This window comes from Actinomadura atramentaria DSM 43919 (genome assembly GCF_000381885.1).
GTDB classification, from domain to species: Bacteria; Actinomycetota; Actinomycetes; order Streptosporangiales; family Streptosporangiaceae; genus Spirillospora; species Spirillospora atramentaria.
Map to the genome: position 1 here is coordinate 56,544 of NZ_KB907219.1, position 55,546 is coordinate 112,089.

A 55,546-nucleotide genomic window follows, 5' to 3' on the forward strand; every position below is an offset into this window, starting at 1 on the left:
AGGTCCGCGACGGCGCGCTCGGCGGCGGTGAGCCGCCCGAGCAGCGCGCGGGCGCGGTCGCGGCGCGGGTCGGCCCCGGCCGCGACGTAGCGCATCATGCGGCGCAGCACCTCGGGGGACAGCATCGGCTCCCCGGCCGCGACCGCCCGGATCGCCCGCAGGATCTCGGCGGGCTCGGTGTGCTTCAGCAGGAAGCCGCCCGCGCCCGCGCGCAGCGCGCCGAGGATGTGGTCGTCGGTGTCGAACGTCGTCAGGATGACGATCTCCGGCGGGTCCGTGCGGGACCGCAGCCGCTCGGTCGCCGCGAGGCCGTCCAGCCGGGGCATCCGGATGTCCATCAGGACGACGTCGGGGCGGTGCCGGTTCACCGCGGGGACGACCTCGGCGCCGTCGGCGACGCCCTCGACGACCTCGATGTCGGGCGCGTCGGCCAGGATCATCGACAGCCCGGTCCGCACCAGGGCGTCGTCGTCCACGATGAGCACGCGGATGGGAGAGTCCACCGGTCCAGCGTAGGGCCAGGCCGCGAGGCCCCGGTGCTCAGGCGGGCGCGGGGGCCAGCGACTCCACCGGGTTCGGCTCGCGGAGCCGCCGCGCGCGGTCCATGACGGCCTGGCCGCGCTGGACGCGCCAGCGCCGCAGCTCGACCGCCCGGAACCGCGCCAGGTGCCGCGCGTCCGGCCGGGGCAGGCCCGCGGGCGCGTACCCCCAGTCCGCGAGGCGGTCCCCGGCGACGTGCTCGACCAGGCCCGCCTCCCATTCGGCGAGGCGGTCGGCCCACGCGCCGACCCGCCGGGTGTCGACGTCCTGGTGCGTCCGCAGGTGCCACGCCCGCTTGGCCGGGACGGTGCGCCGCGCGTGGTGGCGGGGCTCGGCCATCGCCGGGTCGTACTCCTCGCCGAGGAAGGCGCACAGGCCGCGCAGCGCGGCCTCCGGGTCGGCGGTCAGGTCCTCGTAGCGCATCTGGTGGAAGGTGTCGGGGCCGAGCCGGGCGGCGTTGCGCGCGCCCGCGTCGATCGCCTCGCGCCAGGTCAGCGCGGCGCTGAACACGTCGCCGCCGTACCAGGGCATGGACCGCAGGGACGCGACCGCGTCGCGGCCGTCGCGGACCAGGTGGACGAACTGCGCGTCGGGGAACAGCCGCAGCAGCATCGGCACCTGCCGGAAGTAGCCGGGCCGCTTGTCGCCCCACCGGGCCCGGCCGTGCGCCTCGGCGTACCGGGAGAAGACCGTCGCGAGCGCGGAGCCGATCGTGGGCGGCGCGGCGACGATCGCCTCGGCGGTCTCGTCCCGGTCCAGCGGCGCGAGCGCGCGGAACTTGGCCTCGTCCCGTCCGACGAGCCAGGACGCGAACGCGCGCCGGTTCGCGGGCTCGGCGAGGTCGCCGAACTCCAGCCGGTGCCGGTAGGCGGGCTGCACCAGCCGCGTCTCGCTGGGCAGCGCGATGCGGCGGTGGCAGTGCAGCATCTGCTGGAGCAGGGTCGTGCCGGAGCGGGGACAGCCGAGGACGATGATCGGCCGCGGGGTCGGGAGCGTCATACCGGTCCAGCATGGACGCCCGAACTGAACGCGAAGGTGTGGGAAACCTGAGAAATCGCTGAGACCGGGGCGGGTGCGCCCTTCATCCGCCCGGCCGGGGACGCGCCCCGGCCGGGCGGGACGGGTCAGAGCTTCGCGCCCGTCACGGACTTGCCGAGGGCGCTGCCCGCCAGCCAGTCCTGCCACGACTTCGCCCACGGCGTCGGGCCGTTGCCGAACCGCAGCTTGCGCGTGGTCCCGCTGATCTGGACGATGTCGCCTCGGTTGGTGAACTCGTAGAACCACTTCGCGTCCGCCGGGGCCGCGTTCACGCAGCCGTGGCTGACGTTGGCGTTGCCCTGCGAGCCGACCGACCACGGCGCGCTGTGGACGAACGTGCCGCTGTAGGTGAGGCGGACGTTCCAGTCCGTCGGCGTCCGGTACGCACCGGGATCACCGGTCGTGGCCGAGTCCATCACCATGTGCGGCGTCTTCTCCTGGGCGATCATCGTGCCGCTGTAGCTGTCGTCGCCCGGCTTGCCGAGGCTGACCTTCATCGTCCGCACGACCGAGCCGCCCGACGTCACCGTCGCCCGGTGGGTGTTCGCGTTCACCTTCGTGATGTGCCGCTCGCCGACCGAGAAGTCCAGCGTGCGGTCCTTCATGCCGTACACGCCGTCCCCGACCTTCACCCCGGCCAGGTGCGCGACGACGCGGACCTTCTGCCCGGTCGGCCAGTAATCGCGCGGACGGAAGTCCACCTCGCGGTCGCTGATCCAGTTCCACGCGCCCTCGACCGGCGTCGACATCCGGACCTCCAGCGACCGCTCGACGGCCGCGCGGGCCTCCTTCGTCGCCACCGGCTGCGACAGCAGCAACTGGACCGGCATCCCCACGCCGACCTTCTCGCCGTCCAGCGGGGACATGCCACTCTCCAGCTTCTTGCGCGGCTTGAGCGTCGTGAACGAGGACGTCGCGGTGACGGCCCGGCCGTCCGCGTCGCCCTTCGCCGTCACCGTGTAGGCGGTGGACGGCTTGAGCCCCCACGTCGTCCGCCACGTCCGCCCGTCCGCCGACAGCGCCCCGGCCGCCTTGTCGCCCTTGGCGTCCGCGACCGTCACCTCGGTCAGCCTGCCGCTCTTCGCCCGGACCGTCACCGGCTGGTCCGGCGCGACGCCCTGCGTCCCGGTCGCCGGGACGATCTCCGGCGGCGGCGCCTCGGCGGCCTTGGCCGAGCCGCCCCCGGCCCCGTCACCCCCCGACGAGCATCCGGCGGCCCCCAGCACCACACCGGCGGCGAGCGCGGCGCCCGCCACCGCCGTCCGACCCCTCAGCACCCTTGTCCTCCTCGCGGTTCGTCGAGCACGCGGGGATTCCCCCGCCCGCCAGCGTATGCGGCGAACGGGGGAGTGCGGTCGCGATCCGGACGAGCGCCGGTCAGCCGGCGGCCGGAACCCGCGCGGCGGCCGCGCGGTCCAGCAGGAACAGCGTGCGCTCGCGGCCCGCGACCCCGGCCGCCGGGGCGTCCGCCGGGTCCGCGCCGCCGAGCGCCCGGCCGACCGCGTCGGCCTTGCCCTCGCCCGCCGCCAGCACCCAGACCTCGCGCGCCGCCCGCAGCGCGGGGAACGTCAGCGAGATCCGCGTCGGCGGCGGCTTGGGAGCGCCGTGGACGTCGGTGACCGACCCCTCGGCGCGCAGCGCGGGACGGCCGGGGAACAGCGACGCGACATGCGCGTCCGGGCCGATGCCGAGCAGCACCACGTCGAACGACGGGACGACCCCGCCGTCCGCCGGCAGCGCCGCCGCGCGCAGCTCAGACGCGTACCGCGCCGCCGCCTTCGCCGTGTCGTCGCCGTCCGGGCCGCCCGCCGCGGGCATCGGGTGGACGCGCGCCGGGTCCAGCGCGACGTGGTCGAGCAGCGCGGCGCGGGCCCCGGTCTCGTTGCGCTCCGGGTCGCCCGTGGGCAGGAACCGCTCGTCGCCCCACCACAGGTCCAGCCGCGCCCAGTCGATCGCGGCGCGCGCCGGGGACGCGGCGAGCGCCGCCAGCACCGCGGTGCCGACGCCGCCGCCGGTCAGCACGAGCGACGCCGCGCCGCGCGCCGCCTGCGCGTCCGTCACGACGGTGACGAGCCGCGCCGCGACGGCCGCCGCGAGCACGTCCTGATCAGGATGGACGATGACGCCCGTCACGCGCCGTCCTCCTTCTTCCGCGCGGGGGTCTTCCCGGCCGCCTTGCCCTCGGCCTTCTCCTCCGCGCGGTGCCCCGCCCGGCTCGCCGCCCGCTGCGCGGCCCGCTCGGCGGCGCGGTCGGCCGCGTCCTCGGCGGCCACCCGCTCGGCGCGCTCGCCCGGCAGGTCGGGATCGCGCTTGCCCGCCGCGAGCGCCAGGTCCTTGGCGAACCGGTCCGCCGCCTCCTGGTAGGTCTCGTCGGGGTCGAGCCGCCGCAGCTCCTCGGCCAGCAGCTCCGACATCGGGCGGCGCAGCAGCGACACCCGCCGGTCGGGCTGGTCGGGCCGCGACAGCGTCGCCACCCGGCCGTCCGGACGGGACACCACCAGGTCGCCGCCGGACGTGCGCAGCGTCACCCCGGTGATGCCGGGCCCGTCGGACACCTCGCGGACGATGCCCACGCCGAGCCGCACCGACAGCCACGCCGCCAGCAGCTCCGCGCTCGGGCTGTCGGGCTCCGCCGACACCGAGCCGCCGAGGATCGCGTCGTGGTCCTGGTCGAGGATCGAGGCGAGCAGCGTCCGCCACGTCGTGATGCGCGTCCAGGAGAAGTCGGTGTCGCCCGGCCGGTAGCCCTCCGCGAGCCGCACCAGCGTGCCGAGCCGGTCGCGGGCCGCGTACGCGTCGGTGACGCGCCGCGACGCCAGCCGCCCGAGCGGGTCGCGGGCGGGCTCCTTGGGCACCTTGCCGCCCGGCCACCACGTCACCACCGGCGTGTCCGGCATCAGCAGCGGCACGACGACCGAGTCGGCGTGCTCGGCGAGCGGCCCGTACATGCGCAGCAGGACCGTCTCGCCCGGCCCGGTCTCGCCCATCCGGATCTCGGCGTCCAGCCGGGACGTGCTGCCGCGCGCGTCGCGGGAGATGACGGTCAGGACGCGGCACGGGTGCTCGCGCGCGGCCTCCGTCGCCGCCCGCACCGCGTCGTACTGCGCCGACTCGTCGGTGACGATGATCAGCGTCAGCACCATGCCGACGGCCGGGCCGCCCATGAGGTGGCGGGCCTGCGTCAGCGCGTCCTGGATCGCCCGGGTCGTGGTCCCGGTGAGGTCGATGTTCATGCCTAGAGTCGCCTCCACGCGCGCCCGTCGCGCGCCATCAGTTCGTCCGCGCTGTCGGGTCCGTAGCCGCCGGAGCGGTACTGGTCGACCTCGCCGCGCTCGGCCCAGAACTCGGTGATCGGGTCGAGGATCTGCCAGGACAGCTCGACCTCCTCCTGCCGGGGGAACAGCGGGGGGTCGCCGATCAGGACGTCCAGCAGCAGCCGCTCGTACGCCTCCGGCGAGGACTCGGTGAACGACTCGCCGTAGGCGAAGTCCATGTTCACGTCGCGGATCTCCATCGAGGTGCCCGGGACCTTCGACCCGAAACGGACCGTTATCCCCTCGTCCGGCTGCACGCGCATCACCAGCGCGTTCTGCCCCAGCTCCTCGGTGTCGGTGTGCGAGAACGGCAGGTGCGGGGCCTTCTGGAACACCAGCGCGACCTCGGTCACCCGGCGGCTGAGCCGCTTGCCCGTCCGCAGGTAGAACGGGACGCCCGCCCACCGGCGGTTCTCGATCTCCAGCTTCACCGCCGCGTACGTCTCGGTGCGCGACGACGCGGGGATGCCGTCCTCCTCCAGGTACCCCCTGACGTTCACGCCGCCCTGCCAGCCCGACGCGTACTGCCCGCGCGCCGTCGCCAGCCCCAGCTCGCCCGGCACCTTCACCGACGAGAGGATCTTGGCCTTCTCGGCGCGGACGGCCTCCGCGCTGAACGACGTCGGCTCCTCCATCGCCGTCAGCGCCAGCAACTGCAGCAGGTGGTTCTGGATGACGTCGCGCGCCGCGCCGATCCCGTCGTAGTAGCCCGCCCGGCCGCCGATGCCGATGTCCTCGGCCATCGTGATCTGCACGTGGTCGACGAACCCCCGGTTCCAGATCGGCTCGAACATCGTGTTCGCGAACCGCAGCGCCAGGATGTTCTGCACCGTCTCCTTGCCGAGGTAGTGGTCGATCCGGAAGATCGACTCCTCGGGGAAGACGCGGTGGACGGTCGCGTTCAGCTCCCGCGCGCTCGCCAGGTCGTGCCCGAACGGCTTCTCGATGACGACGCGGCGGAACCCGTGGTGCCCGCCGCCGCCCGCCAGGCCGCTGTTCTGCAGCTGCTCGACGACCTGGGGGAAGAACTTCGGGGGGATCGACAGGTAGAACGCGTAGTTGCCGCCGGTGCCGCGGCTCTCGTCCAGCTCCTTGACGGCCATCGCCAGCGTCTCGAACGCCCCCGGGTCGCTGAACTCGCCGGGGACGAAGTGCATGCCCTCCGCCAGGTGCTCCCAGACGTCCTCGCGGAACGGCGTCCGCGCGTGCTTCTTCACCGACTCGTAGGCGATCTGGCGGAAGTCCTGGTGGTCCCACTCGCGCCGCGCGAAGCCCACGAGCGAGAAGCCCGGGGGGAGGAGCCCGCGGTTGGCGAGGTCGTAGATGGCGGGCAGCAGCTTCTTGCGCGACAGGTCCCCGGTCACGCCGAAGAGCACCAGGACGCTCGGCCCCGCCACGCGCGGCAGCCTCTTGTCCCGGGGATCTCGCAGCGGATTGGGTGTGGTGGTCACGTGGGCGCCCCCTCTTCTCGCACTCTCGGTCCTGGCCGTGGGCGGTTCCCGCCCACGTCGTCGACTGCGCCGCGCCCGCCTCCGCGCCCCGGGAGGACCGGCCGCGGGCGCGGGACCGCCAGGACCCGGTCAACGCCCCCTTCGGGTCGATCCTTCCCGATGGCCGGGTCACGGCAATCCCAGCCCCGCGTCACGGGGCGGGCAGCGGGCCGGGGGTCTACCCGGCCCGTGGTCGGGTACACCGGACGCCCGTCCGCCGGGCGGTCCGGTCCGGGCCGCCGGGTCACGGCAGCGCCGCCGTCACCGCGCGCGCCGCGGCGATGAGCCGCCCCGCCCCGCGGACCGGGTCGCGCAGGTGCAGGTGGACGACCGGCAGCCCGCGCTGCCGCAGCGCCCGCGCCTCGGCCAGGCCCCGGGTGAACTGCAGCGTCGCCAGCCCGTACGGGCGGCCCGGCACCGGGTGGTCGCCGAGCGGGTCGCCCGCGGCGGGCTCGCCCGTCACGACGAGGAACGCGCCGGTGCCCGGCCCGTCCTTGTGGACCGCGCCGGTCGCGTGCAGGTAGCCCGGGCCCGGCCCGTAGGCGACCGGGCGGCGCGCCCCGCGCGCCAGCGACGGCGCGAGGTAGCGGCCGGAGAACTCGCCCGACAGGTAGCTCGCCACCGCCAGGTAGCCGGTGCCGGGGACGCGGTCCAGCAGCATCGCCAGCACCGACTCCAGGTCGGAGCCGCCGCGCCACGCCAAATCCGTGTGGATCTCGACGTCGCCGTCCACCGCGACGGGCGGCCCGACCGGCGGCCGCCCGCCGCCGTCGGCCTGCAGCATCGTCGCGGCCCGGTCCTCGGCCTCCTGCGCGGCGGCCCCGCCCGACTCGAACGGGTTCACGCCGAGCAGCCAGCCCGCGATGGCCGTCGCGTACTCCCAGACGACGAACTGCGCGCCGACCGGGCCCCACACGCACGTGTCGTCGTCCTCGCCCGCGCCGGCCGGGTTGATCGAGACCGCGTGCAGGTCCGGGTAGGGGACGGGCACGCCCGGCGGCTCGAACGCCACGATCCCCCGGCCGCGCCGCCCGGTCCCGACCGCGACGAGCTGGGAGATCCACGCCGTCAGCGGGCCGGAGCCGCCGCGCTCGCGCAGCAGCAGCTTGTCGCGGGCCAGCCCCTCGGGGCCCTGCTGCGCGCAGCCGCCGAGGACCGCGCCGAGCAGCAGGCCCGGGTTGTCCTCCTCGCGGGCCAGCGACGGGACGACCTCGGCGGCCTCGTCCAGCAGCGTCGCGGCGTCCGCGCCCGCCAGCACCGCGGGCACCAGCCCGTACGCCGACAGCGCGCCGAAGTGGCCCGGCAGGTACGGGTCGGTGAGCCCGATCCGGTACCCGCACTGCCGCGCGAAACCGTGCAGCGGGCTGCCGTGGTCGGTGACGACCAGGAACCGCGCCGCGATCTGCCGCTCCGACAGGCCCGCCTCGCGGAACGCGCCGGTGAGGATGCGCCGGTAGGCGTCGCCCTCCAGCGACACGCCCGACTTGCTGGCCAGGACGACCAGCGTCCGGTCCAGCCGGTCCAGCGTGAACTGCAGCCCGGCCGTGTCGCCGCCGTCCAGCACGGTCAGCTCGCCGCCCGCGCCCGGCGGCCGCGCCGCGACGATCGCCTGCGCGGCCAGCGCCTCCGCGCCGACCGCGATCAGCGCCACGTGGTCGAGGCCGACCGACCGCGCCTCGGCGACCATGCCCTCGATCTGGCCGAGCAGCCCGCGCGACGCGGTCGGCAGGTCCAGCCAGCCGAGCCGGCTGTGGTCGACGGCGCGCCGCCCCCACAGCCGCGGGTCCTTGGTGGCCAGCGCGCCGGGCACGCCGGCGCCCACGAGGTAGTCGCGCGCCTGCAGGGCGGCGTGCAGCACGTCCCCGCGCGTCAGTACGTCGAATCCGGACACCGTTCCTCCTGCCCCCATCGTTTCAGGAGACAACCGGCATCCGCGACCCACCGCGCGATCTTCTGGAACCGGCGGGCGCCGGTCAGCTCTTCACCGCCTCCACGAGCTGGGCGATCCCCTCCGCCCGGTCGCGCAGGTGCAGCCGCAGCGCCGTCCGGCCCGCCGCGCGCAGCGCCCGCAGGTCGCCGTACGCCTGGGCGAGCTGGAGCTGTCCGAGGGTGTACGGGCGGCCGGGCACCGGCACGTCGCCGGGGGCGTCGCCCGTCAGGTGCAGGAACGTTCCCGGCGGGCCGCCGCCCGCGTGGAGCCGTCCGGTGGCGTGGGGGAGCGACGGGCCCCAGCCGAACGCCACGGCGGGCGGCTCGGCCGCCCGCGCCGCGCGCGTCGCGACCCGCTTGGCCACGCTCGCCGGCGTCCGCGCGGCCGCGCGCGCCGCCAGCAGCGGCCGCAGCTCCGCCGCGCGGCAGTCCCCGAGCCGGTCCAGGTACGCGGTGACCGTCAGGCAGCCGCGCCGGGGCGTCGCGGCCAGCAGCGCGTCGAACGCGTCCGCCAGGTCGCGGACGCCGCGCGGCAGGCCGCCCGGCGCGTGGACCTCGACCGCGCCGCACACCAGGTCCGGCGCGCGGGAGATCACCGTCGGCGCGGCGCCCTCCTCGGCCCGCAGCAGCGCGGCCGTGCAGTCGGCCGCCGCGCGCATCCCCGGCCGCGCGAACGGGTCGACGCCGAGGACGCGGCCCGCGACCGCCGCCGCGTACTGCCACAGCAGGAACTGCGCGCCGAGCGGACCGTCCACCGCCAGCGCCGCCGGGCCGCCGGACCCGGCGCGGCCGCCGAGCACCAGCCGCCGCACGTCGCGCGGGTCGGGGCCGTCGCCCGCGAAGCCGGGGGCGTCGACGTTCTCCGCGACGACCGGCAGCGGGCCGCGCGCGTCCGCGCCCGCCGTCCCGCCGAGCAGCCGCTCCACCCAGCCGGCCACGCCGGACGGCCCGGAACCGTCGCCGGCCAGCACGAGCTTGTCGCGGCCGTTCAGCGCCGCCGCGCCGAGCGCCGCCCCGAGCGTCAGGCCCGGATTGTCGTAGGTGCCGTCCAGGACGGGCCCGAGCGCCGCCGCCTCGTCCAGGACCGCGCCGGGGTCCGCGCCCGCCAGCGCGGCGGGCAGCAGCCCGGACGGGCCGAGCGCGTCGAACGCCCCGGCCGTGCCCGGATCGGACGGCGCGAACGCCCGCCCTGCTTCTTGCGCCGCCGCCACGAGCGGCGATCCCGGGTCGGCGATGACGGTGAACCGGTCCGCCGCGTCGACCCCGGCGGCGCGGAACGCCTCCTCGGCGACGCGGCACAGCGCGTCGGCGGTCGGCTCCGCGCCGCCGCCCGCCGCCACCACGACATGCGTCCGGTCCAGGTCCGGAGCCTCGGTCAGCGCCGCCGCGACCTCGCGCGGATCGGTGGTGTCCAGAACCGTCACGCCCGCGTTCAGCCGGGCCGCGACGGCCGCGGCCGCCGCCGGGGACCCCCCGAGCCCCGCCACGACGACCCGCTCCGCGCCGCGCCCCGCGCACCGCTCCAGCAGCGCCCGCGACGCGCGCGGCAGGTCCAGCCAGCCGAGCCGGGCCGCCGCGTCCGGCCCCCACAGCGTCGCGCTCCGGCGCGCCAGGGACCGCGGGACGCCGTCGGAGACGAGGCGGTCCAGCACCGCCTCGCCCTCGCCGACGACGTCCCCGCAGGTGGTGACCGAAACGCCCCCGACGGTCACCACCGACGTCACGCGGCCGGCCCGGCCTTCTTCTTCAGCTCGCCCTCGACCGTGCCGAGCAGTTCCTTCCAGGACGCCTCGAACTTCTCGACGCCCTCCTCCTCCAGCACCCGCACGACGTCGTCGTAGTCCACGCCCGCGTCCTTCAGCGCCGCCATGTGCGCCCGCGCGTCGTCGTACGCGCCGGTGACGGTGTCGCCCGCCGGGTCGCCCTGCTCGGCCTCGGCCTCCAGCGTCGCCTCCGGCATGGTGTTCACCACGCCGGGCGCGACGAGCTGGTCCACGTACAGCGTCGCCGGCAGCGCCGGGTCCTTCACGCCGGTGGATGCCCACAGCGGCCGCTGCGGACGCGCGCCCGCGTCCTTCAGCGCCGCCCAGCGCGCCGTCCCGAACTTCTCCTCGTACAGCGCGTACGCCAGCCGGGCGTTGGCCAGGCCCGCCTTGGACCGCAGCTCGGCCGCCGCGCCGCCGATCTTGTCCAGGCGCTTGTCGATCTCGGTGTCCACCCGGCTGACGAAGAACGACGCCACCGACTCGATCGTCGACAGGTCGTGCCCGTTCTCGCGCGCCTGCTCCAGCCCGGCGAAGAACGCGTCGATCACGCCCGCGTACCGCTCCAGCGAGAAGATCAGCGTCACGTTGACGCTGATGCCCTCGGCGAGCGCGGCCGTGATCGCGGGCAGGCCCGCCTCGGTCGCCGGGATCTTGATGAACAGGTTCGGGCGGTCCACCAGCCACCACAGCGCCCGCGCCTCGGCGACGGTCCGCTCGGCCTCGTGGGCGAGCCGGGGGTCGACCTCCAGCGACACCCGGCCGTCCACGCCGCCGGTCCGGTCGTACACCGGGCGCAGCACGTCGCAGCCCCACCGGATGTCGTAGGCGGTGATCGCCCGGACCGCCTCCTCGACGTCCACGCCGCGCACCGCGAGGTCGCGGACCTGGTCGTCGTAGGCGGAACCCTGCGCCAGCGCCTTGGCGAAGATGGTGGGGTTGGAGGTGACGCCCACCACCTCCCGGTCCTTGACCAGGGACTCCAGGTTGCCCGTCCGCAGCCGCTCCCGGCTGATGTCGTCGAGCCAGATCGACACGCCCTGGTCGGAGAGCCTCTTCAACGTCTCGCTCATCGCATTCCTCTCATCGTGCCATCGTGCCTCGCGGGAACGGCCGCGGCCGGGGCCCGTCAGTTCCCGGTCGTCGACCCCTTACCCGCGCGGCCCGCCTTGATGAGGCTGGACCGGGCGGCGGCCACGACGCGCTCGGGGGTGATGCCGAACTGCTCGAACAGCGTCTTGTAGTCCGCGGACGCGCCGAAGTGCTCCAGGCTGACCGACTCGCCGACGTCCCCGACGAACGCCCGCCAGCCGAGCGCGATGCCCGCCTCGACCGACACGCGCGCCCGGACGGCCGGGGGCAGCACCTCCTGGCGGTACGCGTCGTCCTGCGCCTCGAACCACTCCACGCACGGCATCGACACGACGCGCGTCGGGGTGCCGTCGGCCTCCAGCGTCTCGCGGGCCGCCAGCGCGATCTCGACCTCGGACCCCGTCGCGATGAGGATGACCTCGGGCCGCCCGGTGGACGCGTCGGCCAGCACGTAGCCGCCCTTGGCGACGCCCTCGGCCGACGCCAGCGTCCCGCCGCGCTCGAACACCGGCAGCTTCTGCCGGGTCAGCGCCAGGCCCGCCGGACGGTCGGTGTGCGTCAGGACGGTCCGCCACGCGACCGCCGTCTCGTTGGCGTCGGCGGGCCGGACGACGTCCAGGCCCGGGATCGCGCGCAGCGACCAGAGCTGCTCCACCGGCTGGTGCGTCGGGCCGTCCTCGCCGAGGCCGATCGAGTCGTGCGTCCAGACGTAGGTGACGGGCAGCTTCATCAGCGCCGCCAGCCGCACCGCGGGCCGCATGTAGTCGGAGAAGATCAGGAACGTGCCGCCGTAGGGCCGGGTGCCGCCGTGCAGCGCGATGCCGTTGCAGATCGCGCCCATCGCGTGCTCGCGGACGCCGAAGTGCAGCGTGCGCCCGTACGGCCCGCCCGGGAACTCCTTGGTCTGGAACTCCTCGGGGATGAACGACGGCTCGCCCGCCATCGTCGTGTTGTTGCTCTCGGCGAGGTCGGCCGAGCCGCCCCACAGCTCCGGCAGGACCGGCGCGAGCGCGCCCAGCACCTTCCCGGACGCGGCGCGGGTCGCGACGCTCGTGCCCGCCTCGAACTCCGGCAGCGCCTCGGTCCAGCCCGCGGGCAGGTCGCGCGCCGCGATGCGGTCGTACTCGGCGGCGCGCTCGGGGTGCGCGGTGCGCCACGCCTGGAACGCCTTGTCCCACGCGGCGTGCGCGGCGCGGCCCCGGTCCAGGACCTCGCGGGAGTGCGCCAGGACGTCCTCGGGGACGATGAACGTCTCGGTCGGGTCCAGGCCGAGGATCTTCTTGGTCGCCGCGACCTCGTCCGCGCCGATCGCCGAACCGTGGATCTTGCCGGTGTTCTTCTTGTTCGGCGCGGGCCAGCCGATGATCGTGCGCAGCGCGATGAACGACGGCCGGGACGTCTCCGCCCGCGCCGCGTCCAGCGCGGCCGCGAGCGCGCCGACGTTCTCCTCGTAGTCGCCGTTCTCGGTCCAGTCGACGTGGTGGACGTCCCAGCCGTACGCCTCGTAGCGGGCGCGGACGTCCTCCGACAGCGCGATGGCGGTGTCGTCCTCGATCGAGATGTGGTTGTCGTCGTACAGCACGACGAGGTTGCCGAGGCGCTGGTGGCCCGCGAGCGAGCTGGCCTCGTGGCTGATGCCCTCCTCGATGTCGCCGTCCGAGCAGATCGCCCAGACGGTGTGGTCGAACGGGGAGGTGCCCGGCGCCGCGTCCGGGTCGAACAGGCCGCGCTCGCGGCGGGCCGCCATCGCCATGCCCACCGCGTTCGCGATGCCCTGGCCGAGGGGGCCGGTGGTGGTCTCCACGCCCGCGGTGTGCCCGTACTCGGGGTGGCCGGGGGTGAGGCTGCCCCACTTGCGCAGCGACTTGAGGTCGTCCAGCGTCAGCGGGTAGCCCGAAAGGTAGAGCTGGATGTAAAGGGTCAGGCTCGAGTGCCCGCAGGAGAGGACGAACCGGTCCCGGCCCGCCCAGTTCGGGTCGGTCGGGTCCTGCTTCAGGAACCGCTGGAAGAGCAGGTACGCGGCGGGCGCCAGGCTCATCGCCGTGCCCGGGTGGCCCGAGCCGGCCTCCTCCACGGCGTCCATGGCGAGGGCGCGGACCACGTCCACCGCCCGCCGATCCAGGTCGGACCACTCAAACGTGCTGTCGTCGCCACTCACGGAACGCCAGGCTCCTCTCACAACCGCAGTGCGGGATACAGGTCGGTTCTCGGACGCGGGCGTCGCCGCGGCGGGCCGCGGCGACCGTTGCGGCGGCCCGTCGCGCCGGGGCGCGGCGAAGATCACCGCGCCCGGCCCGAGCCTACCGAACCCGGGGGCGGGCACTCGGGCCGCCGAGGGGCCGCGCGCGGTCCCCGTGAGCAGCGCCGTCGCCGCCCGCGCGGACGGCCGTCCGCATAGGGTGACCCTTGCCCGAAGGGGCGCGCGGCTAACCCCCCGCCCGGGTGAACTCGCGGGGGAGCCCGGCGCCCCCCGGCGCGGCCCCCGCCGGGGCCGGTGGCGCGCGTCACACCCCGTGACCGGCGCGTCCGGGCCCCGGTGCGTGACCCCCGGAGGGGGCGGACTACAGTGATTGCGCGGTTGACGACAGCGGCCGCGGTTGTGTTCGCCAAGCCGAAGTCGCAGCCGGCCCGAGGTGCGGCCCAGGGAACGCGGGGGCGCCGCCGAGCGGTACGCGATTTCTTCTCATCCCTAGTTGGACGTGGACCCGATTGTGACGGTGCTCAGTAACAAGCCCGGGGTGGACCTCGGCGAGGCGGCGCCGGCGGCGCCGCAGGCCCCGGTCGCCACGGCCGAACGCCGGTCGTTCGGCGCGAGCGTGCGCGCCTACGTGGCGCTCACCAAGCCGCGCGTGATCGAGCTGCTCTTGATCACCACCATCCCGGTGATGTTCCTGGCCGCGGACGGCGTGCCGCCGCTGCGCACGGTCCTGCTGACCTTCGCGTTCGGGGCGATGTCGGCGGGGGCGGCGAACGCGGTCAACTGCTACATCGACCGCGACATCGACGCCAAGATGCGCCGCACGCGGCGGCGTCCGCTGGCCCGCGACCTCGTCCGGCCCGGCCGCGCGCTGGTGTTCGGGATCACGCTGGCCGCGGCGTCCACGCTCGGCTTCGCGCTCGCCGTCAACGTCTTCGCGGCGGCGATGTCGCTGTTCGCGATCCTGTTCTACGTCTTCGTCTACTCGCTGCTGCTCAAGCGGCGGACGTCGCAGAACGTCGTGTGGGGCGGCATCGCGGGCTGCATGCCGGTGCTGATCGGCTGGGCGGCGATCACCGACGGGCTCACGCTCACCCCGTTCGTGCTGTTCGGCGTCGTGTTCCTGTGGACGCCGCCGCACACCTGGACGCTCGCGATGCGCTACCGCGAGGACTACGCGGTCGCCAAGGTCCCGATGCTCCCGGTCGTCGCCACCGAGCGCCGCGTCATCGTGGAGAGCCTGGTCTACGCGTACGCCACCGTCGTCTGCTCGCTGGCGCTGTGGCCCGTCGCGGGGATGGGCCCGGTGTACGGGGCCGTCGCGGTCGTCCTCGGCCTGGTGTTCGTCGCCGAGGGGCACCGGCTGCTGCGGGCCGTCCTCGCCGGGGTCACCGGCGTCCACCTGCGGCCGATGCGGTTCTTCCACCTCTCCAACGTCTACCTGGCGCTGCTGTTCACGGCGGTCGCCGTGGACCCGCTGCTGCACTGACGCGCGTTCCGCCCGGCGCGGCCGGGGCCCCTTCGGGCGGCCCCGGCCGCGCCGTTGTCGTGAACGTCCGGTTACGCTCCCCTCATGGCGCGCGTTGACCCGAAGGCCGTGCTGGAGGGAAGGGTGCCGGGGCGGCCCCCGGTCCTGCTCATCACGGGCGTGCTCGTCTGCTCGGTGTGCGCGCTGTTCGCGCTCGGGCTGGACGCGTTCTCCGGCGGCAGCGGCTTCTGGGCCGGGCTGGTGCTGGCGATGCTCCCGATCCCGCTGCTGGTCGGGCTCGTCCTGGCCCTGGACCGGATGGAGCCCGAGCCGCCGCGCGCGCTCGTGTTCTCCTTCATGTGGGGCGCGGGCGTCGCCGTGCTCGGCGCGCTCGTCCTCAACACGCTCGGGCTGCTGTACGTCACCGTCCCGATCTTCGGGGAGCAGCGCGGCCACTTCGTCAGCGCGACGTTCGGCGCGCCCGTCATCGAGGAGACGCTGAAGGGCGCGGTCCTGTTCGGCCTGCTGTGGTGGCGGCGCACCGAGCTGGACGGGTTCTCCGACGGAGTCATCTACGCCGCGATGGTCGGGCTCGGCTTCGCGATGATGGAGAACGTCACCTACTACATGCGCGCGTACGAGGACGGCGGCGCGCAGGCCCTCCAGGCGGTGTTCGTGCTGCGCGGCCTCATCGTGCCGTTCAGCCATCCGCTGTTCACGTCGATGACGGGCCTCGGCGTCGCCTACGCCGCCACGCACCGGCGCGGGCAGGTCGCCGCGCCGCTGCTCGGCATCCTCGGCGCGATGCTGCTGCACGGCCTGTGGAACGGGTCCACGGCGTTCGGCGGGGCCGGGCTGGCGATCGTGTACGCGCTCGACCTCGTCGTCCTGGTCGTGCTCATCGTGATCATCTCGGTGGAGCGCCGCTCGACGGTCCGCCGCATCGAGACCTACCTGCCCGCGTACGCCCCGACCGGCCTGGTCACGCCGCAGGATGTCCGGATGCTGCACTCCATCCGGTCGCGGCGGCACGCGCGCCGCTGGGCGAAGATGGTCGGCGGCAAGCCCGCCGCCCGCGCGATGGGCGACTACCAGCACGCCGCGACCGAGCTGTCGCTGCTGCACAAGCGCGCCGAGCGGGGCGTCGCCGACCCCGTCTGGTTCAGCACCCGCCGCGACGCGCTGCTGGAGCTGATGGCCCACGCCCGGCGGACGTTCCTGCGCGCGCCGCCGGACCGGCCGCCCGCGCCGCCCTGGGCGGCCGGGGGCCACTCGGGCTTCACCCATCCCGGCGCGCGGGGCGGCCCGCCGCCGCACGGGTATTAGCGGGGTCGGGTCCGGGTCGCGGAGGGCCGCCCATACGATGAGGAGCGTGGCCGAACGATCCGATGACCCCGCCCGCACGCCTTCCGCGAACCCGCTCCGGCGGGCCGTCGACGCCGTCTGGCGGCCGACGCCCGCGTCGCTGCGGTTCCTGGCGCTGCTCGGCGTGGTCGGCAACGCGGTGATCGTCGCCACCGGCGGGGCCGTCCGGGTCACCAAGTCCGGCCTCGGCTGCCCGACGTGGCCGCGCTGCACCGGCGACAGCCTCGTCCCGACCAGCAACCCCGACCACCCGGCGCTCAACATGGGCATCGAGTTCGGGAACCGGATGCTCACCTTCGTGGTGCTGGCCATCGGCGCGCTGGTGTTCGTCGCGGCGCTGCGGCTGGTCCCGCGCCGCCGCGAGCTGGTGTGGCTGGCGCTCGCGCAGCCGATGAGCGTCGTCGCGCAGGCCGTGATCGGCGGCATCGTCGTCCTCACCGACCTGCACCCGGCGGCGGTCGCGGTCCACTTCCTGGTGTCCCCGGCGCTCGTCGTCTTCTGCGTGCTGCTGTGGATTCGCTCGGGCGAGGGCGACGCCGCGCCGCGCCGCGTCGGCGGGTCCGCGCTGCGGTGGCTGTCGTGGGCGCTGGTCGTCGCGGCGGGCCTGGTGCTCGTCGCGGGCACCGTCGTCACCGGCAGCGGCCCGCACGCGGGCGACGCCGAGGCGCGCCGGTGGAACTTCAACATCGAGACGGTCGCGCGGGTCCACGGCGAACTCGCCTGGACGCTCGTGCTGGTCACCGTCGTCGTGCTGGTGTGGGCGGTGCGGGCGAACGTCCCCGGCCCGCTGCGGCGGCGCGCGGTCGAGCTGCTGGCGATCGAGCTGGCGCAGGGCGCGATCGGGTACACCCAGTACGCTCTCGGCGTTCCCGGCCAGCTCGTCGTCCTGCACATGCTCGGCGCGGTCGTGCTGTGGATCGCCGCGCTGCGGGTGCCGTTCGCGCTCCGCGACCGCGGCCCGGCGACGGCGGCCGCGCCCGTCGAGGCGCCCCGGCAGGAGCCGCAGCCCGCGCTCTAGCGGACGCGGTCGGGCTTGCCCGCGAGGAACGTGCGCAGCCGGTCCAGCGGCCAGGTGTTGATCACGTCGTCCGGGGTGAGCCAGCCGCGCTGCGCGACGGCGATCCCGAACCGGATGTTGCGGTGGTCGCGGATCGAGTGGGCGTCGGTGTCGACCGAGAACACCACGCCGAACCGCTTCGCGCGGCGGACCAGGTCGGCGGGGAGGTCCAGCCGGTCGGGGAAGCAGTCGATCTCCAGCGCGGTGCCGGTGCGGGCCGCCGCCCGGAAGACCTCGTCCCAGTCGGCGTCCACGGGGTTGCGGCGGCCGATGGACCGGGTCGTCGGGTGGCCGATCACGTGGACGTACGGGTTCTCGCACGCCCGGACGAACCGGCGCGTCATCTCCGCGGAGTCCTGCCGGAACTGCGAGTGGACGGACGCGACGCACAGGTCGAAGCCCGCGAGGAAGTCCGCGTCCCAGTCGACGCCGCCCTCCGGCCCGATGTTCAGCTCCGCGCCCTGGAGGATCGTCAGGCCCTCGGTGCGGGCGTCCAGCTTCCGGATCTCCTCGCGCTGGGCGAGGATCTTCGCGTCCGTCATGCGCTGCATGAACAGGTCCGGGGCGTGGTCGGTGACCGCGTAGTACTCCAGCCCCCGGTCCTTCGCCGCCGCGACCATCTCGGCCAGCGACGCGGTCCCGTCGGTGAGGTCGGTGTGGCTGTGCAGGTCGCCGCGGACGTCCTCGACGGTCACGAGCCGGGGCAGTTCCCCCTCCAGCGCGGCCTCGATCTCCCCGGCGTCCTCGCGCAGCGCCGGATGGATCCACGGCAGGCCGATCCGGGCGTACACCTCCTCCTCGGTCTCGGAGACGACCAGCTCGCCGGACTCCACGTCGAACACGCCGTACTCCGACAGCCGCAGCCCGGCGCGCACCGCGATCTCCCGCGTGCGCACGTTGTGCGCCTTCGACCCGGTGAAGTACTGCAGCGCCGCGCCCCACGCCTCCGGCGGCACGACGCGCAGGTCCACCTGGAGGCCCCGCGACGTGCGCACCGACGTCTTCTTCTCGCCCGCCGCGATGACCTCGGTGACGAACGGCAGCGCGGTGAACGCCGCCATCACCGGCCCGGCGTCGCGCGCGGCGGCCAGGACGTCCACGTCCCCGATCGTCTCCCGGCCGCGCCGCAGCGACCCCGCGTACCGGCAGCGCAGCACGCCCGGCGCCGCCGACACGGCCGCGACGACCTCGTCCGCCAGGTCCGCCGCGACGTCCACGAGCACCCGCCCGCCCGCCTGCCGCAGCAGCTCGATGCCGTGCCGCAGGTTGTCCTCGGTCCTCGGGCCGAAGCCCTTCACGCCGCGCAGCCGCCCGCGCTCGATCGCCTCGGCCAGCTCGTCCACCGACGAGACGCCGATCTCCTCGTACAGCGCCAGGGCCTTCTTCGGCCCGAGCGTCGGGATCTCCGTCAGCGCCCGCACCCCGGCGGGGATCTGCGCGCGCAGCTCCTCGACCTGCCGGATCGTGCCGGTGGAGGTGTAGTCCTGCACCTTCCGGGCGATGGCCTCGCCCACGGTCGGGATCTTCTTCAGCCCCGCCAGCGACAGCTCCGAGACGTCCTCGGGGTGGCCCGCGATGGACCGGGCCGCCTTCTCGTACGCCCGGACCTTGAACGCGTCGCCGCCGGTGATGGACAGCAGGTCGGCCAGCTCCAGCAGGAGCGCCGCCGCCTCGTCGTTCGCGCGTGCCATGCCGCCGAGTCTACGAACGGGGTCGGACGTTCCCCGGCGGCGCGGTCAGCGCAGCGGCGCGACCGGGCCGCCCGGCCGCCGCAGCCGCCCCTCGACGACCGTGTCGACGACCGCCGCGACCTCGTCCTCGCCCAGCGCCCGGTACCCGTCCGCCGTGACGACCGACACCGACGGGTAGAGGCGGCGCGCGCGGTCCGGGCCGCCGGTCGCCGAGTCGTCGTCGGCGGCGTCGTACAGCGCCTCGACCGCGACGCGCGTCGCGTCCTCCAGCGACAGGTCGGGCCGGTACAGCTTCTTCAGCGAGCCCTCCGCGTACGGCGAGCCGGACCCGTCCGCGTGGAAGCCGTGCGCCTCCTGCGGCGCGCCGGTGATGTCGTAGGTGTAGATGCGGCCGGTGCCCGCCCGGAGATCGAACCCGGCGAACAGCGGCACGACCGCGAGCCCCTGCAGCGCCTGCGCGAGGTTGGCCTGGATCACCGCGCCCAGCCGCCGCGCCTTGCCCGGCAGGGACAGCGGGACGGTCTCCATCTTCTCGTAGTGCTCCAGCTCGACCTGGAACAGCCGGACCATCTCCAGCGCCAGCCCCACCGTGCCCGCGAACGCCACGGCCGAGTGCTCGTCGGCGCGCTGCACCTTGTCCAGCCGCCGGTAGGCGATGACGTTGCCCTGCGTGGCGCGGCGGTCGCCCGCCATCAGCACCCCGCCGGGGTAGGTGAGGGCCAGGACGGTCGTGCCGTGCGGCAGCGACACCAGCTCCTCGCGCGGCAGCCGGTTGACGGGCAGCAGCTCGGGCGCGCTGCGGCGCAGGAAGTCCACGAAGGACGGCGGGGCCGCCTCGAACAGCTCGGGGGAAAGCCCCTGGTCGTCGGCCCACCCGGTCACGGTGACTCCTTCGTCGCGGATACGGTCCTCGTCCGATCCTCGCACGGCCCGCGCGGGCCCGCCAACCGCGGCGCTCAGCCGCCCGGCGCGTCCCCGGAGCCGCCGTCGCGGGCGCGCCCGGCGAGCGTCGCGCCCGCCGACGCGGCGATGACGCAGCCGATGGCGACCCACTGCTTGACGTCCAGCACCTCGCCGAGCAGCAGCACGCCGATCAGCGCCGCGACGGCGGGTTCCAGGCTCATCAGCACGCCGAACACGCGCGGCGGGACGCGCCGCAGCGCCTCCATCTCCAGCGTGTACGGGATCACCGACGACAGCAGCCCCACGCCGAGCCCGAACAGCAGCAGCCGCCAGTCCAGCAGCGCCGTCCCGCCCGCCGCCACCCCGGACGGGACCGCGACGGCCGCCGCGACGAGACTGGCCAGCGCGAGACCCGTCGACCCGGAGAACCGCCGCCCGGTCGCGGCGCTGAGCAGGATGTACGCCGCCCAGCCCACGCCCGCGAGCAGCGCGAACGCCACGCCGAGCAGATCCAGGTGCTCCCCGCCGCCGCGCGCCAGCAGCAGCACGCCCGCCGCCGCGAGCAGCGCGAACGCGAAGTCCCTGGCGCGCCGCGACGCCAGGACGGCTACCGCGAGCGGCCCGACGAACTCGATCGTCACCGCGACGCCCAGCGGGATGCGGGAGAACGCCTGGTAGATGCACGTGTTCATCGCGCACAGCGACAGCCCGAACCCGGCCGCGACCGCGAGGCTGCGCGGCGAGTGGTCGGCCAGGGCCGTCCGCAGCGGCCGCCGCGCGAGCACGCCGAGCACGATCGCGGACGTCAGCAGCCGCAGGAACACCACCGCGCTCGGCGGCAGCCGGTCGAACAGGTGCTTGGCCAGCCCCGCGCCGACCTGCACCGACAGGATGCCCAGCAGGATGAGCGCGGGCGGCGGGACGGCTCCCGCGGCCAGCAGGCGGGGCAGCGCGCGGCCCCGGCGCGGCAGCCCGCCCGCGCCCAGCGAGCCCGGCGCGTCAGCGAGCGCCATCGGTCACTCCCACCGGAAGAAGCGGGCGGCGAGCGCGAGCCCGGCGACCGCCCACACCGCGAGGACGAGCAGCGGCCCGCCGGGGAACGCCGCGCCGTCCTGCAGGACGCGGCGCAGCCCGTCCGCGAGCGCGGAGATCGGCAGCAGCTCCAGCGCGGACCGCACCCCGCCCGGGAACCGGTCCAGCGGGAACACCACGCCGCCGACCGCGAGCAGCAGCACGTACACCAGGTTCGCGGCGGCCAGCGTCGCCTCGGCGCGCAGCGTCCCGGCCATGAGCAGCCCGAACCCGCTGAACGCGGCCGTCCCGAGCAGCAGCAGGAGCAGCGCCGAGACCGGGTCGCCGTGCGGGTGCCAGCCCATCGCGAACGCGACCGCGCCGATCACGACGGCCTGCAGCGCCTCCACCAGCACGACCGTCAGCGTCTTGGCGGCGATCAGCCCGGCGCGCGGCAGCGGCGTCGCGCCGAGCCGCTTCAGGACGCCGTAGCGCCGCTCGAACCCGGTGCCGATGGCCTGCCCGGTGAACGCCGTGGACATCACCGCCAGCGCGAGGACGCCCGGCGCGAGGAACCCGACGCGCGGGCCCGGCCCGAGGTCGAGCAGGGACGTGCCGCCGAACAGCAGGAGCAGCACGACCGGGATGATCAGCGTGAGCAGGAGCTGCTCGCCGTTGCGCAGCGTCCCGCGCACCTCGTAGGCGGTCTGGGCGAGGACCATCCGGGAGGTGCGGGCCGCGCCGGGCGCGGGCGCCAGGTCGAGCGCCGCGGGGGCGGCGGCGGGGGCGGTCACGCGCGCAGCTCCCGTCCGGTGAGTTCGAGGAAGACGTCCTCCAGCGTGCGGCGCTCGATGCGCAGATCGTCGGTGCGGACGTCGTGCGAGGCGCACCAGGCGGTGACGGTGGCGAGCAGGCCGGGCCCGAGGTCGCCCTCGACGAGGTAGTGCCCGGCGGGCGACTCCTTGGCGGCGCTGCCCGGCGGCAGCGCGGTCAGCAGCTCGTCCAGCGCGAGGCCGGGCCGGGCGCGGAACCGGAGCTGGCGCTCGGCGCCGGTCAGCTCGGCGGGCGTGCCCGCCGCGACGACGCGGCCCCGGTCGATCACCACGACCCGGTCGGCGAGGCGCTCGGCCTCCTCCATGTGGTGGGTCGTCAGCAGCACCGACACCCCGGCCGACCGCAGCTCCTCCACCAGCTCCCACGTCGCGTGCCGGGCCTGCGGGTCCAGGCCGGTGGTCGGCTCGTCGAGGAACACCAGCTCGGGCCGCCCGACGACGGCGACGGCCAGCGAGAGCCGCCGCTGCTGCCCGCCCGACAGCCGCCGGAACGGCGTCCGGGCCTGCTCGGTGAGGCCGAGCCGCGCCAGCAGCGCGGCCGGGTCCAGGGGACGGGTGTGGAACGCGGCGACGAGCCGCAGGAACTCCCCGGCCCGCGCGGTGCCCGGCACCCCGCCGGACTGCGGCATCACGCCGACGCGCGGCTTGAGCGCGCGGGCGTCGGCCGCCGGGTCGAGGCCGAGGACCCGGACGCGGCCCGCGTCGGCGCGGCGGAAGCCCTCGCAGATCTCGATCGTGGTGGTCTTGCCCGCGCCGTTCGGGCCGAGCAGCGCGGTGAGCGCGCCGCGCTCGGCGCGCAGCGACAGCCCGTCGACCGCGGCGGCCGACCCGTAGCGCTTGACCAGCCCGTCCAGGACGAGGGCGGCCTCGGCGCCGGCGTCGGCGCTGTCCAAGGGGGGTGCCATGCAGACGAGTCTAGGTCGGGGCCGCGCCAGCTCCGTGCGGGGTGCCCCCCGGCGCGCTCGGGCGCGGGTAAAGGCTCGGGAACGGTCCGCCCCCGGTCCGTCCCGCCCCCGGCCGGGGCCGGGACGGGCGTGGCAGCGTGGCCGCATGGCCGCCCAGCTCCGCGCGCTGCGCTCGCGCATCCGCTCCGTCAAGTCCACCGCGAAGATCACCCGCGCCCAGGAGCTGATCGCCGCCGCGCGCATCTCCGGCGCGCAGCAGCGGCTCGCGGCCGCCAAGCCGTACGCCGACCAGGTGACGCGCGCCGTGTCGGCGCTGATCTCCCACCACGTCGGCATCCGGCACCCGCTGCTGGACGAGCGGCCGGACGCGCGCCGCGCCGCCGTCCTGATCATGACGAGCGACCGGGGCTTCTGCGGCGCGTACAACCAGCACGCGCTGAAAGAGGGCGGGGCCGTCGCGCGGATGCTCCGCGAGCGGGGGAGCGAGCCGCGCTTCTACCTGACGGGCCAGAAGGCCATCGAGAACTTCCGCTTCAACGAGCGCGAGGCCGAGGCGGTGTGGGGCGGGATCTCCGGCCAGCCGCCGTTCGAGGCGGCGGCCGACATCGGCGGACGGCTGCTGGACGCGTTCACGCGCCCGGCGGACGAGGGCGGCGTCGGCGAGGTCCACGTCGTCTACACCGAGTTCGTGTCGATGCTCTCCCAGCGCGTCGCGGTCCGCCGCATCCTGCCGCTGGAGATCCGCGAGGCGGCGGCGGGCGAGGCCGCGGGCGCGCCGCCGTCCTACGAGTTCGAGCCGATCCCGGAACTGGTGCTGGACGGCCTGCTGCGCCAGTACGTCAACGGCCGGATCTGGCGGATGCTGCTGGACTCGGCGGCGTCGGAGTGGGCCGCGCGGCGCTCGGCGATGATGTCGGCGACCGACAACGCCAACGAGTTGGTGCAGCGCCTGACGCGGGAGGCAAACGAGGCCCGCCAGGACGAGATCACGATGGAGCTGACCGAGATCGTCGCGGGCGCGAACGCGCTGACGTCCGCGCCGGAGTGACGCGGCGGCCGCCCCGGTTTTCGGTCAGAAGCCTCGGGGTATTTCCCACCGTGCTCAATTGGTCGCGCAGAGTGGTCGCGCGCTGGTGACTCCGCCGGGGGGACGCATGGGAGAGCCGGGGACGCCGCCCCGGGGGAGCGGCGGGGCGGTCCCGCCGCGACCGCCCGCCGACGACGCCGTTCCGGCCGCCGCCGATCCCGCGGGCGGGCGGCTCGGGCTCCCGCAGGCCACCGCGCTGCTGGTCGGCAACGTCGTCGGCGCCGGGATCTTCCTGCTCCCCGCCTCGCTCGCCGCGATCGGCACGATCAGCCTCGGCGTCCTGGTCGTCGCGACCGCCGGGGCGCTCGCGCTCGCCCTGGTCTTCGGCCGCCTCGGCGCGCGCATCCCGGCGGCGGGCGGCCCGTACGCCTACACCCGCGACGCGTTCGGCGAGTTCGCCGGGTTCTGGTCGGCCTGGTCGTTCTGGCTGACGGCCTGGGGCGGCAACGCCGGGGTCGCCGTCGCCTGGATCGGCTACGTCGAGTACTTCACCGGCCACCACGGCGCGTTCTGCAGCATCGCGATCGGCCTCGCCGGGATCTGGACGCCCGCCCTGGCGAACCTCGCGGGTGCCCGGACCGTCGGCCGGGTCCAGCTCGCCACGGCCGCCGTGACGTTCGCGCCGCTGCTGCTGGTCGTCCTCGCCGGGCCGTTCTCGCTCTCCCCGGCCGGGCTCGGCCCGTTCACGGCGGGCGGCGGGTCGGCGTGGGACGCGGCGTGGCTCGCCGCCGGCCTCATCCTCTTCCTGTTCTCCGGGATGGAGAGCGCGACGATCCTCGGCGGGCGGCTCGCGGACCCCGCACGCGACATCGGCCGCGCCAGCGTGCTCGGCGTCGCGCTGTGCGGCGGGCTGTACCTGCTCGCGACCGCCGCCGTGTTTGGAACGGTCCCGCACGACCGGCTCGTCCACTCCGGCGCGCCCTTCGCCGACGCCATCGAGGCGATGTTCGGCGGCGGCGCGGGCGGCGCGGTCTTCGGCCCGCTCGTCGCGGGCTGCGCCGCGCTGTCGGCGATCGGCGGGATGAACGGCTGGACGATGCTCGTCGGCGAGATGCCGCTGGCCGCCGCCCGCGACGGCCTGTTCCCCGCCGCGTTCGGCCGGGTGACGCGGCGCGGCGTCCCCGTCGCCGGAATCCTCACCGGCTCCGTCCTGACCTCGCTGCTGCTGCTGTTCGCCTACGCCTCGAAGAACGCGTTCAACACGATCCTGCTGTTCGCGTCCTTCACCGCCGCCGTCCCGTACTTCTTCTCCGCGTCCGCGCAGCTCTTCTGGTACGTGGCGGGCGGGCGCGGGGCGGGCGGCCGCCGGGTGCGCGGGCGCCGGGTCGCGGTGGACCTCGTCCCGGCCGTCGCGGCGCTGCTGTTCGCGTTCGCGATGGTCTACGGGTCGGGGGAGCGGGCCGTGCTGCTCGGCGTCCTCGCGCTGCTGGCGGGCGTGCCCGTCTACATCTGGACCAAGGCGCGGCGCGGCGAGTACGGGCCGGCCGACCACGGGCCCGCCGACCACGGGCCCGCCGACCACGGGCCGACCGAACGCCCCGAACTGCCGGTGTCCCCGGCGTCCTGACCCGCCCGGCGGCGCCCGCCGCCGGCGATCCGCCACGGGAGGTGGCCGCGATGCCGTTCCACGTCGACTCCGAGGTCGGCCGACTGCGGCAGGTGCTGCTGCACCGGCCGGAGCTGTCGCTGAAGCGGCTGACGCCGTCCAACGCCGGGGACCTGCTGTTCGACGACGTGCTGTGGGTGCGGCGCGCCGAGGAGGAGCACGCGGAGTTCGAGGAGGTCCTGCGCGCCCGCGGCGTCCGCGTCCTCCTGCTGGCGGACCTGCTGCGCGAGACCGTCGAGATCCCCGACGCGCGCAAGCACGTCCTCGACCACGCCGTCGACCCGCGCGCGTTCGGTCCGCTGGCGGTGGACACCGTCCGCAACGCGCTCGACGCGATGAGCCCCGCCGAGCTGACGTCGTTCCTCATCGGCGGCATCACCAAGCGCGAGCTGCTGGAGCGCGCCCCTGCCCCGGCGTCGGTGGCGTTCGCGGCGCTCGGCCCGGACGCGTTCCTGCTGCAGCCGCTGCCGAACCACCTGTTCACCCGCGACACGTCCTGCTGGATCTACGACGGCGTCTCGATCAACGCGATGCGCAAGAAGGCCCGGTCCCGCGAGACCGTCCACATGGAGGCGATCTACCGCTGGCACCCGCTGTTCGCCGACGGGTACGGGCGGCCGGACGCGCCGGACGGCTTCCACGTCTGGACCGAGGGCACCGCGGCGGCCCCCGCGACGATCGAGGGCGGCGACGTCCTGGTCATCGGCGACGGCGCGGTCCTGGTCGGCATGAGCGAGCGGACGCGCCCGCAGGCCGTCGAGATGCTGGCGCGGTCGCTGTTCGCCGGGGGCGCGTGCGACCGGATCGTGGCGCTGCGGATGCCGGAGAAGCGGGCGTTCATGCATCTGGACACCGTCATGACGATGGTCGACCACGGCGTCTTCACCCGGTACGCGGGGATGGGCGACCTGCCGTCCTTCACCGTCCGGCCGGGCGACACGGCCAAGGAGCTGCGGATCACCGAGCACCCGGCGGCGGAGATGCGGCGCGTCATCGCGGCGGCGCTGGAGCTGGACCGGATCACGATCCTCACCGCCGAGCAGGACGTGTTCTCCGCCGAGCGCGAGCAGTGGGACGACGGCTCCAACGTCCTGGCCGTCGAACCCGGCGTCGTCATCGCCTACGAGCGCAACACCACGACCAACGCGCACCTGGAGCGGCACGGCGTCGAGGTCCTGACGATCCGGGGCAGCGAGCTCGGCCGCGGCCGGGGCGGCCCGCGCTGCATGAGCTGCCCGCTGGAACGGGACGCGTGACGGGACCGGCCGCGGGGCACGTGACAGGCGAGCGGGAGAACGGAGCGCACGACATGGCATTCAATCTGCGGGGCCGCAGCTACCTGCGGGAGCTGGACCTCACGCCGAAGGAGTTCCTGTTCCTCGTCGACCTCGCCGCCGACCTCAAGGCCGCCAAGTACGCGGGCACCGAGCGGCCCCGGCTGACCGGCAAGAACATCGCGCTGATCTTCGAGAAGACCTCGACGCGGACCCGCTGCTCGTTCGAGGTCGCCGCGCACGACCAGGGCGCGCACGTCACGTACCTGGACCCGAGCGGGTCGCAGATCGGGCACAAGGAGTCGATGAAGGACAGCGCGCGCGTCCTCGGCCGCCTCTACGACGCGATCGAGTACCGGGGGTCGCGGCAGGCGTACGCCGAGGAGCTGGCGCGGTACTCCGGCGTCCCGGTCTGGAACGGCCTCACCGACGACTGGCATCCGACCCAGATGCTCGCCGACATCCTCACGATGCGCGAGCACTCCGACAAGCCGCTGGACAAGGTCACCTACGCCTACCTCGGGGACGCCCGGAACAACATGGGTCACTCCTACGTCGCGGCGGGCGCGCTCTGCGGGATGGACGTCCGGATCGTCGCGCCCCGCGAACTGTGGCCGGACGAGGACACGGTCCTCAAACCCGCCCGCGAGGTCGCGGCGCGGACCGGCGCGGACATCGTCCTCACCGAGGACGTGGCGGCGGGCGTGCGCGGCGCGGACTTCGTCCTCACCGACGTCTGGGTGTCGATGGGCGAGCCCGCCGAGGTGTGGGACGACCGCGTCCGGATGCTCAAGCCGTACCAGGTCAACGCCGACGTCCTGCGCGCCACCGGCAACCCGGACGTGAAGTTCATGCACTGCCTCCCGGCCTTCCACGACCGGCACACCGTCGTCGGCGAGGACATCTACCGCCGGACGGGCCTGGACGCGCTGGAGGTCACCGACGAGGTGTTCGAGTCGGACGCCTCGATCGTCTTCGACGAGGCCGAGAACCGCATGCACACGATCAAGGCCGTCATGGTCGCGACGCTGGCCTGAGAGGGGGACCGGATGCGCATCGTCGCCGCCCTCGGGGGCAACGCGCTCATGCGGCGCGGGGACAGGCCCGACGCGGACCTGCAGCGCACGAACGTCATGTCCGCCGTCCGGTCGCTCGCGCCGCTCGCCGAACGGCACGAGCTGATCATCACGCACGGGAACGGCCCGCAGGTCGGGGTGCTGGCGCTGGAGAGCGTCCTGGACCCGAACCTGACGCGGCCGTACCCGCTCGACACGATCGGCGCCGAGACGCAGGGCATGATCGGCTACTGGATCCTCCAGGCGCTGCAGAACGCGCTCCCCGGCCGCCAGGTCATCGCGATGATCAACCAGACGCTGGTGTCGGCGGTCGACCCGGCGTTCGACGACCCCGCCAAGTTCGTCGGCCAGGTGTACTCGCAGGAGGAGGCGAACAAGCTCGCCCGCGAGTACGGCTGGACGGTCAAGCCGGACGGCGACCACTGGCGGCGCGTCGTCCCCTCGCCGAAACCGGTGCGGGTCGTGGAGACCCGGCTGATCCGCGAGCTGGTGCGCGGCGGCACCGTCGTGGTCTGCGCGGGCGGCGGGGGCGTCCCGGTGTTCCGCAACGACGTGGGCCAGCTCGAGGGCGTCGAGGCGGTGATCGACAAGGACCTGACGGCGGCCGTCCTCGCGGAGATGCTGGAGGCCGACGCGTTCCTGATCCTCACCGACGTCCCGCGCGTCATGCGCCGGTTCGGGACGCCCGAGCAGGACGAGATCAAGCACACCACGCCCCACGAGCTGCGCTCGCAGGACTTCCCGGCCGGGTCGATGGGCCCGAAGGTCGAGGCCGCCGCCGGGTTCGTCGAGCGCACCGGCGACATGGCGGCGATCGGCCGCCTCGACCAGTGCGTCCACATCCTCGAGGGCACGGCGGGCACGATCGTCACCCCGAACGCCACCTGGCCGCTGACCAGCACGCTCTAGACCCGACGTCCCCCGGCGTCCACCCCCGTCGACCGACCCCTCCGCCGTCCGGCGGGGGACCGCACGAACGGGAAGGGGGACGCCGTTGAACGCAGGCGCGCACCCGCTGCTGCACAGCCTCCTGCGGACCAAACCGGTCGGCGACATCGTCAAGGAGGGCGGCGAGGGCGAGGGCGGCGAGCTGAAGCGCTCGATGAGCCTGCTCCAGCTCACGCTGTTCAGCGTCGGCGCGACGCTCGGCACCGGCATCTTCGTCGTGCTCGGCGAGGCGGTGCCGCTCGCCGGGCCGGCCGTCGTGCTGTCCTTCCTGCTCGCCGCGTTCACCGCGATGTTCTCCGCGCTGTCGTACGCGGAGCTGGCCGGGACGATCCCGGTCTCCGGCTCGTCCTACTCCTACGCCTACGCCACCCTCGGCGAGCTGATCGCCTGGGTGAGCGGCTGGTGCCTGCTGCTGGAGTACGCGGTGTCGGTGTCGGCGGTCGCGGTCGGCTGGGGCCAGTACCTCAACGACCTGTTCGACCAGGCGTTCGGCTTCACGCTCCCGGCGGCGATCAGCAGCCCGCCGGGCGACGGCGGCGTCGTCAACATCCCCGCCGTCGTGATCGTGCTGCTCGCGACGTTCCTGCTGCTGCGCGGGACGTCCGAGAGCGCCGTCGCGAACACGATCATGGTCCTGCTGAAGATCGGCATCCTGCTGTTCTTCTGCGCGGTGGCGTTCACCGCGTTCCAGAGCAAGAACACCCAGCCGTTCGCGCCGATGGGCTTCGCCGGGCTCAGCGCCGCCGGATCGAAGGTGTTCTTCTCCTACATCGGCTTCGACGCCGCCTCCACCGCCGGCGAGGAGGCCCGCAACCCGCGCCGGGACCTGCCGCTGGCCATCGTGTTCTCGCTCGCGATCGTCACGACCGTGTACGTGCTCGTCGCGCTCGCCGCCGTCGGGGCCATGCCGCTCGGGGAGTTCGACGCCGAGGGCAGCGAGGCGTCGCTGTCCACCGTGCTCGAACGCGCCACCGGGCAGTCGTGGCCGTCGATCATCCTGTCCCTCGGCGCGGTCATCGCCATCGCCAGCGTCGTCCTGACCGTCATGTACGGGCAGACCCGCATCCTGTTCGCGATGTCGCGCGACGGGCTCGTCCCGCCGATCTTCCAGCGGGTGAACCCGCGCACCCAGGTCCCGCTGGCCAACACGCTGATCGTCGCGGCGTTCATCTCCGTGCTCGGCGCGGCCGTCCCGCTCGGCCAGCTCACCGACGCCACCAGCATCGGCACGCTGTTCGCGTTCGCGATGGTCAACGTCGGCGTCATCGTGCTGCGCCGCACGAAACCGGACATGCCGCGCAGCTTCCACACGCCGCTGTTCCCCGTCACGCCGCTGCTCGGCGTCGGGTTCTGCGTCTACCTCATGGTCAAGCTGAGCGGCGTCACCTGGGGCGTGTTCGCGCTCTGGACGCTCGGCGGCCTGCTCGCCTACTTCCTCTACGGCCGCCGGCACTCCCGGCTCGCCCGCGATCCCGGAGGGACGTCATGACCGAACCGCGCGTCCTGGTCGGCTACGCGCCCGACGACCGGGGCGACGACGCGCTCGCCCTCGCCGTCCGGTACGCCCGCGCGACCGGCGCGGCGCTGACCGCCGCCCACGTCCGCCCGCCCGGCTGGCCCGCGCGCGGCCCCGCGTCCGTGGACGCCGAGTGGACGTCCTACCTGCGCGAGCAGTCCACCGCCGTCCTCGACCGCGCCGCCGAACGGCTCGCCGGGACGGGCCTGGAGCGGTCCGCCGCCTACGTCTCCCACGCCCACCGGGGCAGTGGCCGCGGCCTCGCCGAGGTCGCCCGCGACGCCGGCGCGGGCACGATCGTGATCGGCTCCGCCCCGCGCGGCCGGCGCGGCCGGATCGCCATCGGCAGCACCGCCGACCAGCTCCTGCACGGCGCGCCCGCGCCCGTCCTGCTGGCCCCGCGCGGCTACGCCGAGGACCCGCCGGACGCGCTGACCCGGCTCACCGTCGCCTACCGGCGCGGGCGCGGGACGCGCGGCCCGCTCGCTGCCGCCGCCCGGCTCGGCGCGGACCTCGGCGTGCCCGTCCGGCTGGTGTCGCTGGTGCTGCACCCGGCGGGGCTGCCCGCGCGGTTCCGGGGCGGGTCGGCCGACGTCGTCGCCCGGCAGCGCGCCGAGGCCGAGCAGGATCTGGAGAGCGCGGCCGAGGCGGTGCGCGCCGACCTCGCCGCCGGGCCGACCGCCGTGCCGGTGGAGACGGTCGCGGCGGACGGCGCCGGAATCCCGGCGGCCCTCGGCTCCGTCCCGATGGAGCCGGGTGAGATCCTGGCGTGCCAGTCGAGCCACGACGGGCCCCTCCGGAAGGTGTTCCTGGGCGAAAGTTCCGGAAAAATCGTTCGGGCGGCCTGCTGCCCGGTCGTGGTCCTGCCGCGCGGGACGACCGCCGAATGACGCGGCGTGGAAGCCTTTTCGCCTACTTAGGTAAGGCTTGCCTGCGTGAGGGACGACATCGGAGATCCGTTGGTGGGCGGGAAGTAATTACGGCACACTGATGTTGTGAAAAACGTGAGCGAGGAACCGACCACCGCCGGAGCCGCCGACGCGCGGCCCGCCGGCGCGCCGTCGGGCGCCGGGCAGGGCGAGCGCGACACGCGCGCCCGGGTCGCCCGGCTCATCCTCGAGCACGGGCCCGTCACGGCGTCCGCGCTGGGGGACCTGGTGGGCCTCACGCCCGCCGCCGTCCGCCGCCACCTGGACGCCCTGCTCGCCGAGGGCATGATCGAGGTCCGCCGCGCCCGGCCGCAGCCGCGGCGCGGCCGCGGCCGCCCGGCCAAGTGGTTCGCCATCACCGAGTCCGGCCGCAGCGCCTTCGTCCACGCCTACGACGACCTGGCCACCAGCGCGCTGCGCTTCCTCGCCGAGACGGCGGGCGAGCGCGCGGTCGCGGAGTTCGCGCGGCGGCAGATCGCCGAACTGGAGCGCAGGCACCGCCCCGCGGTGCAGGCCGCCCCGCCCCACCAGCGGGTCCGTAGACTGGCCGAGGCCCTGTCCGGCGACGGCTACGCCGCCGCCGCGGGCAAGGCCCCGCCGCCCGGGGGCGGCGAGCAGCTCTGCCAGCACCACTGCCCGGTCGCGCACGTCGCGGCCGAGTTCCCCCAGCTCTGCGAGGCCGAGACCGAGGCGTTCAGCCGGATGCTCGGCACGCCCGTGCAGCGGCTCGCGACCATCGCCCACGGCGACGGCATCTGCACGACCCACGTCAGCCCGCGCTCCCTGTGCCAGGGGGAGCGGACGGACGTGCCGACCACTGACGACGAGGAGTCCGGGAGGACCTCCCTATGACTACGGCTGCCCACCCTGAGCTGGAAGGGCTCGACCGGTACAAGTTCGGCTGGGCCGACACCGACACCGCCGGCGCGTCCGCCCGGCGCGGCCTGAACGAGGACGTCGTCCGCGACATCTCGGCCAAGAAGGGCGAGCCGGACTGGATGCTCGACCTGCGCCTCAAGGGCCTGCGGCTCTTCGACAAGAAGCCCATGCCCTCCTGGGGATCGGACCTGTCGGAGATCGACTTCGACAACATCAAGTACTTCGTCCGCTCGACCGAGAAGCAGGCCGCCTCCTGGGAGGAACTGCCCGCCGACATCAAGAACACCTACGACAAGCTCGGCATCCCCGAGGCGGAGAAGCAGCGCCTCGTCGCCGGGGTCGCGGCGCAGTACGAGTCCGAGGTCGTCTACCACAAGATCCGCGAGGACCTTGAGGAGAAGGGCGTCATCTTCGTCGACACCGACACCGGCCTGCGCGAGCACCCGGAGATCTTCCAGGAGTACTTCGGCACGGTCATCCCGGTCGGCGACAACAAGTTCGCGGCGCTGAACACGGCCGTGTGGTCGGGCGGGTCGTTCATCTACGTCCCGCCGGGCGTCCACGTCGAGATCCCGCTCCAGGCCTACTTTCGGATCAACACCGAGAACATGGGCCAGTTCGAGCGGACGCTGATCATCGCCGACGAGGGCTCCTACGTCCACTACGTCGAGGGCTGCACCGCCCCGATCTACAAGTCGGACTCGCTGCACTCGGCCGTCGTCGAGATCGTCGTGAAGAAGGACGCGCGCGTCCGCTACACCACGATCCAGAACTGGTCGAACAACGTCTACAACCTCGTGACCAAGCGCGCCGTCGCCTACGAGGGCGCGACGATGGAGTGGGTCGACGGCAACATCGGCTCCAAGGTCACGATGAAGTACCCGGCCGTCTACCTGCTCGGCGAGCACGCCAAGGGCGAGACGCTGTCGATCGCGTTCGCGGGCGAGGGCCAGCACCAGGACGCGGGCGCCAAGATGGTCCACGCCGCGCCGCACACCTCCAGCAGCGTGGTGTCCAAGTCCGTCGCGCGCGGCGGCGGCCGGACGTCCTACCGGGGCCTGGTGCAGATCCAGGAGGGCGCCGAGCACAGCAAGGCCACGGTCAAGTGCGACGCGCTGCTGGTCGACCAGATCAGCCGGTCCGACACCTACCCCTACGTCGACGTCCGCGAGGACGACGCCGAGATGGGCCACGAGGCGACCGTCTCCAAGGTCTCCGAGGACCAGCTCTTCTACCTGATGAGCCGCGGCCTCAGCGAGGACGAGGCGATGGCGATGATCGTGCGCGGGTTCGTCGAGCCGATCGCGCGCGAGCTGCCGATGGAGTACGCCCTGGAGCTGAACCGGCTCATCGAGCTGCAGATGGAAGGAGCCGTCGGCTGATGGGGCTCGACGAGCGGCCTCTCTCGACCCTGCACGAGAAGGCCTCCTACGACGTCGCCGACTTCGAGGTGCCGACGGGCCGCGAGGAGGAGTGGCGGTTCACCCCGCTGCGCCGCCTGCGCGGCCTGCACAACGGCACCGCCGAGGGCGACGGCAAGGTCATCGCGGACGTCGAGGCGGCGCCCGGCGTGACCGTCGAGACGGTCGGCCGCGACGACCCGCGGCTCGGCCGGGCGTTCGTGCCCGCCGACCGGGTCAGCGCCCAGGCGTGGGCGTCGTTCGCGCAGGCCACCGTCGTCACCGTCCCCAAGGAGACCGAGGTCGCCGAGCCGACCGTCCTGCGGTTCCGGGGCGAGGACGCGGGGGCGGCGGCCTACGGGCACACCACCGTGGTCGTGGAGCCGTTCGCGCGCGCCACCGTGGTGCTCGCGCACCGCGGCCGCGCGACGTACGCCGACAACGTCGAGTTCGTCGTCGGCGACGGCGCGGCGCTGTCGGTGATCAGCCTCCAGGACTGGGACGACGACGCCGTCCACGTCTCGCACCAGCACGCCCGGCTCGGCCGGGACGCCCGCTTCGTGTCGCACAACGTGACGCTCGGCGGCGACCTGGTCCGCCTCTCCCCGTCGGTGGTCTACGACGCGCCCGGCGGCGACGCCGAACTGTACGGCGTCTACTTCGTGGACGGCGGCCAGCACCTGGAGCACCGCCTGTTCGTCGACCACGACCGGCCGCACTGCCGCAGCCGCGTCGACTACCGGGGAGCGCTCCAGGACGCCGACGCGCACGCGGTGTGGATCGGGGACGTCATCATCCGCGCCGAGGCCGAGGGCACCGACACCTACGAGCTGAACCGCAACCTGGTCCTCACCGACGGCACCCGCGTCGACTCGGTCCCCAACCTGGAGATCCTGACCGGCGAGGTCGTCGGCGCGGGCCACGCCTCGGCGTCCGGCCGCCTCGACGACGAGCACCTGTTCTACCTCCAGGCGCGCGGCATCAGCCTCGACGAGGCCCGCCGCATGGTGGTCCGCGGGTTCCTCGGGCAGCTCGTCGAGCGCATCGAGGTGCCCGAGGTGCGCGAGAAGGTGCGGGAAGCGATCGAGGCGGAGCTGGACCGATGACGTACGAGAAGGTGTGCGCGCTGACCGACGTGCCCGCCGACGGCGCCCTCGGCGTCGAGGTGGGCGACACCCCCGTCGCGCTGGTGCGCGCGGGCGGCGAGGTGTTCGCGCTCAACGACATCTGCTCGCACGCCGAGGTCTCCCTGTCCGAGGGCGAGGTCGAGGGCGGCACGATCGAGTGCTGGCTCCACGGGTCGTGCTTCGACCTGCGCACCGGCAAGCCCACCAACCCGCCGGCGACCCAGCCGGTGGCCACCTACCGGGTGAAGGTCGAGGACGGCGACGTCTACGTCTCGCTCGGCTCCGACGACTGACACACGAGAGAGCACACAACAGTTATGGCCACGCTTGAGATCCGCGACCTCCACGTCTCCGTCGGCGACGGCGCCGAAGGAGCCAAGGAGATCCTGCGCGGGGTCGACCTGACCGTCCGGGCCGGCGAGACCCACGCGATCATGGGGCCGAACGGCTCCGGGAAGTCCACGCTCGCCTACGCGATCGCCGGGCACCCGAAGTACACGGTCACCTCCGGCAGCGTCACGCTGGACGGCGAGGACGTCCTGGCGATGAGCGTGGACGAGCGCGCCCGCGCGGGCCTGTTCCTCGCCATGCAGTACCCGGTGGAGGTCCCCGGCGTCTCGGTGTCGAACTTCCTGCGCTCCGCCGTCACCGCCGTCCGCGGCGAGGCCCCGAAGCTGCGCGACTTCGCCAAGGAGATGAAGGGCGCGATGGACGCGCTGTCCATCGACCCGGCGTTCGCCCAGCGCAGCCTGAACGAGGGCTTCTCCGGCGGCGAGAAGAAGCGCCACGAGATCCTGCAGCTCGAGATGCTGAAGCCGAAGGTCGCGGTCCTCGACGAGACCGACTCCGGCCTGGACGTCGACGCGCTCAAGGTCGTCTCCGAGGGCGTCAACCGGTTCGGCTCCGGCGGCGACACCGGCGTCCTGCTCATCACCCACTACACCCGCATCCTGCGCTACGTGAAGCCGGACTTCGTCCACGTCTTCGCGGCCGGGCGGGTCGTGGCGGCGGGCGGCCCCGAGCTGGCCGAGGAGCTGGAGAACGAGGGCTACGAGAAGTACGTGAAGGCGGGCGCGTCCTCATGACCGAGACCGTGGACAGCACGCGGGGCGCCGGGCTGCTCCCGGCGGAGCTGAAGAAGGACTTCCCCCTCCTGCAGCGCACCGTCCGGGGCGGCCGTCCCCTGGTCTACCTGGACTCGGGCGCGACGGCGCAGAAGCCCGCCGCCGTGCTCGACGCCGAGCGGGAGTTCTACGAGCGGCACAACGCGGCCGTCCACCGGGGCGCGCACCTGCTCGCCGAGGAGGCGACCGACGCGTTCGAGGGCGCGCGCGCCACGATCGCGACGTTCGTCGGCGCGGTCCCCGGCGAGATCGTGTTCACCAAGAACGCGACGGAGGCGCTGAACCTCGTCGCGTACTCGATGAGCAACGCCGCCATGGCCGGGCCGGAGGCCGCGCGGTTCCGGCTCGGGCCGGGCGACGAGATCGTCGTCACCGAGATGGAGCACCACGCCAACCTCGTCCCCTGGCAGCAGCTCTGCCTGCGGACCGGGGCGACGCTGCGGTGGTTCGGGCTCACCGACGACGGCCGCCTCGACCTGTCGAACGCGGACGAGCTGATCAACGAGCGGACGCGGCTGGTCGCGCTCACGCACCAGTCCAACGTGCTCGGCACCGTCACGCCCGTCGAGGAGATCGCGGCCCGCGCCCACGCGGTCGGCGCGCTCGTCGCGGTGGACGCCGCCCAGTCCGTCCCGCACATGCCGGTGGACGTCACCGCGCTCGGCGCGGACTTCATCGCCTTCTCCGGGCACAAGATGCTCGGCCCGACCGGCGTCGGCGTCCTGTGGGGCCGCCGGGAGCTGCTGGAGGCGATGCCGCCGTTCATCACCGGCGGGTCGATGATCGAGGTCGTCCGGATGGACGCCACGACGTTCCTGCCGCCGCCGCAGCGGTTCGAGGCCGGGTCGCCGAACGTGGCGCAGGTCGTCGGGCTCGGCGCGGCGTGCGACTACCTGTCGGAGCTCGGCATGGACCGCGTCCACGCGCACGAGGAGATCCTGCTCGGGTACGCGCTGGAGCGGCTGGGCGAGATCCCCGGCGTGCGGCTCGTCGGGCCGGGCACGGTGGAGTCCCGGGGCGGCGCGGTGTCGTTCACGGTCGACGGCATCCACCCGCACGACGTCGGGCAGGTGCTGGACGAGCTGGGCGTCGAGGTCCGCGTCGGGCAGCACTGCGCGGCCCCGATCTGCCGCCGCTACGGCATCCCGGCCACGACCCGCGCGAGCCTGTACGTCTACAACACGCTGGCCGACGTGGACGCCCTGGCCGACGGGGTCCGGCACGCGCAGAAGTTCTTCGGAACGGCCTGATGCGGTCGGGGGAGGGAAACCATGCAGCTTGAGGCGATGTACCAGGAGGTCATCCTCGACCACTACCGCAACCCCCAGAACAAGGGGCTGCGGGAGCCGTTCGAGGGCGAGGCGCACCACGTCAACCCGACGTGCGGCGACGAGGCGACCGTCCGCGTTCACCTGACCGGCGAGGGGCCGGACGCGATCGTCGCGGACGTGTCCTACGACGCGATGGGCTGTTCGATCAGCCAGGCCAGCATGTCGGTGCTGACGGACCTCCTGATCGGCAAGTCCGTCAAGGAGGCGCTGGAGATCAACGACGCCTTCCTGGAGCTGATGCAGTCCCAGGGGAAGGCCGAGCCGGACGAGGACGTCCTGGAGGACGCCGTCGCCTTCGCCGGGGTGTCGAAGTACCCCGCCCGCATCAAGTGCGCCCTGCTGGGTTGGATGACCTGGAAGGACGCGACCGCCCGCGCCCTGGGAGAGACATCATGACCGACGACACCGCGGCCGAGGCCGCGCCCGCCGCCGCCCCCGCCGGGGACGCCGTTCCCGAGGCGGAGGTGCTGGAGGCGCTGAAGGACGTCGTCGACCCCGAGCTCGGTATCAACGTCGTCGACCTCGGTTTGGTCTACGGCATCGACCTGACCGACGGGGTCGCGACGCTGGACATGACGCTGACCAGCGCGGCCTGCCCGCTGACCGACGTCATCGAGGACCAGGCGCACAGCGCGCTGGAGGACCTGGTCTCCGACGTCAAGATCAACTGGGTCTGGCTGCCGCCGTGGGGCCCCGACAAGATCAGCGACGACGGGCGCGACCAGCTCCGCGCCCTCGGCTTCAACGTCTGACCCGCACGGCGAAGGCCGCGCTCCCGACCGGGGTCGCGGCCTTCCGCGTGGTCAGAAGGAGCGGCCGGCGATCATGGCGGAGATCGCGTAGGTGACGCCCGCCAGGAGCGCCAGCCAGGCGAACGGCGCGGTGTCCGCGCCGCGCAGCGCTTGGACGACGAGCGCCGCGACGACGCCCGCCGTCAGCACGTCGCCGGTCATCGCGGCGGCGCGCAGGTGCGCGCGGGCCCGGTGGCCGCTGCCGAACGCCTCGCTGATCGGCAGCGCGGGCTCGTGCCGCCGGTAGCCGAGGTGCGCGGCGTAGCCCGCGAGCGCGCCGAGCGCGACCAGGCCCGTCGCGGCGCGCCCGTCCGCCGCCAGGACGGCCGCCACCACCGCCCCGGCGGCCAGGACGAGACCGGGGACCAGCCAGCGGCTGAGGTTGCGGCTGCGGCGTTCGGGCGCGATCCACATGCCCGATATCTTCCCCGATCGCGGCGCGCGCGGCAGGTCAACGCGCCGAGCGCCCGGCCGCGGATGTCAGCGGGCGATCACCCGGAACGGGGTGCCGAACGGGTCGCGGACGTCGGCGGCGCGGCCGTAGGGCGAGTCCCAGGGCTCGCCGGTGACGCCGCCCGCGTCGCGCGCGATCCGGACCGCCTCGTCGGCGTCCTCGACCCCGAAGTAGGTCAGCCAGGATGTCGCGGGCGCGTCGGGCATGCCGTGGATGCCGCCGATGACGTGGCCGTCCGGCCGCTCCAGCGTCGTGTAGTCGATCCCGGCGTCCGCGGGCATCTCGCGGGCCGTCTGGTCGAAGAGCTCGGTGTAGAACGCGCGGGCGGTGCCGGGCTCGGCGGTGACCAGCTCGTTCCAGACCAGCGAGCCCGGCTCGTCGACGATCCGCGCGCCGACGTGCTCGCGGCCCTCCCACAGCCCGAACCGGCCGCCCGCCGGGTCGCGCAGCGCCGCCGCGCGGCCCTGCCCGGCGACGTCGTCGGCGGGGACGAGCACCGTGCCGCCCGCCGCCTCGGCCCGGCGGACCGACGCGTCGCAGTCGTCGGTGGCGAAGTAGACCTTCCACGCGGGCTCGCCCGCGCTCGCCGCCTCGAACGGCGGCATGATCGCGGCGGCGTCCAGTCCGTCGCGGCGGCACATCGTGTAGTGGCCGGTCTCGGGGCCGTAGTCGACGAACTCCCAGCCGAACAGCGCGCCGTAGAACTGCTTGGCGCGGGTCGGGTCGGGGACGGTGAGGTCGAGCCAGGCGGGCGTCCCGGTCGGCGCTGTCGTGGTCGGACGCGTCATGGGTTCCTCCTCCTTCGAACATCTGTTCGCCTATGGTCCGGGGACGGAACGGGCCGCGGTGTCACGTACACTGATCAGATGGTTTCGCTCCCGCGCTGACAGTCCCCGAGGCGCGTCGTGGTCCCTACCCGCGGCGCGCTGTTTTGTGCCGTCTGTCCGCCGAGCCGTCCGTCCTGGGGAGCCTTGAGTCACTGTGATCATTGCCAACGACATCGAGCTGCGCGCCGGATCGCGGCTGCTGATCGAGAACGTCGCCTTCCGCGTCAACCCCGGTGACCGCGTCGGTCTCGTCGGCCGCAACGGCGCCGGCAAGACCACCCTCACCAAGGTGCTGGCGGGCGAGGCGCTGCCCGCCTCCGGGTCGGTGACCTCCTCGGGGACCATCGGCTACCTCCCGCAGGACCCCCGCGGCGTCGACCTGGCCGAGCTGGCCCGCGACCGCATCCTGTCGGCGCGCGGCCTGGACGAGGTCGTCCGCCAGCTCCGCGCCGCCGAGGAGGCGATGGCGACCGCGACGGGCGACGCGCGCGACAAGGCGGTGCGCCGGTACGGGCGGCTCGAGGACCGGCTGCACGTACTCGGCGGCTACTCCGCCGAGGCCGAGGCCGCGTCGATCGCCTCCAGCCTGGGCCTGCCCGACCGGGTGCTCGGGCAGCCGCTCGGCACGCTGTCGGGCGGCCAGCGCCGCCGCGTCGAGCTGGCGCGCATCCTGTTCTCCGACGCCGACACCCTGCTGCTGGACGAGCCGACCAACCACCTGGACGCCGACTCCATCGCCTGGCTGCGCGACTTCCTGAAGTCCCACCAGGGCGGCCTCGTGGTGATCAGCCACGACGTGGACCTGCTCGACGTCGTGGTGAACCGTGTCTTCCACCTGGACGCCAACCGCTGCGTCATCGACCTCTACAACGTCGGCTGGAAGAAGTACCTCGACCAGCGCGAGACCGACGAGCGCCGCCGCAGGCGCGAGTCGGCGAACGCGCAGCGCCAGGCGGCCACGCTGCTGTCCCAGGCCGACAAGATGCGCGCGAAGGCGACCAAGGCCAAGGCCGCGCAGCAGATGGACCGGCGCGCCCGGCAGCTCCTCGCGGGGGTCGAGGGGGAGCGGCAGGCCGACAAGGTCGCCAAGATCCGCTTCCCCGAGCCCGCGCCGTGCGGGAAGACGCCGCTCACCGCCGAGGGCCTGTCCAAGTCGTACGGCTCGCTGGAGATCTTCACCGACGTCGACCTGGCGATCGACCGGGGCAGCCGGGTCGTCGTCCTCGGCCTCAACGGCGCGGGCAAGACCACGCTGTTGCGGATGCTCGCCGGGGTGGACAAGCCCGACACCGGCACCGTCGTCGCCGGGCACGGCCTGCGCATCGGCTACTACGCGCAGGAGCACGAGACGCTGGACGTCGACCGCTCGGTGCTGGAGAACATGCAGTCGGCGGCCCCCGACCTCCCGCCCGTCGAGGTCCGCAAGATCCTCGGCTCGTTCCTGTTCTCCGGCGACGACGTGGACAAGCCCGCGGGCGTCCTGTCCGGCGGCGAGAAGACCCGGCTCGCGCTGGCGATGCTGGTGGTGTCGAGCGCGAACGTCCTGCTGCTGGACGAGCCCACCAACAACCTCGACCCGGCCAGCCGCGCGGAGATCCTCGCCGCGCTGCGGACGTTCGCCGGGGCCATCGTGCTGGTCACGCACGACGAGGGGGCGGTCGCGGCGCTGTCACCGGAAAGAGTGATTTTGCTGCCCGATGGTGTGGAAGACATCTGGAGTGACGAGTTCGCCGATCTGGTGGCGCTCGCGTGACCTGCGCGGTGACTTCCGCAGATCTTTTATCCCCGAGTGGGTAGCCGAACGCGCGGGAATGACTGATCATGGCGGGGGATAACGCAGCGGTCACCACATCACTACGGGAGGTACTCGTGGCCGAGACCCTCAAGAAGGGCACCCGCGTGACAGGTGCCGAGCGCGACAAGCTGGCGACGGAGCTGAAGAGAAGGTACGACTCCGGCGAGAGCATCCGCGCCCTGGCAGCAGCCACCGGCCGCTCGTACGGCTTCATCCACCGCATCCTCACCGAGGCTGGGGTCAACCTGCGCGGCCGGGGGGGCGCGACGCGGGGCAAGAGAGCCTGATCCGGTCTCCGGACGAGCCGACCGCCCGCGTCGCCGCCGCACCGACCGAGTAGGGTTCGGTCGCGGCGGCGGACGGGCGGACGACCTGCGTCCCCGTCGCCTCCGGCCGCGCGCCGCCGACGACGCCGTCGGCGTCCCGCGCGCGGCGTCTCGACAGGCTGAAGGGGAGGACCGATGGGGGACGCGGGCAACGGCACGGCGCTGCCGGACGCCGCGGCGCTGGCCGAGGCCGGGCTGCGGCTGGACGTGGACGGCGCGGTCGCGACCGTCACGCTGGACCGCCCGGAGCGGCGCAACGCGATGACGTTCGCGCTCTGGCGGACGCTTGCGGCGATCGGCCGGTCGCTGCCCGCGGACGTGCGGGTGGTGGTGCTGCGCGGCGAGGGGCGGTCGTTCTCGGCGGGCATCGACCTGAAGATGTTCTCCGGCGGCGGGGGCTTCCCGGACGGCGCGGACGCGGCGGCGACCGACCGGTTCATCGCCGAACTGCAAGAGGGTTTCACCTGGCTGCGGAACCCCGAAATCGTCACGGTCGCGGCCGTCCACGGGCACGCGATCGGCGCCGGGTTCCAGCTCGCGCTGTCCTGCGACATCCGGGTCGTCGCGGACGACGTGAAGTTCTGCATGAAGGAGCCCGCGCTCGGGCTCGTCCCCGACCTGACCGGCACCAAGCCGCTCGTGGAGGCCGTGGGGCTGAACCGGGCGCTGGAGCTGTGCCTGACCGCCCGCACCGTCCTGGCGGACGAGGCGGCGCGGCTCGGCCTCGCGGAGATCGTCGCGCCCGCCGGGAAGCTGGACGAGGCGGTCGACGACCTGGTGGCGGCGCTGCTGGCGGTGAACCCCGGCGCGGCGGTGGCGACCAAGCGCCTGCTGCTGGAGGCCCCGGGCAACGACCTCGCGGCCCAGTGCGCGGCGGAACGCCGCGAACAGCGCGGCCGGCTGCGGGAGATGTTCGGCGGCCAGCAGGGCTGAGACCGGCCCCCTGTTTCGTCCGCCCACGATCCTCCGGGTCGTGGGCGGGTCTTTTTCCTGGGGGTTCAGCCGTGAGCGGACGGGGGAAGGGGCGCGGATTTCGCGGTGTTGTCCGAGCTGGATGTGATGATTGCTTACTTCATTACACGGCGGTGGACCGCACGGCCGTGACGTCGACGCCCCCGGGAGGTCGCTGGTGGGAATGCCGGGCAACGGCTGGCAGGTCATGACGTCGTTCCGCACGGACAGCTCGGTCACCGAGCAGAGGCTCAAACCCGGCACGGTACGGCGCATCGCGGGATACGCCCGCCCCTACAAGAAAGAGCTGGCGGTCTTCCTCGCGCTCAACGCGTTCGCCGCGCTGATCGTCGTCGCGAACCCCCTGCTGCTCAAGTCGATCATCGACCGGGGGATCGTCCCGCACCGGATGGGGCTGGTCGTCTGGCTGGCGGTCGCGGTGGCGGGGCTCGCGCTCGTCGAGGCGGTCCTCGGGCTCGCCCAGCGCTGGTACTCGGCGCGCATCGGGGAGGGCCTGATCTACGACCTGCGGACGCAGGTCTTCGCGCACGTCCAGCGGCAGCCCGTCGCGTTCTTCATGCGCACGCAGACCGGGTCGCTGGTGAGCCGGCTGAACTCCGACGTCATCGGCGCGCAGCGCGCCATCACCACGACGCTGTCATCGGTGGTCTCCAACGTGATCAGCCTGGTGCTCGTCCTGGTGACGATGGTGATCCTGTCCTGGCAGGTCACGCTGATCGCGCTGCTGCTGCTCCCGGTGTTCGTCCTGCCCGCCAAGTGGGTGGGCAAGCGGCTCCAGCGGATCAGCCGCGAGTCGATGCAGCTCGACGCCGAGATGTCCTCGCTGATGACCGAGCGGTTCAACGTCGCCGGGGCGATGCTGTCCAAGCTGTACGGGCGGCCCGCCGAGGAGGAGGAGCGGTTCTCCGGGCGCGCGGCGCGGGTCCGCGACATCGGGGTCGTGTCGGCGATGTACGGGCGGGTGTTCTTCACCGCGCTCACGCTCGTCGCGGCGCTCGCGACCGCGATGGTCTACGGGGTGGGCGGGGCGCTGGTCGTCCACGACTCGCTGAAGCTGGGCGCGCTCGTCGCGCTGGCGACGCTGCTGACCCGGATGTACGGGCCGCTGACGGCGCTGTCCAACGTCCACGTGGACGTGATGACCGCGCTGGTCAGCTTCGACCGGGTGTTCGAGGTGCTGGACCTGGAGCCGCTGATCGACGACCGGAAGGGCGCGCGGCCGCTCGCGGCGGCCCCGGCGGCGGCCGCTCCGGCGGTCGAGTTCGACCACGTCCGGTTCCGGTACCCGTCGGCCGACGAGGTCTCGCTGGCGTCGCTGGAGTCGATCGCCCGCGCGGACGCCGCGGCGGGCCGGGAGGTCCTGCACGACGTCCACTTCACGGCCGAACCGGGGCGGATGGTCGCGCTCGTCGGGCCGTCCGGGGCGGGCAAGTCCACGATCACGCACCTGGTCTCGCGGATGTACGACGTGGACGGCGGCGCGGTCCGGATCGGCGGCGAGGACGTCCGCGACGTGACGCTGGAGTCGCTGCGCGCGACGGTCGGCGTCGTCAGCCAGGACGCCCACCTGTTCCACGACTCGATCCGCGAGAACATGCGCTACGCCCGGCCGGACGCCACGGACGCGGAGATCCTCGCGGCGCTGGCGGCCGCGCAGATCGGCGACCTGGTCGCCGCGATGCCGGACGGGCTGGACACGGTCGTCGGGGACCGCGGCTACCGGCTGTCGGGCGGCGAGAAGCAGCGGCTGGCCATCGCGCGGCTGCTGCTGAAGGCCCCGTCCGTCGTGGTGCTGGACGAGGCGACCGCCCACCTGGACTCGGAGTCGGAGGCGGCCGTGCAGCGGGCGCTGACGACGGCGCTGGCGGGCCGGACGTCGCTGGTCATCGCGCACCGGCTGTCCACGATCCGCGACGCCGACCAGATCCTCGTCATCGAGGACGGCCGCGTGGCCGAGCGCGGGCGGCACGAGGAGCTGCTGCTGGCGGGCGGCCTGTACGCCGAGCTGTACCGCACGCAGTTCGCCCGCCAGGAGGGCGAGCCCCTCGCCGCCGAGACCGCCCCCCGGTAGGGTGTGAGGCCCATCACAAGGGTGCGGTATGCCGTGTCTGCCCTGGTAACTCCGGGAACGTGAGGGAAGTTCGGGCGTCGGTCACCCGCCGCCCGGACGTCCCGCCGCCGCGGGGCGTCGGTCACCCGCGCGACATCCGGGTCGGCCATCCTCGCGGCACGGCGACCGCGCCCGGGGGACGCGCGCCGCGGCGGGCGCTCCCCGGGCATGCGAGGAAGGGGAACACCATGCGCATGCCGATCCACCCCGAGCGGATGATCAGGACCGGACCCGGCCGCTACACCGTGCTGCTCGTCGGGCTCGGCGCGGCGGGCGTCGCCATCGGCTGGCTCGGGCCCGACGTCGCCGACCGGGCGTCGGTCATCCGCCGTCGCTGAGCTCGTATCCGAGCCGGGCCAGCTCCGGCCCGGCGACCTTCTCGACCTGGACGAGCTGGCGCAGCGTCAGCCGCTCCCGCCACACGCCCGTCTCCGGCTCGGCCGCGCGCCGGTCGCGGGGCCGCACGAGCCCGGCGAGGGTGCCGGTCGAGACGTCCGCCGCGAGGTAGTCCGCCAGCGCGCGCGACGTCTCGGTCGGGCGGCGGACCAGGTCCTCGTAGCGCAGCGTCATGAGCTGGTCGTCGGGGGTCTGGGCGCGCAGCCGGGCGCTGAGCCGCACCGCGCCGCGCCAGCGCAGCGCGCACTTGACGGCGAGGGCGGCGTGCGGCCAGCGGTCCCGCTCCTCGACGTCCTCGACGCCGAGGAACGGGTTGGGGAACACCGTGTCGAGGTTGGCCAGGCCCGGCCGGAACCAGGCCAGGCAGCGCTCGTCGGCGAGCATGTCGGCGACGACGTCGCGGCCGTCCCGGATGACCTGGACGAGCTGCGCGTCGGGGAACGCGTCGAGCAGCACGTCGGCGCTGTAGAGCAGGTCGGGCGAGGCGTCGCCGAACCGCGCCACCGTCTGCGGCTCCACGCACGGCCCGGCGCGGTCGGCCTCGGCGCGGGTCGCGCCCGCGCGCAGCCGCAGCCCGGCCAGCTCGCGGCACTCGGGCGCGCACTCGGCGCAGGTGCGGGCGGAGATCTGCCACGCCTCGGCGTAGGCGTCGCGCAGGACGCGGGCGGCGCCGACGACCCGCTCGGTGGCGATCTCGGGGCGGCGCGCGTAGGCGTAGACGAGCCGCTGCACGCTCGGCCGCCCCGCCGTCAGGTGGAACCCGGCGGAGCGCTTCACGGCGCGGGCGATCAGGTCCGCGCCCGAGTGGGGCGCGCCCAGGACGAAGACCGGCCGGCGGACCTTCGTGCCGTGGATCACCAGGATGTGCGGCGTCGCTCTCATAGGGCTCCCCAGTCTGTCATCTCGGAGGACGCGCCGGACCGCCTCGGCGGCGGCCTTTTTCCGGGCGGATCAGGGGCGGACCGCCGCGTTCCCGGCCTTAGCCTTGGGGGCATGGAGCTTCCCGCGGCCCTCGCCGCCGCGCTGCCGGACGCCGCGGCCGTCACCGTCCTCACCGGGGCGGGCGTCAGCACCGACAGCGGCATCCCCGACTTCCGCGGCCCGGCCGGGGTCTGGACCCGCGACCCCGACGCCGCCGCGCAGTCGACGATCGGCGCGTACCTGGCCGACCCGGAGGTGCGGCGGGCGTCGTGGCGCGCGCGCCTGGAGCACGCCGCGTGGGCCGCCGAGCCGAACGCCGCGCACGCCGCGCTGGTGGACCTGGAGCGTTCCGGGCGGCTGCGCGCGCTGATCACCCAGAACATCGACGGGCTGCACCAGCGCGCCGGGTCGTCGGCGGTGCTGGAGATCCACGGCACGATGCGGGAGGCCGAGTGCCTGGCGTGCGGGCTGCGCACGCCGATGCCGGACGTCCTGGCGCGCGTCGCGGCGGGCGAGGCGGACCCGCCGTGCCCCGAGTGCGGCGGCATCCAGAAGTCCGCGACGATCTCGTTCGGCCAGCCGCTCGACCAGGACGTGCTGGACGCGGCGATCCTCGCGGCGCGCTCGTGCGACCTGTTCGTCGCGGTCGGGACGTCGCTGACCGTCCAGCCCGCGGCGGGCCTGTGCCTGGAGGCGGTCGAGCACGGGGCGGCGCTGGTGATCGTCAACGCGCAGGAGACGCCGTACGACGGCGTCGCCGACGCGGTGGTCCGTGCCCCGATCGGCACCGCTCTGCCGGAATTGGTGGGTTCGATCCTGGCTTCGGCGGACTGATCGTTGGCCCATCGTGACCGGCGACCCCTTCCGCGAACGCCCGGTTCCTGCCAAGCTCGATGCGTCGCACGACGAGGAGGGGTCCGGTTGGAGAGCGGGGGAGCCCGCCGGGGGGCGGGCAGGGGCGGCTCCGCCGTGCCCGCGTGGACGCTGGACGCCCTTCCGGGAGGTGCCGGATGACCGGCAGGCACGCGCGCCCCGACCCGACCGACGACGGCACGCTGGACTCGCTGCTCGTCCTCGTCGCCGAGAGCCTCGGCTACTCCTGCACCCGTTATCCGGGCGACGTCGTGCTGCTGCAGGGCGGCGGGCCGGACGGCCGCGCCAACCGGCTGCACGTCAGCATGCGGACGCTGCGGCAGCTCGCCCGGCTCGTCCCGCGCGACGACTGGCCCGCGCTCGTCTCCGACCACGTCACCACGATCGTCACGGCGATCGAGGAGCCCCTGGACCTCAGCGACTTCGACCTCGCCCAGCATCTGCTGCGCACCCGCATCTACCCGGCCGAGGCCGACAACGGGCTGCTCGCCGCGCGGCCGTTCGCGCCCGGCCTCATCGAGGTCGTCGTCGTGGACACGCCGACCACCGTGCGGACCGTCACCACCGAGGAGATGCACGGCTGGCCGGTGTCGGGCGACGCGCTGTTCATGCTCGGGCGCGCCAACGTCCGCGCGGACGGGTCGCTGGAGCACGAGGAGCGCGACCTGGCGGGCGTGCGGGTCTCGGTCCTGCACGGCTGGACGTTCTACGCCGTCACGCACCTGGCGTGGCTGGAGGAGTACCTGCCGATCGGCTCGCACGGCGCCCTGGTCATCGCGCCGAACCGCAGCCTGATCGTCGCGCACCCGCTGCGCCCGACCGCCGCCGACGTCCGCGCCCGGTACCGGGCGGTGGCCGCGGCGGCGGCCGAGCTGCAGGCGCACGCGCACCGCGCCTACGAGGACGGGCCCGGCTCGCTCAGCCCGCACCTGTACTGGTGGCGGGGCGGCGAGCTGTCGCTGCTGGAGACCCGGTACGAGGGGGACTCGCTCGTCCTCCCGCAGGACCTGGTGTCGGTGCTGACGTCGCACACCGCCGAGCACTGACGGCCCGGCGCCCTTCTCAGGGCGACTGGCGGATGTAGCCGACCAGGTGCTCGCGTTCGCTCTCCAGGGCGTCGATGGAGCTCTTGACGACGTCGCCGATGCTGACGATCCCGGCGAGGCGGTCGTCCACCACCACGGGCAGGTGGCGGAAGCGGTGCTCGGTCATCGTGCGGCGTACGTCCTCCACGCGGTCGTCGGGGCCGCAGGTCCGCACGCGGGCCGTCATGATCTCCGCGACGGGCGCGCCGAGCAGGCCGGGGCCGCGGGCGTGCAGGTGGCGGACGACGTCGCGCTCGGACGCGATGCCCGCGATGGCGGCGCCGTCGTCGGAGACGACCGCCGCGCCGATGTTGTGCTCGGCGAGGACGGCCAGCAGGTCGCGGACGGTGGTGTCGGGCGGCACGGTGGCGACGGCGTCGCCCTTGCGCCGCAGGATGTCACGGATGCGCATGGGGATCACACTCCGTTGTCCGGTGGGGTTGGTATCGCCACCGTCGCACGGAACGCGGGCGCGGGGAAGGGCGGCGGCGGTGCGTCGGGCCACCCCGGTGCGCGGGGGCGGCGCGATGCTCACGTACCGTGATGAAACATCAGCTCAGCGTTCATGAGTTCGGAGGACGGCCCGTGCCCGCACCCCGCATCGTGATCATCGGCGCCGGATTCGCCGGGTACAACGTCGCCCGGCGGTTGGAGCGGTCCATGAGCCCGCACGCCGCGCAGATCCGCATCGTCGCGCCGTTCGGCTACACGCTCTACCAGCCGCTGCTGCCGCAGGTCGCGGCGGGCGTCCTGGACCCGCGGTCGATCGCCGGGCCGCTGCACCGGCTGCTGCGGCGGACGCAGCTCGTCCCCGGCAGCGCCGTCGGCGTCGACCTCGGGGCACAGGCGGTCGAGGTCTCCACCATCGACGGGCGGACGACGACGCTGCCCTACGACCGGCTCGTCCTGTGCCCCGGCAGCGTCACCCGCACGTTCGACATCCCCGGCCTGCACGAGCACGGGCACGGCATGAAGAACCTCGCGGAGGCCGTCTACCTGCGCGACCACGTCGTCGCGCAGCTCGAACTCGCCAGCATCGCGCGCGACCCCGCCGAGCGGGCGGCGCGGTGCGGGTTCCTCGTCGTCGGCGGCGGCTACTCCGGCGTCGAGACCGCCGCGAACCTGCAGCTCCTCACCGCGCAGGCGATGCGGAGCTTCCCGCGGCTGGACCCGGCGCTGCTGAGCTGGACGCTGGTGGACGTCGCGGACCGGCTGCTGCCCGAGCTGGGCGGCCGGCTCGGCGACGTCGCGCTGCGCAAGCTCGGGCGGCGCGGCATCGACATCCGGCTCGGCGTCAGCCTCGAACGGCTCACCGAGGACCAGGCCGTCCTCACCGACGGGCGGGTGCTGCCGTGCCGCACCGCCGTCTGGACGGCCGGGGTGACGCCCGCGCCCGTCGTGGGGACGCTCGCGGCGCCCAAGGAGCGGGGCCGCCTCGTCGTCGGCGCGGACCTGCGGCTGGCCGGGCACGACGACGTGTTCGCGCTCGGCGACGCGGCGGCCGTCCCCGACCTGGTCACCGGCAACGGCGCGGTGTGCCCGCCGACCGCGCAGCACGCCAGCCGCCAGGCGTCGGTGGCGGCGCACAACGTCGTGGCGTCGCTGCGCGGCGCGCCGTCCGCCGAGTACCGCCACCGCGACCTCGGCCTCGCCGTCGACCTCGGCGGCGGCCAGGCGGTGGCTCGCCCGGTCGGCCTCGGCCTCACGGGCGTCCCCGCGCAGGCCGTGACCCGCGGCTACCACCTGCTGACCGTCCCCGGCATGCGCGCCAAGGCCCGCGTCCTCGGCGACTGGGCCCTGCACCGCTTCGCGGGCGACGACCTGATCCGCCTGGGCTTCCTCAACACCCGAACCGGCGCCCTCGCCGACCTGGAACACACCGCCTGACTTCTCCGGGTCGGTCAGGCGAGGTTGAAGCGGGCTAGGAGGCGGAGGGTTCTGGGGGAGAGGCGGGAGAGCAGGTGGGTCAGGTGGGCCTCGGGGGTTACGGGGGTCACCGCGCGGTTGTGGTGGATTGTTTTGATGATCTGTTCGGCCACTGCTTCGGGGGTGAAGTTGCGTAGGGCGTAGGCGCGGGCCGTGCGGTGGCGGTCGGCTTCTTGCTGGGACGGGGTTCGGCCCACGAAGCGGGAGGTCCGGGTTATCGAGGTGTTGATGATGCCGGGGCAGATCGCGCTGACGCCGATGCCGTCGCCCTTCAGTTCCGCGCGCAGGCACTCCGTCAGCATCAGGACCGCCGCCTTGCTGGTCGCGTAGGCGGGGAGGGAGCGGGACGGGGTGAAGGCCGCCGCCGACGCCGTGTTGACGATGTGGCCGCCCTCGCCGCGCCGCCGCATCTGCGCTGCGAACAGCCGCGACCCGTGGATGACGCCCCACAGGTTCACGTCCAGGACGCGCTTCCAGTCGTCCTCGGTGTGGTCGAGGAACGGCCCGGCCATGCCGATCCCGGCGTTGTTGACGACGACGTCCGGCACGCCCAGGTCGCGTTCGACGGCCGCCGCGAAGTCCTCCATCGCGGCGCGGTCGGCGACGTCCACGCCGAACGCCCGCGCCGCCGGCCCGAGGACGCCCGCCAGCTCGGCGGTGCGCTCGGCGGCGGGCAGGTCGACGTCGGCGGCGACGACGTGCGCGCCGCGCTCGGCGAACGCCAGGGCCGTCGCGCGGCCGATGCCGCTGCCCGCCCCGGTGACGACGACGAGCGACCCCTCGAACGGGCGGCGGCCCGCGGCGACGCGCGTGCGGCGCGCCGTCCGGGCCGCGGCGGCGTCGCGCGGCCCGCCGGAGACGCGGTCGATGTGCTCGGCGACCCACCGCGCGACCGAGTCCGGGCGGCTGCGCGGCACCCAGTGCCCGGCCGCGACCGGCCGCAGGGACAGGTCGGGGACGCGCTCCGCGAGCCCGCCGACCAGGTGCGGCGACACGAACAGGTCCCGCGTCGGGACGATCACCTGCGTCGGGACGGTGGTCCGCCGGTCGCGCGGGGCCCGCAGCCGCTGCGGCATGTTCGCCCGGTACAGCCCGACCCCGGCGGCCCCGTCGCGGGGCAGCGTGCGGGCGGGGTGGCCCCGGCGCGGCGCGACGCCCTCGGTGAGCTCCAGCGCCCGCGCGAACGGCCGCGCGAGCCCGGCGCGCCACAGCGCCTCCGGCAGCAGCGGCGTCTGGAAGAAGTAGATGTACCAGGACCGCAGGCCCTGCCCGGCGGCGCGGCGCAGGTTGCGCGGCGTGGGGCGGCGCAGCGCGCGGCGCGTCCAGTGCGCGACGTGGTCGAGGCACGGCCCGGAGATCGACGTGAAGGACGCGAACCGGTCGGGCATCGTGCAGACCGCCTCCCACGACTGGATCGAGCCCCAGTCGTGGCCGACGAGGTGGACCCGGCGGTCGGGCGCGGTCGCGTCCAGGACGGCCCGCAGGTCCGACATCAGGTACGCGAACGTGTAGCGGCGGCGGCCGAACGGCCGCGACGACGCGCCCGCGCCGCGGACGTCGTAGCGCACGACGTGGAACCGGTCCGCGAGCCCGGCGGCGACCTCGTCCCAGACGGCGTGCGTGTCGGGGTAGCCGTGGACGAGCACGACGGTGGGCCGGGCCGGGTCGCCCTGCTCGTAGACGGCGAGGTCGACGCCGTCCCCGCGGACGCGCCGGACGCGGACCCCGGCGGCGCGCTCGGTCGCGGACGCGGTCACGCGGCCCCCGTCCGGGCGGCCCAGCGGTGGACGTGCGGCAGGTCGTCGTCGAGCCAGAACGCGTCGTCCTCGGTGACGACGAGCAGCTCCTCGAACTTCACGCCGACGCCCCGGAACCCGAGGTGCGGTTCGACCGCCCACAGCCCCGGCGTCGGCGGGTGCTGCGACTGGCGCGCGCCGTTCCACAGCGGGGAGCGGCCCTCCAGCCGCTCCTTGACCAGCTCGCGGCCGATCGTCTGGAGGAACCGGACGCCGAACGGGAACCCGACGCGCTTGGGCAGCAGCCCGCCGATGATCCCGACCTGGTGGCCGATGACGCGGCCGGGGTACTTGCTGTGCCGGTTCTGGTAGCCCTGCCGCTCGATGAGGGCGTCGACCTCGGCGTAGATCTCGGCGAACGGGCGGCGCTCGCGGACGAGCCGCAGGATGAGCGACCGGTAGCCGGCGAGGTCGGCGTCGAGCCTGTCCCAGACGCGGTTCTCGCCGAGGACGCCCGCGTACCCGATGTCGGCCGAGTAGCCGTCCTTCACCGGGGCCATGTCGAGGATGTACGGCATGCCCTCGGCGAGCCGGGCGTTGCTCGGGAGGAACTGCGTCGGGACGCGGAAGCCCCGGAACGCCGAGCGGTCGCCGAACCACGCGAACGGCGTGTGCAGCCAGTCGTCGACGCCGCGGGACAGCAGCCAGCGGCGCATGCGGCGGCACGCCTCGCGTTCGGTCACGCCCGGTTCGAGCGTCGCGGCGACCTCGTCGGCGCACTCGTAGCAGAGGCGCTGGATCTCACGGAATCGCTCGAGCTCCGCGGCGTTGTCGGTGCGGGCGAGCGCCACTCTATTAGACACAGTGTTAATTAACCGCCTGGGCTGAACCCGGGTCAAGTCGTCCCGGAAGTGACGGCGGCCACATTAACACCGAACGCCGCGATCTTGTGGTAGAAGATCGCGGCGTCCGAAACCGGGGCGGACTAGTACGGGTCGTACCCGGCCGCCTGCGCGGCGGGGGAGCGCAGCAGGTAGTCCAGCGCCTTCGGCGTCGAGCAGATCTGCGACGGGTGGTGCGACGGCTTGAGGTACACCGGCGCCTCGCCCAGCAGCAGCTTGAAGATCCCGGGCACGTGGCCCTTGCGCACCGAGCGGCGGTAGGCGATCAGGACGCGCGGCAGCGTCACCCGGCCCTTGATCTGCGGGTCCTGCTTGAGCAGGTACAGCGAGCCGCCGATCAGCGCCCAGTACAGGAAGAACAGCGAGACGACCCAGGCCGCGACGCGCATCGGGTAGCGCCCGCCGAACCGCTGGTACACGTCGAACACCACCGACCGGTGCTCGACCTCCTCCGCGCCGTGCCAGCGCAGCAGGTCCAGCATCGTCGGGTCGACCCCGGCCTCGTCGAGGCGGCGGTTGTCCATGATCCACTGGCCGAGGACGGCCGTGTAGTGCTCGATCGACGCGACGGCGGCCAGCTCGAACCGCAGCCGCCGCCGCCACGCGCGCGGGTTCTTGGCCTTCAGCGCCGCCATCTGCGCGGGCCGGTCGGCGTTGCCCTTGCCGGCCGCGTCGGTGATCTTGCTGACGTCGATGCCGTTCGTCGCGAGGATCTGGTCGAGGACGCCCTGGTGCGAGCGCGCGTGGACCATCTCCTGCCCGATGAAGCCCTTGATCTCCTCCAGGAGCTTCTCGTCCTTGATGTACGGGCGGGCGTCCTTGACGCACTGGATGAACCACTTCTCGCCCTCGGGCAGGACGATGTGGAACGAGTTGATGATGTGCGTCGCGACCGGGTCGCCCGGCACCCAGTGCAGCGGCGTCTTCGTCCAGTCGAACGACACGCGGCGCGGCCGGATCGGCGGGTGCCGCTCGTCGATCGCGAAAGCCGGGTCGTCCGGCGGCGTTGACCTCGTCATGACCGCTCCTCACATCCGTACCGTTCCGACGAAGGGTACAGACCTGACCTACCGTTCAATACGCACAAGCGATGTACTCATGCCGGGCGTTCGGCGTGCTTGTCCGCGGGGCCACGGTCGGACCGCGCGTTTCCGTTCCGAAGTGACAAAGACTTCGGCCGCGCGTCAGGTGACGATTCTCTCCGCGCCGGTGTAGACGTTCATCGTCTCCCCGCGCAGGAACCCGACGAGCGTCAGCCCGGCGTCGGCGGCGAGGTCCACCGCGAGCGAGGACGGGGCCGAGACCGCCGCGAGGACGGGGATTCCGGCCTGCGCCGCCTTCTGCGTCAGTTCGAAGGACGCGCGGCCGCTCACCATCAGCACGTGGCCGCGCAGCGGCAGGCGGCCGTCGCGCAGCGCCCAGCCGACGACCTTGTCGACCGCGTTGTGCCGTCCGACGTCCTCGCGGACGGCCAGCGGCTCGCCCGCCGCGTCGAACAGCCCGGCCGCGTGCAGCCCGCCGGTGCGGTCGAAGACGCGCTGCGCGGCGCGCAGCCGGTCGGGGAGGGCGGCCAGGACGTCCGCGCGGACCCGGACCGGGTCGGCGGCGACGTCGTGGCGGCGGTCGGCGGCCAGCGCCTCGATGCTGGACTTGCCGCAGACCCCGCACGCGCTCGTCGTGGCGAACGCGCGGGCGAGCCCGGCGGCCGGCTCGGGGACGCCCGGCGCGAGCACGACGTCCAGGGTGTTCTGCTCGAGGGTGTCGGCGCAGTACCGCAGCGCCGCGACGTCCGCCGGTCCGGCGATGACGCCCTCGGCGGCCAGGAAGCCCGTCACCAGGTCGAAGTCGTCGCCGGGCGTGCGCATCGTCAGCGTCAGCGGCCGCCCGGACACGCGGATCTCCAGCGGCTCCTCCACCGCGAGGGTGTCGGGCCGCCGCCCGCGCGTCCCCGTGGTGCTCAACCGCAGGACCGGCCTGCGCACCGTGATCCGCCCCATGCCGAGCACGCTACCCGCTGGCGGGGGTTCAACCCGTCGCCGAGGTCAGTCGGCGACGCCGCGCGGGCGCGGGGTGCGCCACCCGTACCGCAGCGCGAGGAGGCGCAGGACGAACGCCAGCAGCGCCGCGCCCGCCGTGACGGCCCCGCCCGCGGCGGCCAGCACGTGCGCCGCCGCGACGACCGTCGAGCCGAGCGCGGCGGGCAGCGCGTAGAGCTGCCGGTCGTACAGGACGGCCGGGATCTGCCCGCTGAGGACGTCCCGCAGCACGCCGCCGCCGATCGCGGTGACGACGCCGAGCAGCACCGCGTGCAGCGGCGACAGCCCGTGCGCCAGGGCCTTGCCGGTGCCGGTCGCGCAGAACAGCCCGAGCCCGGCCGCGTCGAAGAACAGCACGGCGGGCAGCAGCCGCGTCACCTGCGGATGCCAGAAGAACACCAGCGCGGACGCGGCGAGCGGCGTCACGACGTACCCGAGGCTGGTGAACGCGGTGGGCGGGACGGCGCCGATCGCCAGGTCCCGCATGATCCCCCCGCCGAGCGCGGTGATCTCGGCGAGCACGACCATGCCGACGACGTCGAGCCGCTGGCGCACGGCCGTCAGCGCGCCGGAGACGGCGAAGACGAAGATCCCCGCCAGGTCCAGCAGCGCCGGCACGCCGATCCCGCCCATGCCGGTGATCATGCCCGCCGCCGGGCGCGATGTCACGAACGCCCGGTCACTCGCGGCGGTCGACGTTCCAGTTGGCGATGATCGCGGCGAACGGCGGGATGACCATCGCGACGACGGCGAGGACGATCGCGGCGGGCACCGAGAACCGCCACACGACCGACCAGGACAGGACGAACAGGACCAGGCAGACGCCCATCATGATCCCGTAGGCGGTCCGGCGGCGCCTCATGCGTCCACCGTACGCCGCCACGGGGCGGCCGGGGCGCCCCCGGTACCTTCGGGTTGGTCCGGACGGCGGACCCGACAGCGAAGGAGACCGGAATGGACCTGTTCAGCCTGGCCGGAAAGACCGCCCTGGTGACCGGGGGCACGCGCGGGATCGGCCTGATGATCGCGCGCGGGCTGCTGGAGGCGGGCGCGGCGAAGGTCGTCGTCAGCTCCCGCAAGGCCGAGGCGTGCGAGAAGGCCGCCGCCGAGCTGTCGGCGTTCGGGAACGTCGAGGCGATCCCCGCCGACGTGAGCACCGAGGCCGAGTGCCTGCGGCTGGCGGCGGAGTTCGGCGACGGGCCGCTGCACGTCCTGGTGAACAACGCGGGCGCGACGTGGGGCGCGCCGCTGGCGGAGTTCCCGGCGTCGGCGTGGGACAAGGTCGTGGACCTCAACCTCAAGGCCCCGTTCTTCCTCACCCGCGCGCTGCTGCCGAACCTGCGGGCCGCCGCCGTCGAGGGCGACCCGGCGCGCGTCATCAACATCGGGTCGATCGACGGGATCATGACGCCCGGCGAGCGCTACTCGTACACGACCAGCAAGGCGGGCGTCCACCAGCTCACCCGCGTGCTGGCCAAGGAGCTGGGCCCGCAGCAGATCACC

General features: G+C 74.2%; 51 protein-coding genes and 1 pseudogene (2 of these 52 only partly in view). 27 read left to right on the forward strand and 25 right to left on the reverse strand.

The window, feature by feature from the left end; translation table 11 throughout:
* The 10 genes and pseudogenes from G339_RS0124710 to tkt form a co-directional block, all read right to left on the reverse strand.
* Window positions 1-503, reverse strand: the 5' portion of a protein-coding gene (locus G339_RS0124710) for a response regulator (RefSeq protein WP_033324256.1). 154 nt of this gene lie to the left of the window's left edge; 503 of the gene's 657 nt are visible here — the first part of the coding sequence; it begins with the start codon at window positions 501-503; its stop codon lies off the left edge, out of view.
* A gap of 37 nt (window positions 504-540) precedes the next feature.
* The gene (locus tag G339_RS0124715) at window positions 541-1,539 is read right to left on the reverse strand and encodes a sulfotransferase family protein (protein WP_019633744.1); all 999 of its coding nucleotides are present in this window, start codon (window positions 1,537-1,539) and stop codon (window positions 541-543) included.
* Between the two features lie 125 nt (window positions 1,540-1,664).
* A complete protein-coding gene (locus G339_RS0124720; protein WP_157407993.1) occupies window positions 1,665-2,855 on the reverse strand; it encodes a L,D-transpeptidase in 1,191 nt (396 codons plus the stop codon).
* Between the two features lie 100 nt (window positions 2,856-2,955).
* Window positions 2,956-3,711 carry a 6-phosphogluconolactonase gene (gene pgl, locus G339_RS0124725; protein ID WP_019633746.1) on the reverse strand — a complete coding sequence of 252 codons (756 nt, stop codon included), beginning with the start codon at window positions 3,709-3,711 and terminating at the stop codon, window positions 2,956-2,958.
* 191 nt (window positions 3,712-3,902) lie between these two features.
* Window positions 3,903-4,811, reverse strand: a pseudogene (locus G339_RS0124730) (glucose-6-phosphate dehydrogenase assembly protein OpcA); the annotation flags it as partial.
* Window positions 4,812-4,813: 2 nt separating this feature from the next.
* On the reverse strand, window positions 4,814-6,289 hold the full coding sequence (zwf, locus tag G339_RS0124735; protein ID WP_019633748.1) for a glucose-6-phosphate dehydrogenase: 1,476 nt from the start codon (window positions 6,287-6,289) through the stop codon (window positions 4,814-4,816).
* 337 nt (window positions 6,290-6,626) lie between these two features.
* The gene (locus tag G339_RS0124740; protein ID WP_019633749.1) at window positions 6,627-8,273 is read right to left on the reverse strand and encodes a hypothetical protein; all 1,647 of its coding nucleotides are present in this window, start codon (window positions 8,271-8,273) and stop codon (window positions 6,627-6,629) included.
* An 82-nt stretch (window positions 8,274-8,355) separates the two neighbouring features.
* The gene (locus G339_RS0124745) at window positions 8,356-10,035 is read right to left on the reverse strand and encodes a hypothetical protein (protein WP_019633750.1); all 1,680 of its coding nucleotides are present in this window, start codon (window positions 10,033-10,035) and stop codon (window positions 8,356-8,358) included.
* Window positions 10,032-11,147 (reverse strand): transaldolase, encoded by a 1,116-nt coding sequence (tal, locus tag G339_RS0124750; RefSeq protein ID WP_019633751.1) that lies wholly within the window; start codon window positions 11,145-11,147, stop codon window positions 10,032-10,034. Before tal ends, G339_RS0124745 begins: the two co-directional genes overlap by 4 nt.
* A gap of 56 nt (window positions 11,148-11,203) precedes the next feature.
* On the reverse strand, window positions 11,204-13,249 hold the full coding sequence (tkt, locus tag G339_RS0124755; protein ID WP_240489899.1) for a transketolase: 2,046 nt from the start codon (window positions 13,247-13,249) through the stop codon (window positions 11,204-11,206).
* 628 nt (window positions 13,250-13,877) lie between these two features.
* On the opposite strand from tkt, the gene G339_RS0124760 reads away from it, so the two are divergent.
* The 3 genes from G339_RS0124760 to G339_RS0124770 all read left to right on the forward strand — a co-directional run bounded on the left by G339_RS0124760 (window position 13,878) and on the right by G339_RS0124770 (window position 17,214).
* Window positions 13,878-14,852: a heme o synthase gene (locus G339_RS0124760; protein ID WP_157407994.1), complete on the forward strand. Its 975-nt coding sequence runs from the start codon at window positions 13,878-13,880 to the stop codon at window positions 14,850-14,852.
* Between the two features lie 84 nt (window positions 14,853-14,936).
* On the forward strand, window positions 14,937-16,157 hold the full coding sequence (locus G339_RS0124765; protein ID WP_019633754.1) for a PrsW family intramembrane metalloprotease: 1,221 nt from the start codon (window positions 14,937-14,939) through the stop codon (window positions 16,155-16,157).
* A 37-nt stretch (window positions 16,158-16,194) separates the two neighbouring features.
* Entirely contained in the window at window positions 16,195-17,214 is a 1,020-nt protein-coding gene (locus G339_RS0124770; RefSeq protein ID WP_051107956.1) for a COX15/CtaA family protein, read from the forward strand.
* Here G339_RS0124770 and polX read toward each other — a convergent pair.
* From polX to G339_RS0124795, 5 genes are all read right to left on the reverse strand, one after another.
* Complete coding sequence (gene polX / locus G339_RS0124775) at window positions 17,211-18,944, reverse strand: DNA polymerase/3'-5' exonuclease PolX (protein WP_019633756.1); 1,734 nt, start codon at window positions 18,942-18,944, stop codon at window positions 17,211-17,213. The genes G339_RS0124770 and polX overlap by 4 nt on opposite strands.
* 45 nt (window positions 18,945-18,989) lie before the next feature.
* Window positions 18,990-19,826, reverse strand: coding sequence for a proteasome subunit beta (gene prcB / locus G339_RS0124780; RefSeq protein ID WP_019633757.1), 837 nt, complete (start codon window positions 19,824-19,826; stop codon window positions 18,990-18,992).
* 74 nt (window positions 19,827-19,900) lie between these two features.
* Window positions 19,901-20,860, reverse strand: coding sequence for an EamA family transporter (locus G339_RS0124785; RefSeq protein WP_019633758.1), 960 nt, complete (start codon window positions 20,858-20,860; stop codon window positions 19,901-19,903).
* A 3-nt stretch (window positions 20,861-20,863) separates the two neighbouring features.
* On the reverse strand, window positions 20,864-21,580 hold the full coding sequence (locus G339_RS0124790; protein WP_084693411.1) for an ABC transporter permease: 717 nt from the start codon (window positions 21,578-21,580) through the stop codon (window positions 20,864-20,866).
* 68 nt (window positions 21,581-21,648) lie between these two features.
* Window positions 21,649-22,596 (reverse strand): ABC transporter ATP-binding protein, encoded by a 948-nt coding sequence (locus G339_RS0124795; protein WP_033324269.1) that lies wholly within the window; start codon window positions 22,594-22,596, stop codon window positions 21,649-21,651.
* Between the two features lie 145 nt (window positions 22,597-22,741).
* Here G339_RS0124795 and G339_RS0124800 point away from each other — a divergent pair, with 145 nt between their 5' ends.
* The 15 genes from G339_RS0124800 to G339_RS0124870 all read left to right on the forward strand — a co-directional run bounded on the left by G339_RS0124800 (window position 22,742) and on the right by G339_RS0124870 (window position 37,645).
* A complete protein-coding gene (locus tag G339_RS0124800) occupies window positions 22,742-23,644 on the forward strand; it encodes a F0F1 ATP synthase subunit gamma (protein ID WP_019633761.1) in 903 nt (300 codons plus the stop codon).
* Between the two features lie 106 nt (window positions 23,645-23,750).
* Window positions 23,751-25,250, forward strand: a complete 1,500-nt coding sequence (locus G339_RS0124805; RefSeq protein ID WP_019633762.1) for an amino acid permease — start codon at window positions 23,751-23,753, stop codon at window positions 25,248-25,250.
* 50 nt (window positions 25,251-25,300) lie between these two features.
* Window positions 25,301-26,545, forward strand: coding sequence for an arginine deiminase (locus G339_RS0124810; RefSeq protein WP_019633763.1), 1,245 nt, complete (start codon window positions 25,301-25,303; stop codon window positions 26,543-26,545).
* Between the two features lie 53 nt (window positions 26,546-26,598).
* The gene (argF, locus tag G339_RS0124815) at window positions 26,599-27,600 is read left to right on the forward strand and encodes an ornithine carbamoyltransferase (RefSeq protein ID WP_019633764.1); all 1,002 of its coding nucleotides are present in this window, start codon (window positions 26,599-26,601) and stop codon (window positions 27,598-27,600) included.
* A gap of 12 nt (window positions 27,601-27,612) precedes the next feature.
* Complete coding sequence (arcC, locus tag G339_RS0124820) at window positions 27,613-28,548, forward strand: carbamate kinase (RefSeq protein WP_019633765.1); 936 nt, start codon at window positions 27,613-27,615, stop codon at window positions 28,546-28,548.
* Window positions 28,549-28,633: 85 nt separating this feature from the next.
* Window positions 28,634-30,076 (forward strand): amino acid permease, encoded by a 1,443-nt coding sequence (locus tag G339_RS0124825; RefSeq protein ID WP_019633766.1) that lies wholly within the window; start codon window positions 28,634-28,636, stop codon window positions 30,074-30,076.
* Window positions 30,073-30,993: a universal stress protein gene (locus G339_RS0124830; RefSeq protein ID WP_019633767.1), complete on the forward strand. Its 921-nt coding sequence runs from the start codon at window positions 30,073-30,075 to the stop codon at window positions 30,991-30,993. Before G339_RS0124825 ends, G339_RS0124830 begins: the two co-directional genes overlap by 4 nt.
* A 114-nt stretch (window positions 30,994-31,107) precedes the next feature.
* Window positions 31,108-31,884, forward strand: coding sequence for a helix-turn-helix transcriptional regulator (locus tag G339_RS0124835; protein ID WP_019633768.1), 777 nt, complete (start codon window positions 31,108-31,110; stop codon window positions 31,882-31,884).
* The gene (gene sufB, locus G339_RS0124840; protein WP_019633769.1) at window positions 31,881-33,293 is read left to right on the forward strand and encodes a Fe-S cluster assembly protein SufB; all 1,413 of its coding nucleotides are present in this window, start codon (window positions 31,881-31,883) and stop codon (window positions 33,291-33,293) included. Before G339_RS0124835 ends, sufB begins: the two co-directional genes overlap by 4 nt.
* The gene (gene sufD, locus G339_RS0124845) at window positions 33,293-34,417 is read left to right on the forward strand and encodes a Fe-S cluster assembly protein SufD (RefSeq protein WP_019633770.1); all 1,125 of its coding nucleotides are present in this window, start codon (window positions 33,293-33,295) and stop codon (window positions 34,415-34,417) included. Before sufB ends, sufD begins: the two co-directional genes overlap by 1 nt.
* Window positions 34,414-34,731, forward strand: a complete 318-nt coding sequence (locus G339_RS0124850; protein ID WP_019633771.1) for a bifunctional 3-phenylpropionate/cinnamic acid dioxygenase ferredoxin subunit — start codon at window positions 34,414-34,416, stop codon at window positions 34,729-34,731. The genes sufD and G339_RS0124850 overlap by 4 nt, the downstream gene beginning before the upstream one ends.
* A 24-nt stretch (window positions 34,732-34,755) precedes the next feature.
* Entirely contained in the window at window positions 34,756-35,523 is a 768-nt protein-coding gene (gene sufC, locus G339_RS0124855) for a Fe-S cluster assembly ATPase SufC (RefSeq protein ID WP_019633772.1), read from the forward strand.
* The gene (locus G339_RS0124860) at window positions 35,520-36,812 is read left to right on the forward strand and encodes a cysteine desulfurase (protein ID WP_019633773.1); all 1,293 of its coding nucleotides are present in this window, start codon (window positions 35,520-35,522) and stop codon (window positions 36,810-36,812) included. The genes sufC and G339_RS0124860 overlap by 4 nt, the downstream gene beginning before the upstream one ends.
* Window positions 36,813-36,833: 21 nt before the next feature.
* Window positions 36,834-37,289, forward strand: coding sequence for a Fe-S cluster assembly sulfur transfer protein SufU (sufU, locus tag G339_RS0124865; RefSeq protein WP_026341749.1), 456 nt, complete (start codon window positions 36,834-36,836; stop codon window positions 37,287-37,289).
* A complete protein-coding gene (locus tag G339_RS0124870) occupies window positions 37,286-37,645 on the forward strand; it encodes a metal-sulfur cluster assembly factor (RefSeq protein ID WP_019633775.1) in 360 nt (119 codons plus the stop codon). The genes sufU and G339_RS0124870 overlap by 4 nt, the downstream gene beginning before the upstream one ends.
* A gap of 51 nt (window positions 37,646-37,696) precedes the next feature.
* On the opposite strand, the gene G339_RS0124875 is transcribed toward G339_RS0124870, so the two are convergent.
* Together G339_RS0124875 and G339_RS0124880 are read right to left on the reverse strand one after the other, a co-directional pair.
* Window positions 37,697-38,098 carry a hypothetical protein gene (locus G339_RS0124875; RefSeq protein ID WP_019633776.1) on the reverse strand — a complete coding sequence of 134 codons (402 nt, stop codon included), beginning with the start codon at window positions 38,096-38,098 and terminating at the stop codon, window positions 37,697-37,699.
* Between the two features lie 66 nt (window positions 38,099-38,164).
* Window positions 38,165-38,926, reverse strand: coding sequence for a VOC family protein (locus tag G339_RS0124880; protein ID WP_019633777.1), 762 nt, complete (start codon window positions 38,924-38,926; stop codon window positions 38,165-38,167).
* 193 nt (window positions 38,927-39,119) lie between these two features.
* Here G339_RS0124880 and G339_RS0124885 point away from each other — a divergent pair, with 193 nt between their 5' ends.
* The 5 genes from G339_RS0124885 (at window position 39,120) to G339_RS39145 (ending at window position 44,506) form a co-directional block, all read left to right on the forward strand.
* Complete coding sequence (locus G339_RS0124885; RefSeq protein ID WP_019633778.1) at window positions 39,120-40,718, forward strand: ABC-F family ATP-binding cassette domain-containing protein; 1,599 nt, start codon at window positions 39,120-39,122, stop codon at window positions 40,716-40,718.
* 116 nt (window positions 40,719-40,834) lie between these two features.
* Window positions 40,835-41,047 (forward strand): helix-turn-helix domain-containing protein, encoded by a 213-nt coding sequence (locus G339_RS0124890; protein WP_019633779.1) that lies wholly within the window; start codon window positions 40,835-40,837, stop codon window positions 41,045-41,047.
* A gap of 174 nt (window positions 41,048-41,221) precedes the next feature.
* Window positions 41,222-42,019: an enoyl-CoA hydratase/isomerase family protein gene (locus G339_RS0124895; protein WP_019633780.1), complete on the forward strand. Its 798-nt coding sequence runs from the start codon at window positions 41,222-41,224 to the stop codon at window positions 42,017-42,019.
* A 202-nt stretch (window positions 42,020-42,221) separates the two neighbouring features.
* Window positions 42,222-44,129, forward strand: a complete 1,908-nt coding sequence (locus G339_RS35235; protein ID WP_019633781.1) for an ABC transporter ATP-binding protein — start codon at window positions 42,222-42,224, stop codon at window positions 44,127-44,129.
* A 227-nt stretch (window positions 44,130-44,356) separates the two neighbouring features.
* A complete protein-coding gene (locus G339_RS39145; protein WP_019633782.1) occupies window positions 44,357-44,506 on the forward strand; it encodes a hypothetical protein in 150 nt (49 codons plus the stop codon).
* Here G339_RS39145 and G339_RS0124910 read toward each other — a convergent pair.
* Window positions 44,490-45,446, reverse strand: coding sequence for a sulfotransferase family protein (locus tag G339_RS0124910; RefSeq protein WP_019633783.1), 957 nt, complete (start codon window positions 45,444-45,446; stop codon window positions 44,490-44,492). The two genes, G339_RS39145 and G339_RS0124910, sit on opposite strands and share 17 nt — an antisense overlap.
* A gap of 111 nt (window positions 45,447-45,557) precedes the next feature.
* Here G339_RS0124910 and G339_RS0124915 point away from each other — a divergent pair, with 111 nt between their 5' ends.
* The gene (locus tag G339_RS0124915) at window positions 45,558-46,319 is read left to right on the forward strand and encodes an SIR2 family NAD-dependent protein deacylase (protein ID WP_019633784.1); all 762 of its coding nucleotides are present in this window, start codon (window positions 45,558-45,560) and stop codon (window positions 46,317-46,319) included.
* Between the two features lie 176 nt (window positions 46,320-46,495).
* On the forward strand, window positions 46,496-47,404 hold the full coding sequence (locus G339_RS0124920) for a hypothetical protein (RefSeq protein ID WP_019633785.1): 909 nt from the start codon (window positions 46,496-46,498) through the stop codon (window positions 47,402-47,404).
* Window positions 47,405-47,420: 16 nt separating this feature from the next.
* Here the strand turns inward: G339_RS0124920 and G339_RS0124925 are convergent, their stop codons facing one another.
* Window positions 47,421-47,855, reverse strand: a complete 435-nt coding sequence (locus G339_RS0124925) for a CBS domain-containing protein (protein ID WP_026341750.1) — start codon at window positions 47,853-47,855, stop codon at window positions 47,421-47,423.
* A gap of 173 nt (window positions 47,856-48,028) precedes the next feature.
* On the opposite strand from G339_RS0124925, the gene G339_RS0124930 reads away from it, so the two are divergent.
* A complete protein-coding gene (locus G339_RS0124930; RefSeq protein WP_019633787.1) occupies window positions 48,029-49,330 on the forward strand; it encodes an NAD(P)/FAD-dependent oxidoreductase in 1,302 nt (433 codons plus the stop codon).
* 14 nt (window positions 49,331-49,344) lie between these two features.
* On the opposite strand, the gene G339_RS0124935 is transcribed toward G339_RS0124930, so the two are convergent.
* From G339_RS0124935 to G339_RS35240, 6 genes are all read right to left on the reverse strand, one after another.
* Complete coding sequence (locus G339_RS0124935; protein WP_019633788.1) at window positions 49,345-51,126, reverse strand: SDR family oxidoreductase; 1,782 nt, start codon at window positions 51,124-51,126, stop codon at window positions 49,345-49,347.
* Window positions 51,123-51,968, reverse strand: coding sequence for a M24 family metallopeptidase (locus tag G339_RS0124940; protein WP_240489891.1), 846 nt, complete (start codon window positions 51,966-51,968; stop codon window positions 51,123-51,125). Before G339_RS0124940 ends, G339_RS0124935 begins: the two co-directional genes overlap by 4 nt.
* 122 nt (window positions 51,969-52,090) lie before the next feature.
* Window positions 52,091-53,026: a metal-dependent hydrolase gene (locus G339_RS0124945; RefSeq protein ID WP_019633790.1), complete on the reverse strand. Its 936-nt coding sequence runs from the start codon at window positions 53,024-53,026 to the stop codon at window positions 52,091-52,093.
* Between the two features lie 165 nt (window positions 53,027-53,191).
* Entirely contained in the window at window positions 53,192-54,004 is an 813-nt protein-coding gene (gene fdhD / locus G339_RS0124950) for a formate dehydrogenase accessory sulfurtransferase FdhD (protein ID WP_026341751.1), read from the reverse strand.
* Window positions 54,005-54,049: 45 nt separating this feature from the next.
* Window positions 54,050-54,712: a trimeric intracellular cation channel family protein gene (locus G339_RS0124955; protein ID WP_240489892.1), complete on the reverse strand. Its 663-nt coding sequence runs from the start codon at window positions 54,710-54,712 to the stop codon at window positions 54,050-54,052.
* Window positions 54,713-54,722: 10 nt separating this feature from the next.
* Window positions 54,723-54,905, reverse strand: coding sequence for a DUF3099 domain-containing protein (locus G339_RS35240; RefSeq protein ID WP_019633793.1), 183 nt, complete (start codon window positions 54,903-54,905; stop codon window positions 54,723-54,725).
* A 92-nt stretch (window positions 54,906-54,997) separates the two neighbouring features.
* Here G339_RS35240 and G339_RS0124965 point away from each other — a divergent pair, with 92 nt between their 5' ends.
* Window positions 54,998-55,546 carry the 5' portion of an SDR family oxidoreductase gene (locus G339_RS0124965; RefSeq protein WP_019633794.1) on the forward strand. It continues 210 nt past the right edge of the window, so the window shows 549 of its 759 coding nt (coding positions 1-549); the start codon lies at window positions 54,998-55,000; its stop codon lies off the right edge, out of view.

What these genes read in the sequence shown, in the direction of transcription:
- G339_RS0124715 (WP_019633744.1), bottom strand. Translation starts at nt 1,539, where the DNA reads ATGACGCTCCCGACCCCGCGGCCGATCATCGTCCTCGGCTGTCCCCGC.
- tal (WP_019633751.1), bottom strand. Translation starts at nt 11,147, where the DNA reads ATGAGCGAGACGTTGAAGAGGCTCTCCGACCAGGGCGTGTCGATCTGG.
- tkt (WP_240489899.1), bottom strand. Translation starts at nt 13,249, where the DNA reads ATGGACGCCGTGGAGGAGGCCGGCTCGGGCCACCCGGGCACGGCGATG.
- G339_RS0124765 (WP_019633754.1), top strand. Translation starts at nt 14,937, where the DNA reads ATGGCGCGCGTTGACCCGAAGGCCGTGCTGGAGGGAAGGGTGCCGGGG.
- G339_RS0124770 (WP_051107956.1), top strand. Translation starts at nt 16,195, where the DNA reads ATGAGGAGCGTGGCCGAACGATCCGATGACCCCGCCCGCACGCCTTCC.
- polX (WP_019633756.1), bottom strand. Translation starts at nt 18,944, where the DNA reads ATGGCACGCGCGAACGACGAGGCGGCGGCGCTCCTGCTGGAGCTGGCC.
- G339_RS0124785 (WP_019633758.1), bottom strand. Translation starts at nt 20,860, where the DNA reads ATGGCGCTCGCTGACGCGCCGGGCTCGCTGGGCGCGGGCGGGCTGCCG.
- G339_RS0124790 (WP_084693411.1), bottom strand. Translation starts at nt 21,580, where the DNA reads ATGGTCCTCGCCCAGACCGCCTACGAGGTGCGCGGGACGCTGCGCAAC.
- G339_RS0124795 (WP_033324269.1), bottom strand. Translation starts at nt 22,596, where the DNA reads ATGGCACCCCCCTTGGACAGCGCCGACGCCGGCGCCGAGGCCGCCCTC.
- G339_RS0124800 (WP_019633761.1), top strand. Translation starts at nt 22,742, where the DNA reads ATGGCCGCCCAGCTCCGCGCGCTGCGCTCGCGCATCCGCTCCGTCAAG.
- G339_RS0124805 (WP_019633762.1), top strand. Translation starts at nt 23,751, where the DNA reads ATGGGAGAGCCGGGGACGCCGCCCCGGGGGAGCGGCGGGGCGGTCCCG.
- G339_RS0124810 (WP_019633763.1), top strand. Translation starts at nt 25,301, where the DNA reads ATGCCGTTCCACGTCGACTCCGAGGTCGGCCGACTGCGGCAGGTGCTG.
- argF (WP_019633764.1), top strand. Translation starts at nt 26,599, where the DNA reads ATGGCATTCAATCTGCGGGGCCGCAGCTACCTGCGGGAGCTGGACCTC.
- arcC (WP_019633765.1), top strand. Translation starts at nt 27,613, where the DNA reads ATGCGCATCGTCGCCGCCCTCGGGGGCAACGCGCTCATGCGGCGCGGG.
- G339_RS0124830 (WP_019633767.1), top strand. Translation starts at nt 30,073, where the DNA reads ATGACCGAACCGCGCGTCCTGGTCGGCTACGCGCCCGACGACCGGGGC.
- sufB (WP_019633769.1), top strand. Translation starts at nt 31,881, where the DNA reads ATGACTACGGCTGCCCACCCTGAGCTGGAAGGGCTCGACCGGTACAAG.
- sufD (WP_019633770.1), top strand. Translation starts at nt 33,293, where the DNA reads ATGGGGCTCGACGAGCGGCCTCTCTCGACCCTGCACGAGAAGGCCTCC.
- G339_RS0124850 (WP_019633771.1), top strand. Translation starts at nt 34,414, where the DNA reads ATGACGTACGAGAAGGTGTGCGCGCTGACCGACGTGCCCGCCGACGGC.
- sufC (WP_019633772.1), top strand. Translation starts at nt 34,756, where the DNA reads ATGGCCACGCTTGAGATCCGCGACCTCCACGTCTCCGTCGGCGACGGC.
- G339_RS0124860 (WP_019633773.1), top strand. Translation starts at nt 35,520, where the DNA reads ATGACCGAGACCGTGGACAGCACGCGGGGCGCCGGGCTGCTCCCGGCG.
- sufU (WP_026341749.1), top strand. Translation starts at nt 36,834, where the DNA reads ATGCAGCTTGAGGCGATGTACCAGGAGGTCATCCTCGACCACTACCGC.
- G339_RS0124870 (WP_019633775.1), top strand. Translation starts at nt 37,286, where the DNA reads ATGACCGACGACACCGCGGCCGAGGCCGCGCCCGCCGCCGCCCCCGCC.
- G339_RS0124875 (WP_019633776.1), bottom strand. Translation starts at nt 38,098, where the DNA reads ATGTGGATCGCGCCCGAACGCCGCAGCCGCAACCTCAGCCGCTGGCTG.
- G339_RS0124880 (WP_019633777.1), bottom strand. Translation starts at nt 38,926, where the DNA reads ATGACGCGTCCGACCACGACAGCGCCGACCGGGACGCCCGCCTGGCTC.
- G339_RS0124895 (WP_019633780.1), top strand. Translation starts at nt 41,222, where the DNA reads ATGGGGGACGCGGGCAACGGCACGGCGCTGCCGGACGCCGCGGCGCTG.
- G339_RS35235 (WP_019633781.1), top strand. Translation starts at nt 42,222, where the DNA reads ATGCCGGGCAACGGCTGGCAGGTCATGACGTCGTTCCGCACGGACAGC.
- G339_RS39145 (WP_019633782.1), top strand. Translation starts at nt 44,357, where the DNA reads ATGCGCATGCCGATCCACCCCGAGCGGATGATCAGGACCGGACCCGGC.
- G339_RS0124910 (WP_019633783.1), bottom strand. Translation starts at nt 45,446, where the DNA reads ATGAGAGCGACGCCGCACATCCTGGTGATCCACGGCACGAAGGTCCGC.
- G339_RS0124915 (WP_019633784.1), top strand. Translation starts at nt 45,558, where the DNA reads ATGGAGCTTCCCGCGGCCCTCGCCGCCGCGCTGCCGGACGCCGCGGCC.
- G339_RS0124920 (WP_019633785.1), top strand. Translation starts at nt 46,496, where the DNA reads ATGACCGGCAGGCACGCGCGCCCCGACCCGACCGACGACGGCACGCTG.
- G339_RS0124925 (WP_026341750.1), bottom strand. Translation starts at nt 47,855, where the DNA reads ATGCGCATCCGTGACATCCTGCGGCGCAAGGGCGACGCCGTCGCCACC.
- G339_RS0124945 (WP_019633790.1), bottom strand. Translation starts at nt 53,026, where the DNA reads ATGACGAGGTCAACGCCGCCGGACGACCCGGCTTTCGCGATCGACGAG.
- fdhD (WP_026341751.1), bottom strand. Translation starts at nt 54,004, where the DNA reads ATGGGGCGGATCACGGTGCGCAGGCCGGTCCTGCGGTTGAGCACCACG.
- G339_RS35240 (WP_019633793.1), bottom strand. Translation starts at nt 54,905, where the DNA reads ATGAGGCGCCGCCGGACCGCCTACGGGATCATGATGGGCGTCTGCCTG.